Source organism: Prosthecobacter fusiformis (assembly GCF_004364345.1).
GTDB classification, from domain to species: Bacteria; Verrucomicrobiota; Verrucomicrobiia; order Verrucomicrobiales; family Verrucomicrobiaceae; genus Prosthecobacter; species Prosthecobacter fusiformis.
Genome location: NZ_SOCA01000004.1, coordinates 55,804 through 113,474 on the forward strand (window position 1 = coordinate 55,804; position 57,671 = coordinate 113,474).

47 protein-coding genes and 1 tRNA gene (2 of these 48 only partly in view) are annotated in these 57,671 nt (G+C 57.9%); 31 read left to right on the forward strand and 17 right to left on the reverse strand.

Annotated elements, in window-relative coordinates; genetic code table 11:
- The 3 genes from ispH to EI77_RS12975 form a co-directional block, all read left to right on the forward strand.
- Positions 1-10, forward strand: partial view of a 4-hydroxy-3-methylbut-2-enyl diphosphate reductase gene (ispH, locus tag EI77_RS12965; protein WP_133795713.1) — the 3' portion only. The gene continues 836 nt to the left of window position 1, outside the view; the window shows 10 of its 846 coding nt (coding positions 837-846); the start codon falls outside the window, past its left edge; its stop codon occupies positions 8-10.
- 40 nt (positions 11-50) lie between these two features.
- Positions 51-827, forward strand: a complete 777-nt coding sequence (locus tag EI77_RS12970; RefSeq protein ID WP_133795714.1) for a ferritin-like domain-containing protein — start codon at positions 51-53, stop codon at positions 825-827.
- Positions 828-960: 133 nt separating this feature from the next.
- Entirely contained in the window at positions 961-2,391 is a 1,431-nt protein-coding gene (locus EI77_RS12975; RefSeq protein WP_133795715.1) for a carbohydrate porin, read from the forward strand.
- Here EI77_RS12975 and EI77_RS12980 read toward each other — a convergent pair whose 3' ends face one another.
- The 3 genes from EI77_RS12980 to EI77_RS12990 form a co-directional block, all read right to left on the reverse strand.
- Entirely contained in the window at positions 2,392-3,084 is a 693-nt protein-coding gene (locus tag EI77_RS12980; RefSeq protein WP_133795716.1) for an SdpI family protein, read from the reverse strand.
- Positions 3,081-3,401, reverse strand: coding sequence for an autorepressor SdpR family transcription factor (locus EI77_RS12985; RefSeq protein ID WP_133795717.1), 321 nt, complete (start codon positions 3,399-3,401; stop codon positions 3,081-3,083). Before EI77_RS12985 ends, EI77_RS12980 begins: the two co-directional genes overlap by 4 nt.
- Before the next feature lie 68 nt (positions 3,402-3,469).
- Positions 3,470-4,243, reverse strand: coding sequence for an ABC transporter permease (locus EI77_RS12990; protein ID WP_133795718.1), 774 nt, complete (start codon positions 4,241-4,243; stop codon positions 3,470-3,472).
- A gap of 146 nt (positions 4,244-4,389) precedes the next feature.
- Here EI77_RS12990 and EI77_RS12995 point away from each other — a divergent pair, with 146 nt between their 5' ends.
- The 4 genes from EI77_RS12995 (at position 4,390) to EI77_RS13010 (ending at position 9,258) form a co-directional block, all read left to right on the forward strand.
- Positions 4,390-5,391 (forward strand): hypothetical protein, encoded by a 1,002-nt coding sequence (locus tag EI77_RS12995; RefSeq protein ID WP_133795719.1) that lies wholly within the window; start codon positions 4,390-4,392, stop codon positions 5,389-5,391.
- 116 nt (positions 5,392-5,507) lie between these two features.
- Positions 5,508-6,929 carry a signal recognition particle protein gene (gene ffh / locus EI77_RS13000; protein WP_133795720.1) on the forward strand — a complete coding sequence of 474 codons (1,422 nt, stop codon included), beginning with the start codon at positions 5,508-5,510 and terminating at the stop codon, positions 6,927-6,929.
- Between the two features lie 202 nt (positions 6,930-7,131).
- Positions 7,132-7,206 (forward strand) — tRNA-Glu (locus EI77_RS13005).
- A 183-nt stretch (positions 7,207-7,389) separates the two neighbouring features.
- The gene (locus EI77_RS13010) at positions 7,390-9,258 is read left to right on the forward strand and encodes a hypothetical protein (RefSeq protein ID WP_133795721.1); all 1,869 of its coding nucleotides are present in this window, start codon (positions 7,390-7,392) and stop codon (positions 9,256-9,258) included.
- Positions 9,259-9,265: 7 nt separating this feature from the next.
- On the opposite strand, the gene EI77_RS13015 is transcribed toward EI77_RS13010, so the two are convergent.
- Complete coding sequence (locus EI77_RS13015; RefSeq protein WP_243838848.1) at positions 9,266-9,958, reverse strand: RNA polymerase sigma factor; 693 nt, start codon at positions 9,956-9,958, stop codon at positions 9,266-9,268.
- 69 nt (positions 9,959-10,027) lie between these two features.
- Here EI77_RS13015 and EI77_RS13020 point away from each other — a divergent pair, with 69 nt between their 5' ends.
- The 3 genes from EI77_RS13020 to EI77_RS13030 all read left to right on the forward strand — a co-directional run bounded on the left by EI77_RS13020 (position 10,028) and on the right by EI77_RS13030 (position 13,196).
- Positions 10,028-10,900, forward strand: a complete 873-nt coding sequence (locus EI77_RS13020) for a PIG-L deacetylase family protein (RefSeq protein WP_243838849.1) — start codon at positions 10,028-10,030, stop codon at positions 10,898-10,900.
- A gap of 111 nt (positions 10,901-11,011) precedes the next feature.
- The gene (locus EI77_RS13025) at positions 11,012-12,097 is read left to right on the forward strand and encodes a hypothetical protein (RefSeq protein WP_133795722.1); all 1,086 of its coding nucleotides are present in this window, start codon (positions 11,012-11,014) and stop codon (positions 12,095-12,097) included.
- 160 nt (positions 12,098-12,257) lie between these two features.
- Entirely contained in the window at positions 12,258-13,196 is a 939-nt protein-coding gene (locus EI77_RS13030; protein ID WP_133795723.1) for a carbohydrate kinase family protein, read from the forward strand.
- Here the strand turns inward: EI77_RS13030 and EI77_RS13035 are convergent.
- Entirely contained in the window at positions 13,182-13,994 is an 813-nt protein-coding gene (locus EI77_RS13035) for an NIPSNAP family protein (RefSeq protein ID WP_243838850.1), read from the reverse strand. The genes EI77_RS13030 and EI77_RS13035 overlap by 15 nt on opposite strands.
- Before the next feature lie 106 nt (positions 13,995-14,100).
- On the opposite strand from EI77_RS13035, the gene EI77_RS13040 reads away from it, so the two are divergent.
- A complete protein-coding gene (locus tag EI77_RS13040) occupies positions 14,101-14,412 on the forward strand; it encodes a DUF485 domain-containing protein (protein WP_133795724.1) in 312 nt (103 codons plus the stop codon).
- A gap of 37 nt (positions 14,413-14,449) precedes the next feature.
- Positions 14,450-16,024 carry a solute symporter family protein gene (locus tag EI77_RS13045; RefSeq protein ID WP_133795725.1) on the forward strand — a complete coding sequence of 525 codons (1,575 nt, stop codon included), beginning with the start codon at positions 14,450-14,452 and terminating at the stop codon, positions 16,022-16,024.
- Between the two features lie 133 nt (positions 16,025-16,157).
- Here the strand turns inward: EI77_RS13045 and EI77_RS13050 are convergent, their stop codons facing one another.
- Positions 16,158-18,833 carry a zinc-dependent metalloprotease gene (locus tag EI77_RS13050; RefSeq protein WP_133795726.1) on the reverse strand — a complete coding sequence of 892 codons (2,676 nt, stop codon included), beginning with the start codon at positions 18,831-18,833 and terminating at the stop codon, positions 16,158-16,160.
- Positions 18,834-18,895: 62 nt separating this feature from the next.
- On the reverse strand, positions 18,896-19,546 hold the full coding sequence (locus tag EI77_RS13055; protein WP_133795727.1) for a phosphoribosylanthranilate isomerase: 651 nt from the start codon (positions 19,544-19,546) through the stop codon (positions 18,896-18,898).
- Positions 19,547-19,750: 204 nt separating this feature from the next.
- Between EI77_RS13055 and EI77_RS13060 the strand changes: the two genes are divergently transcribed.
- The 6 genes from EI77_RS13060 (at position 19,751) to argJ (ending at position 24,281) form a co-directional block, all read left to right on the forward strand.
- Positions 19,751-20,446 (forward strand): MotA/TolQ/ExbB proton channel family protein, encoded by a 696-nt coding sequence (locus EI77_RS13060; RefSeq protein WP_133795728.1) that lies wholly within the window; start codon positions 19,751-19,753, stop codon positions 20,444-20,446.
- 33 nt (positions 20,447-20,479) lie between these two features.
- On the forward strand, positions 20,480-20,896 hold the full coding sequence (locus EI77_RS13065; protein WP_133795729.1) for an ExbD/TolR family protein: 417 nt from the start codon (positions 20,480-20,482) through the stop codon (positions 20,894-20,896).
- Entirely contained in the window at positions 20,893-21,624 is a 732-nt protein-coding gene (locus EI77_RS13070; protein WP_133795730.1) for a hypothetical protein, read from the forward strand. The genes EI77_RS13065 and EI77_RS13070 overlap by 4 nt, the downstream gene beginning before the upstream one ends.
- Entirely contained in the window at positions 21,621-21,863 is a 243-nt protein-coding gene (locus EI77_RS13075; protein ID WP_133795731.1) for a hypothetical protein, read from the forward strand. Before EI77_RS13070 ends, EI77_RS13075 begins: the two co-directional genes overlap by 4 nt.
- An 82-nt stretch (positions 21,864-21,945) precedes the next feature.
- A complete protein-coding gene (gene argC / locus EI77_RS13080) occupies positions 21,946-22,995 on the forward strand; it encodes an N-acetyl-gamma-glutamyl-phosphate reductase (protein WP_133795732.1) in 1,050 nt (349 codons plus the stop codon).
- On the forward strand, positions 22,992-24,281 hold the full coding sequence (argJ, locus tag EI77_RS13085) for a bifunctional glutamate N-acetyltransferase/amino-acid acetyltransferase ArgJ (protein ID WP_133795733.1): 1,290 nt from the start codon (positions 22,992-22,994) through the stop codon (positions 24,279-24,281). The genes argC and argJ overlap by 4 nt, the downstream gene beginning before the upstream one ends.
- 109 nt (positions 24,282-24,390) lie before the next feature.
- Here the strand turns inward: argJ and EI77_RS13090 are convergent, their stop codons facing one another.
- The 3 genes from EI77_RS13090 to EI77_RS13100 all read right to left on the reverse strand — a co-directional run bounded on the left by EI77_RS13090 (position 24,391) and on the right by EI77_RS13100 (position 35,039).
- On the reverse strand, positions 24,391-25,692 hold the full coding sequence (locus EI77_RS13090) for a DUF1501 domain-containing protein (RefSeq protein WP_133795734.1): 1,302 nt from the start codon (positions 25,690-25,692) through the stop codon (positions 24,391-24,393).
- Positions 25,693-25,737: 45 nt separating this feature from the next.
- Positions 25,738-27,903 carry a DUF1549 domain-containing protein gene (locus EI77_RS13095; RefSeq protein ID WP_208300347.1) on the reverse strand — a complete coding sequence of 722 codons (2,166 nt, stop codon included), beginning with the start codon at positions 27,901-27,903 and terminating at the stop codon, positions 25,738-25,740.
- A gap of 215 nt (positions 27,904-28,118) precedes the next feature.
- The gene (locus tag EI77_RS13100; RefSeq protein ID WP_166647229.1) at positions 28,119-35,039 is read right to left on the reverse strand and encodes an ice-binding family protein; all 6,921 of its coding nucleotides are present in this window, start codon (positions 35,037-35,039) and stop codon (positions 28,119-28,121) included.
- 676 nt (positions 35,040-35,715) lie between these two features.
- Between EI77_RS13100 and EI77_RS13105 the strand changes: the two genes are divergently transcribed.
- Positions 35,716-37,164 carry a sulfatase gene (locus EI77_RS13105; protein ID WP_133795737.1) on the forward strand — a complete coding sequence of 483 codons (1,449 nt, stop codon included), beginning with the start codon at positions 35,716-35,718 and terminating at the stop codon, positions 37,162-37,164.
- Positions 37,165-37,177: 13 nt separating this feature from the next.
- Here EI77_RS13105 and EI77_RS13110 read toward each other — a convergent pair whose 3' ends face one another.
- The 6 genes from EI77_RS13110 to kdpF are packed head-to-tail and all read right to left on the reverse strand — an operon-like array spanning position 37,178 to position 44,929.
- Entirely contained in the window at positions 37,178-37,843 is a 666-nt protein-coding gene (locus EI77_RS13110; RefSeq protein WP_133795738.1) for a response regulator transcription factor, read from the reverse strand.
- Positions 37,824-40,475 (reverse strand): sensor histidine kinase, encoded by a 2,652-nt coding sequence (locus EI77_RS13115; RefSeq protein WP_133795739.1) that lies wholly within the window; start codon positions 40,473-40,475, stop codon positions 37,824-37,826. The genes EI77_RS13110 and EI77_RS13115 overlap by 20 nt, the downstream gene beginning before the upstream one ends.
- Before the next feature lie 18 nt (positions 40,476-40,493).
- Positions 40,494-41,078, reverse strand: coding sequence for a K(+)-transporting ATPase subunit C (kdpC, locus tag EI77_RS13120; RefSeq protein WP_133795740.1), 585 nt, complete (start codon positions 41,076-41,078; stop codon positions 40,494-40,496).
- Positions 41,079-41,092: 14 nt separating this feature from the next.
- Positions 41,093-43,102: a potassium-transporting ATPase subunit KdpB gene (gene kdpB / locus EI77_RS13125; protein ID WP_133795741.1), complete on the reverse strand. Its 2,010-nt coding sequence runs from the start codon at positions 43,100-43,102 to the stop codon at positions 41,093-41,095.
- A 19-nt stretch (positions 43,103-43,121) separates the two neighbouring features.
- Complete coding sequence (gene kdpA / locus EI77_RS13130) at positions 43,122-44,834, reverse strand: potassium-transporting ATPase subunit KdpA (protein ID WP_133795742.1); 1,713 nt, start codon at positions 44,832-44,834, stop codon at positions 43,122-43,124.
- Positions 44,835-44,845: 11 nt separating this feature from the next.
- The gene (kdpF, locus tag EI77_RS24095; RefSeq protein ID WP_133795904.1) at positions 44,846-44,929 is read right to left on the reverse strand and encodes a K(+)-transporting ATPase subunit F; all 84 of its coding nucleotides are present in this window, start codon (positions 44,927-44,929) and stop codon (positions 44,846-44,848) included.
- A gap of 434 nt (positions 44,930-45,363) precedes the next feature.
- Here kdpF and EI77_RS13140 point away from each other — a divergent pair, with 434 nt between their 5' ends.
- From EI77_RS13140 to EI77_RS13195, 12 genes are all read left to right on the forward strand, one after another.
- Positions 45,364-48,030, forward strand: a complete 2,667-nt coding sequence (locus EI77_RS13140) for a PQQ-dependent sugar dehydrogenase (RefSeq protein ID WP_166647230.1) — start codon at positions 45,364-45,366, stop codon at positions 48,028-48,030.
- A 187-nt stretch (positions 48,031-48,217) separates the two neighbouring features.
- Positions 48,218-48,625, forward strand: a complete 408-nt coding sequence (locus tag EI77_RS13145) for a YciI family protein (RefSeq protein ID WP_133795744.1) — start codon at positions 48,218-48,220, stop codon at positions 48,623-48,625.
- Between the two features lie 13 nt (positions 48,626-48,638).
- Positions 48,639-49,934, forward strand: coding sequence for an RNA polymerase sigma factor (locus EI77_RS13150; RefSeq protein ID WP_133795745.1), 1,296 nt, complete (start codon positions 48,639-48,641; stop codon positions 49,932-49,934).
- A 52-nt stretch (positions 49,935-49,986) separates the two neighbouring features.
- On the forward strand, positions 49,987-50,526 hold the full coding sequence (locus EI77_RS13155; RefSeq protein WP_133795746.1) for an SRPBCC family protein: 540 nt from the start codon (positions 49,987-49,989) through the stop codon (positions 50,524-50,526).
- Between the two features lie 36 nt (positions 50,527-50,562).
- Positions 50,563-51,357 carry a DUF899 domain-containing protein gene (locus EI77_RS13160; protein ID WP_133795747.1) on the forward strand — a complete coding sequence of 265 codons (795 nt, stop codon included), beginning with the start codon at positions 50,563-50,565 and terminating at the stop codon, positions 51,355-51,357.
- Positions 51,358-51,405: 48 nt separating this feature from the next.
- The gene (locus EI77_RS13165) at positions 51,406-51,837 is read left to right on the forward strand and encodes a VOC family protein (protein ID WP_133795748.1); all 432 of its coding nucleotides are present in this window, start codon (positions 51,406-51,408) and stop codon (positions 51,835-51,837) included.
- Between the two features lie 18 nt (positions 51,838-51,855).
- The gene (locus EI77_RS23375; RefSeq protein ID WP_166647231.1) at positions 51,856-52,812 is read left to right on the forward strand and encodes an SRPBCC domain-containing protein; all 957 of its coding nucleotides are present in this window, start codon (positions 51,856-51,858) and stop codon (positions 52,810-52,812) included.
- A 104-nt stretch (positions 52,813-52,916) separates the two neighbouring features.
- Entirely contained in the window at positions 52,917-53,330 is a 414-nt protein-coding gene (locus EI77_RS13175) for a VOC family protein (protein WP_133795749.1), read from the forward strand.
- A 36-nt stretch (positions 53,331-53,366) separates the two neighbouring features.
- Positions 53,367-53,753, forward strand: a complete 387-nt coding sequence (locus EI77_RS13180; protein WP_133795750.1) for a hypothetical protein — start codon at positions 53,367-53,369, stop codon at positions 53,751-53,753.
- A gap of 32 nt (positions 53,754-53,785) precedes the next feature.
- The gene (locus EI77_RS13185; protein ID WP_133795751.1) at positions 53,786-54,154 is read left to right on the forward strand and encodes a DUF1428 domain-containing protein; all 369 of its coding nucleotides are present in this window, start codon (positions 53,786-53,788) and stop codon (positions 54,152-54,154) included.
- Positions 54,155-54,321: 167 nt separating this feature from the next.
- Positions 54,322-55,593, forward strand: a complete 1,272-nt coding sequence (locus EI77_RS13190) for a putative Na+/H+ antiporter (RefSeq protein WP_133795752.1) — start codon at positions 54,322-54,324, stop codon at positions 55,591-55,593.
- Between the two features lie 91 nt (positions 55,594-55,684).
- Positions 55,685-56,755, forward strand: coding sequence for a TFIIB-type zinc ribbon-containing protein (locus EI77_RS13195; RefSeq protein ID WP_208300348.1), 1,071 nt, complete (start codon positions 55,685-55,687; stop codon positions 56,753-56,755).
- A 31-nt stretch (positions 56,756-56,786) separates the two neighbouring features.
- Here the strand turns inward: EI77_RS13195 and EI77_RS13200 are convergent, their stop codons facing one another.
- Positions 56,787-57,671, reverse strand: the 3' portion of a protein-coding gene (locus EI77_RS13200) for a cysteine desulfurase family protein (protein WP_133795753.1). Its footprint extends 288 nt past the window's final position; 885 of the gene's 1,173 nt are visible here — the last part of the coding sequence; its start codon lies off the right edge, out of view; the stop codon is at positions 56,787-56,789.

Below are 57,671 nucleotides of genomic sequence, written 5' to 3' on the forward strand. Positions count from 1 at the left end.
CTGCCAGTAAACTACCCCAACATCAACATCCTAAAACAATAGAAAACAATATGAATACCCAGTCTTGGATCCACCATTTTCAAACCAACGCCGCTGTGCATGATCAAATCTTGTTTGAAGGCCAGCCCTGCACTTTGCCGGAGGCTGTGCGAGTGCCGGTGGCACATTCGCTGGCCATCTTTCAGCTCGGGGAATCTGGCACGGGGTCCCGGCTGAGGCGGTATGCACGCGAGGTGGCTCCATTGGAAAATTTTCGTGGGTATCAGCGGGCGATTGATCTCTTTGTCTGCGAAGAACAGGCGCACTCTCGGTTACTAGGCCGCTTGGTTGGGCATCTGGGGGGAACACTTTTGCAGAAGCAGTGGACGAACAGTGTCTTTCGTCGCCTGCGGTTTCTGGTGAACCTGGAGTTCGCCATTCAGGTGCTGCTGACGGCGGAGCTGGTGGCGGAGGTCTATTATGGCACGCTGTATCTTCGTGTTGAGGATAAGTCCGTTCGGAATGCCTGCCGTCAGATATTGAGGGATGAGATGAAGCACCTGGAATTTCAACGTCAGTTCCTGGCTGAGCGCTTGGCCACTTTCTCGCCTATCGGACGGTATCTGTGGAACTGCCAATTCCGCCTGATTCATGCTTTGACAACACGCGTGGTGGCTTGGGACCATCGAGCCTGTTTAAAAGCTCTGGGAATGAGTCGGGACTCTTTTGTCCAGCGTTGCCACCAGGCTCATGAGCGGTTTCAAGCGAGGCTGGATGGACTTACCAATGAGCTCAAATGCCCGATTCAAAGCCCGCAATCAGTCCATGGAATGCCATTGCAGCCATGAGCGTGCGAGTATAAAACGGTGTAGAGGGGGTGGGAAATCGCTGAAGACAGCGATGTTAACATTTTGTTCAAATTAAATGTTGGCAAAATGACGGTGATATAATATTTATAAAGAATATTACAATTCACTCCCGATGAATACTCGTTTTAATATTACCGCTGCTGTCGCTGCGCTTGTTTCAAGCGTTGCCCTCTTGTCCCATGCAGGAGCGCCTGCGCCGCTGGTGGAGGCTCCTCCGAGCTCCGCTTTGGAGCAGTACTTCATGCAGGATTACATGCTGGGGGACTGGGGAGGGCTGCGTACCCGGCTGGCGGAAAATGGTGTGGATTTTGAGTTCTTTTACGTGGGCTCCATGCCGACGAATCTGGGCGGCGGTATCCGTGCGGGTTCCGCTTATCAGCATGGATTCCTGGCTGCCATGGATCTGGATACGGAAAAGCTGGGATGGTGGAATGGCGGTCACTTCCATGTTTCTGGTGTGTCTCTGGAAGGCCGCCCGTTTGCCGATACCTATGTGGGAGATCTGAACAAAACCAATCTGGTGGATTTCCCGGCGGATACACGCCTGTGGCAGGCCTATTACCAGCAGGATCTGTTCAACGACAAGCTCATCATTAAGGCGGGCCTTATGTCTGTGGACCGGGATTTTATTTTGCCAGAGTTATATAACTCCCTGGCATCGATCAACTTCATGAACCAGACCTTCTTCTTCCCGACGATGGCGTTCAACCTGTATGATATCCCGGGCTTCCCTGAAGGGTCGCATTCCCTGCCATCCACTCCGTATGCAGCTTTGGGCGCTCTGGTGAAGTGGCAGCCGGTGGAAAGTTTCTACATCCAGGCCGCTATTTATGACGGCAATCCAGACGCGAGCTCCTCCGGCACCCGGCTGGCGTTGCGGGCTGAAGAAGGTGCGCTGATGTATTTTGAAACCGGCTTCCGCCTGAATCAGGGCAAGGATGACCGGGGTCTGCCGGGGAACTACAAGCTGGGCGGTTACTACCACACCGACGAGTTTTATGATATCAATTCAACGATTCTTTCGATGACCCCGCTGCCTTTGGACACAGCGGAAACACATAAGGGTAACTATGGTGTTTATTTATTGGCGGAGCAGATGCTGTGGCGTGAATCAGGCCGGGATGATCCAGCGCAACAGGGCATCGTGGGTTTCTTTCGTGTGGCCGGTGCTCCATCGGATCGCAACCTCGCTGAATTTGGCATTGATGGCGGTCTGGTATTCAAAGGTCTTATTCCTGGACGGGATTACGATACGCTTGGCATTGGCGGCTCTTATCTGAAAATTAGCGAAGAGGTGAGCGATGCTCAGCGTCGGATTAATGAGTTCTTTACCGCTGCCCCCTTTAATGCTCCTGCGATTGAAGAGGCAGATTATGAGGCCGTCGTGGAAGTGAATTACAAGTTGCAACTCGCTGCTTGGTGGACGCTCCAGGCTAGCCTGCAATACGTGTTTCATCCTGGTGGCCGTGCCGGGGCAGCGCTGGCGGGTGACTCCACCCCTGACGCACTGGTGCTGGGCATCCAGACGACGCTGCGGTTTTAATTAAAGAGACGTCGTTCGCCGTTCTTTACGGGCTTCATTCCAAGCCACGAAGAGCGGTGGAACGATGAGGAAAAACAGCCACATGTAAGCGAGCCGCTCATGTACAATGTGTATGGGCAGCAGCCAGGAAAGGGTGGCGACGATGAGGCTGCTCACGGTCCAAATCCAACCGGCTACGCGGTGGGTCTGCCGCCAGACGTGTTCTGAATTCAGCGTCCACGGGACACGGACGCCGACATAGCGGTTCGGCTTCAGTTTGCCAAACAGATTGCCCATGAAGGCAAAGAGCAGGGCGACTGAGGTGAGAACGAAGCGGCCAACATCCGCCTGATGGCCTAAGGAGGCGGAGATCTGTACCAGTGCCACGGCTCCCAATAAAATGGAGATGCCCAAACGGATGAGGCGGGTGGCCTTGCCATGGGCGGTGAGCGCACCATCGGCATCCCGGTATCGTGCGGAGTCCCGAGACTCCTTGAACAAGACAAAGGCAAACGCCAGAAGGACCGTTACTGGCGTGACGAACAATCCCCAGGATTTCGGCGCATACCAGTTGACCTCCCCTTTCATGTTCCACTGCATGGGCACGCGTTCTGTCGCGAACGGCATGGCGACCAGTGCGGCAAGGATGGGAATGATGAGGATGAGGATCTGCAGCCACTCGCTGCGGATGAAGGTTTCGATTTTGGATTTCATGATGAGGAGCGGGGCTTGAGTTTCTTGAGTGCGGCTGCGGCTTTTTTGGCGGCTGGGCGGGGGGCTTCGACAAGTCCGCTGAGCCAGACCATGACGTCTTCGACAACACTGGTATTGAGATGGTAGCGGCGGAACTGGCCCTGGCGTTCTTCCTCAATGAGCTCTGCCTGACGAAGAATATCGAGGTGATGGGAAACGGTGGGTTTACCCACCTGGCAGGTGTCCGCAATCTCACCAGCAGTGAGGGATCCTGTTCGCAGCATTTCCAGGATCTGACGGCGGGTGGGATCGTTGAGGGCTTTGAAAAGCGAGTTCATTTGATTTGATATTTCGATAAATATCGAAATGAATCAAGCTGAATTTTGCATCGTGAGATCGGGCTCTTTTACACCCTCTCGCCGCTGGCCCTCACGACGAGCAGCACGGCTACGGCGATGAGGATCATGACGAGGCTGACTGCGACGGCGGACTCGAGATTACCGACGCTGAGCTCTAGCCAGACAGTGGTAGGCAGGACTTCGGTGCGGTTGCGGGTGGCACCAGCGAAGACGAGGATGGGGCCGAATTCCCCCAGGCTGCGGGCCCAGGCGATGCAGAAGGCCGCTACCAAACCGCGCCGGGCACTGGGCAGGGCGATGTGCCAGAGGGCCTGAAATCGCGTGGCCCCGAGGGTCAGCGCGACATCTTCCGGTCGGGGAGAAAGGTGGTCAAACGTACCGCGCACGGTGCGGATGGCAAAAGCAGCGGCGACGACGAATTGGGCGAGGATGACTCCAGCGACGGTGTACGTGAAGGGGATGACGCTTTCGATGGCCTTGCCGATCAGCGTTTGAAAAAAGATCAGCAAGCACAGCCCGATGACCATGGGCGGCAGGACGATGGGGATATCCAGCGCGGCATCGACGAGAGATTTTCCAGGGAATTGCCGCCGAGCCATCAAGTAGCCGATGGGCACGGCGACCAGGAGGGCAAAGGCGGCGGCAGCGGTGCAGGTGATGAGGCTCAGGCCCGTGGCGTAGCGGATCTCCGGTTTCAGCAGTGTGTCCAGCCAGGCCTGCGGGGTGCTGTAAAGAGCGGTGGCACCGATCAGCAAGAGCCAGAACAGCAGGTAGGCAGAAACGATGAAAGCGAGGCTGAGCCAGAAGAGGCGGGCAGGCATGGACGGGAAGGGTGGAAGGGGAAACTTGTGGAAGGGTGCTTTTCTATCGGAGCATTCTCCGGCGCACAATGGCGGAGAATCCGCGTGCATATGTTTGAATCGCCCTTGCCCGATTCTTCATATGATTCTAGTTTATCTAGTAACTGATGATCCTTTGTCTCGAATCTTCCCTCCTTGGAGGTTATCTCACCAATGAAGTGCCTGGTCTGGTGACCGGGATGCTGCATGTGGCGGGTTCCAAGCAGCCACTGAGGGTGGAACTGGTGGGAAATTTCCTGCGCGACATCGCTGGATGCCGGGTGGATCTGCACAATCCGCTGCCGCATGGAGACCTGGATGAAGTGGCGTGGCTTTCACCCCACCAGCACGGTTTTAACGGCGTGATGACAGCCTCCTACCGTGTGGCGAAGCTACCCCGCCGGCGATCTGCCGGGCAGACGGCACTGCCGGAGCCGCAAGGGCTGAAAAATCTGCTTTTCCTGGAGTGGTTCAACCAGCAGAGCCAGCGCATCCTTATTCAGTCCTGGCACCTGCAAATGCGCGTGAGTGCCCCGCGATGGCAGATGAGTGAGCAGGAAGAGGCGAGCCTTTTGCGCCAAGCGCGGGCGCGGCGGAAACATTTTCTTTTGAACCAGCGAGGCACGCAGGACCGTGCCAGTGCGCTGCATGCGCCGGGCATGCCGGATCCCTTTGAGCCGCATGATCTGAGCACGGGAAATCCTTTCACTTCGTTGGGGGACGCTCCTGCTTCCAGTCCCCAGGACCCGCCGAAATCCAGTCATGCGAATCCCGCGCGGCGATCCCAGGCGCTGGCCCAGGAACTGCGCCGCTTTGAGCAACTGCTGGTTTTTAATGAAGAGGTGCGCACACGCCCGGCGGTGATGCATCTGCTCTCGACTGTAGCGGATCTCACCGCGCACCTAGTGCATGTGCTGAGGCAGTTTTCGGAATCGAAAACAGCGCATTGGAACTTTTTGATCGTGGATCTGGAACAGTCCCTGCCGCTCTTTGGCGCGGCTCTTAATGCCACGGATAAAATGGTGCAGCATGCCAGCCCCGGCACGGACCAGGAATGGCTGGCGATGGTGCAGGCCTGTCTTCTGAACATCGAGCTGCGCATGCGGGAACTGCTGACGATGCTGCGATAAGTCCGCCCATGTGGCCCTGAACGAAGACAAGGTTACCTGGGAAACTCGGTTGCTTAGCCGGAGGATGATTGAATACTGAGGGTTAAACGCCGAATCCCCCAAGACTGCCCCCTGACATGTTTTCCCTTCTCACTGACAAACTCGAAGATGCCTTCCGCAAGCTGCGCGGTCTGGGCAAGATCAGCGAATCCAACGTCTCCGACGCGATGCGGGAAATCCGCATGGCGTTGCTGGAGGCGGATGTGGACTTTAAGGTCACCAAAGAACTGATTGAGGCGGTCAAGACCCGTGCCCTGGGTGAGGAGGTTTTGAAGACCGTCACGCCCGGCCAGCAGATCGTGAAAATTTTCAGCGATGAGCTGACGAAGATCCTGGGAGATGACGCCGCCGGGCTGGACCTCAGCCAGCCTTCGCGCATCCTGATGGTGGGTCTGAACGGGGCAGGGAAGACCACCACCTCCGCCAAGCTGGCTTACTGGCTGAAGAAACAGGGCAAGCGCCCACTGCTCATCGCACTGGATCTTTACCGTCCTGCTGCCGTGACGCAGCTTCAGGTGCTGGGCCAGCAATTGAATGTGCCGGTTTGTGTGCCTGCGGCGGGTGAAACGGATGTTGTTCGTGCGACGCGGGCCGCCTTGGCCTGGGTGGAGCAGCAGGGCGCGGGCATTGCGATTTTCGATACGGCAGGCCGTCAGGAGGTGGACGATGCCTTGCTCAATGAATTGAAGAAGGTGCGCGACCTGGTGAAGCCGGGTGAGACGCTTTTGGTGGCGGATGCGGCGACGGGTCAGCAGGCCGTGGCTGTGGCCAGCAAGTTCAATGAAACGGTGGCCCTGACTGGCCTCATTATGACCAAGCTGGATGGTGATGCCCGTGGGGGTTCCCTGCTTTCCATGCGCCAGGTCACTGGCTGCCCTGTTAAGTTCATCGGTGTGGGTGAAAAGGTGGACCAGCTTGAGGTCTTCCACCCTGACCGGATGGCCCAGCGGATTCTCGGCATGGGTGACGTCGTCAGCCTAGTGGAAAAAGCCGCGCAGGAGATCGATGAAAAAGAAGCCATGGGCATGATGCGCCGCATGGAGGAGAACAAGTTCGACTTCACTGACTTCCTCGGCCAGCTTCGTTTCATGAAAAAGCTGGGGCCGCTGGAGGGCCTGCTGGGTATGATTCCTGGCATGAACAAGCTCAAAGGCATGCCGGGTGTGGATGACAATCGCATGAAGCATGTGGAAGCGATCATCCTTTCCATGACGCCGAAGGAGCGGTCCAAGCCGGACATCATCAACGGCAGCCGACGCAAGCGTATCTCCAAAGGTTGTGGCCGTCCTGTGGTGGAGATCAACCAGCTTCTCAAGCAGTTCGAAATGATGCGTAGCCTCATGAAGAACAAAGGTGCGATGGCGCAGATGGCCGGCGGTCTCTTTGGCGGTGGTGGAGGCATGGGGGGCGGTATGCCGCAGATGCCCAAAGGCATGTTCCCTGGTGGAAAAATGCCGAAAATGGGCAAGTCGAAAAAAGGTTTCCGTCTCGGCGGCTAGTCTATTTTAAAGCGCATCTTTTGCGACGCGCTAAGATTGGAATTATGGCTTAACAAAAAGGATAATAATGAATTGAGTGTGTCAAAGTGAGCCGTGGCCCCTGGAGTACCTCGTTTTTGAAAAAGAAGTTCAGAAAAAGACGAAATTCCTCTTGCACGGATTAGATTCTCAGCCATTATAACGGCCCGCTCAAACTGAGCATGACCCCTTCGTCTAGCGGTTAGGACACATCCCTTTCACGGATGCGACACGAGTTCGATTCTCGTAGGGGTCGCCAACTTCCCAGGCTATAAGCCGGGAAGCAAGGCAAGAAGGCTATCCAAGCACTTCACACTGCCAATGCTCATCCCCGAAAATACACTCTGGGATACTCTACTCATCACCTGCACGGAGCATGTTTTTCCCTGACCTGATCTGGAGCAGGCAAGAAAGTCTATGAGGATGCGTATTCCCGGCCTTCATGATATCTATACTCCCCCGAGCCCGGCCCTTCACCTATCAGGGCATTCTGGCGGCGCTCTTATTCCTGGCTGGGGATCTCCAGGCTGCACGGACTTGGCATGTGGATGCTAACGGGGGAGATGATGAGCGGGATGGGCTTTCCTTTGCCACTGCCTTTCGGAGTATCCAGCACGCTGCGGACTTGGTGGGGCCAGGGGATGAGGTGATTCTTCATCCGGGTGTTTATGCTGCGCCGGTGACCCTTCGTCGGCATGGGAAAGAGGATGCTCCAGTCACCTTCCGGGCGGACAAGGTCGCTAAAAATCGTGTCGTGTTGACGGGTGCGAATACGGACTTACTGAGCAATCCGGGTGGATGGACCTTGGAAGATGAAAGCCTGCGGCTATACTCCAGGAGTTATACAGGCAAAGAAGCGGGACGGGTACTCTATGATGGTGCGGATCTGTATCCGTATTCTACCCTGGATGGCTTAAAGGCCTATACCACGGAGGCGGGGCCTGGGCCGCGTCACGGATACTTTCACGATGTGGCTGCGGGCAGGCTATACCTGCGCCTTCATGCTTCCGGCAGGTATGGATCCTCGGACCCGTCTGCACATCGGATCGCTGTCGGGAAGCGGGATGGATTTGGCATGATGCTGCCCGGAAAAGGTCCCGGATACGTCATCATTGAGGGTATAACTTTCGAGACACCGGGGGACTCTGCCATTTATACTGAAGTCAGTTGTATCACCGTGCGTGATTGCTGGTTTTTTGGCTCGCCGTATGGCGTGCGTGGCACCAATAAAGGCAGGGCACAGGAGGCTGCGGCGGGTCCTTATGATACTGCTTCTGAAGTGCTGATCGAGCATTGCGAATACACAGAAATATCCTCCTTTGACGATGTGAGCGATTTGCTCAGAGCACGCCAAGCTGTGAAAGCAGACGAACAGGCGGAATGGTCGGATATCTGGCACCGCAAAACGACAGGAAAACATGGGTTGCCTGCGGATAAGAAGAACTATGAAAACGGTATCGCCGTGCGCATGGGGCGCGGTTGGCGTGTCTCTCACAATGACATCCACGACTGTTTTGAGGGGCTGGCTAATGATGGCATGGATCTGAGTGTGGATACCTGGATCCATGACAATGTCTTTGCGCGGATCTGTGACAATGCCATTGAGACGGAAAATCACGCCCGTGATGTGCGCATCTTTAACAATGTGTTTCTGGATGTGCTGGAGCCTGTGTCCTGGCAGCCGCTGGGAGGGCCGCCCTGGCCGGGGCCGGTGTGGTTTTACCAAAACGTGGTGGCGAACACTCCCGAAATGGCGGCTCTATGGGGAAATCCACCTCATGAAACCAGGGGCATTTTCAAAATGGGCATCTCACTGAAGAACTGGCACGATGGTAAAAGCGTGGGCGTTTCCAAGACCGATCTGGCGGTGCCGGAGCCGGGATTGCTCTTTTTTAACAACACCCTTTTCTTTCCTGGGGGGCGGCTGTTCAGTCTTCTCGGCAGCCGAGATGTACCGGTGGCCAATGTCATTTTTGCCAATAACCGCATCGCCACTGATTTCGTGGCTTCCCGTCAGCCAGAGTCGGATCTAAAGCCGGGGCACTTTAAATTTTTTAACAATACGGTCTTGGATTGCCGAGGCGCTCAAGAAGTGGCCGGGAAAGGCGGGGAAGTTGTGTCGGATTTGGATGCGATGGGTTGGGTTGATCCCATGGCTCAAAACTTCCATCGCAAGCCGGGTGCGGCCCGGGCCACTGATGGAATCAAAATGCCAGGACAGGATTTCGTGCTGCCGGATTCTGGTGCGCTGATGCCTGGCGAGGGATGGTATCCGCCGAAGGTCGGTCCTCGGGTTGATACACAGCCGTGATCCTGCCTCAGGCCACATCTTCGCCCAGATAAGCCGCGAGGTGCTTTCGCAGTTCTGTCCGGGCGCGGAAAAGGAGACTCTTGACCGCAGGCAGTGACATTTTCAGGATCTCGCAAATCTCCTCATACGGCAGTTCTTCATGGCGGCGGAGCACCACGGCCAGACGCTGCTTTTCTGGCAGCGAGGCGATGGCTTTGTCCAGTGCGGATTCCAGTTCGTCCTGTTGGGTCAATTGATCGGCCGCAGGCGCTGTGTGGTCTGTAAATTGGAGTGGGGCGTGGTCATCATCCTCATGCTCCAGAGGCACCTCTTTGCGCCGGGAACGGCGGCGGGTTTCGTTGAAGACGAGGTTGCGCAGGATGGTGAAAAGCCAGGTGGTGAATTTGGCCGTCGGTTCATAGCGCGGCGCACTTTTCCACACTCTCAAGAACACCTGCTGAGCAATGTCGTGCGCATCATCCACATTTCCAAGCATGCGGCAGGCAGTGCCGATGACCATATTTTGGTGCAATTCCACCAGGCGCTCAAAGGCATGCACATCGCCTTCCTTTACACGCAGCATCAACCGCACATTTTCCGTGTCATCGGAAAATGTCACATCGTCCGCTCCATCAGAGATGGGCGGGGTGGGGGTGGCGGGCCATTCCGGATCCGGCATGACAAGGGTGGGCAACAGGCTCACGACGCTATAGGCGGTCATCGTGGCTATCAACCGCGCTCCTTGGCATTGGTTGCAGATTTGTCGCAAATGACTGTGATTGCATCTCTCGTGACTTTGCGCTTTAAGGAGCCAGTGACCTTCCGCCATCCAAAACACGACGTTTTTATTCCTGATCAGATTGACCCTTGGACGGCGCTGCGCCGGGTGACCCACCTGGGCATTGTCTCCCACCAGGATGATCTGGAGATCGCCGCTTACCAGGGAATCACAGAGTGCTTTCACAGTGCCAACCAGTGGTTTGGCGGGGTGGTGGTGACGGACGGCTCCGGCAGTCCGCGCAAAGGGCCCTATGCGGACTATACAGATGATGAAATGCAGAAAGTGCGGCTGGTGGAGCAACGCAAGGCGGCTTTCGTGGGTGAATACAGCTTCATGGCCCAGCTCGGGTATCCCAGTGAGGACTTGAAGCAGAAGTCTTATGGACCGGTTCTTGAAGACCTGCGGTTCATTCTGGAGCACGCGCAGCCGCAGGTGCTATATGTGCACAATCCCTGTGACCGGCACGATACCCACGTGGCCACCTTCCTGCGCTGCCTGGAGGCCATGCGCTCCCTGCCTGTGGAGATGAGGCCTAAAAAGGTCTATGGCTGCGAGGTCTGGCGCAAGCTGGACTGGCTGCTCCATGACGACAAGGCCATGCTCTGGGTAGATAAATACCCGCATTTGCTGCGGCCACTACTGGGTGTCTTTGACAGCCAAATCAGCGGCGGCAAGCGGTATGATTTGGCTGAAGAAGGCCTGCGCCATGCGAACGCGACTTATTTCGACTCCCATACGACGGACAAGACCAGTCTGCTGACTTATGCGATGGACCTGACCCCCTTGGTGGAGGATGACCAGATTGATGTGGAGGAATACACCCTGGGCTATGTGCGCCGCCTGGAGGCCGATGTGGCCCAGAGGTTGAAAAAATTCATCTGAAACCCGGTTTTACGCGGTCTTTTCAGCTCATCCAGAAGAATGGCATTGACGCAAAAGCCGCGTCCCAGCTAAATACATAATTCAGTAATATTTGTCGTTTCCCCTTTCATCATGAGCGAATCCGAAAACACGCCCACCCCGCCACCCCCAAGCACCCCGAAGACCGCTGCGGTGCCTCTGAAGAAGGAAACCGTGCGCATCACCCTGCGTGCGCGTCCCGGTGCCGGTGCTACCCAGCCGCGTGAATCCACCTCTCCGGTGGCCCCTGTCCCTGCTCCGTCTGCCATGCCGCCGCCGGATATGACCCCGAAGCGGTCCACAGCGCCGATCCAGCTTCCTTCCGCTCCGCTGCCGCCACCCGCGCCGAAGTCTGCCACAGCTCCCGTGAAGCTGCCTCCGGCTCCGATGGCTGTTTCCCGCAAGACGACTTCCGCCATTCCTGTTTTGGCTGCCCCGGTGCCTAGCGCACCGCCTTCCGCCTTGCCTGTGCCACCACCAGCCCGTCCTCTGGGTGCGCCTCCTGCGGCAACAGTTCCGATGGCGGCTCCTCGCCCGCCAACGATGCCGGGTGCGCCCGTGCCGCCTCCTGCTCCACGTCCCGTTGCTCCACAGGCACCGGGTGTGCCGCCGATGGCGGGTGCTGCTCCGAGGGCGCCAGTCGCCCCCGGCGCTCCCATCGCGCCAGGTGTGCCAAAAGCACCTCCTGTAGCTGGCGCTCCACGTATGGAGACAGGTGCCACGACGGCTCCCCTGAGCAAATCTGCCCCGATGCCAATGCGTCCCGCAGTGAGCGCTCCACGTGCTCCTGGCGGGGCAGGCGCTGGCACCGCACCGATGGCTGCTGGTACAGGATCTTTGCCAAAGGCAACGGTCAAGCTGCAGCAGACACAGCCGATGTCCCGGCCTAGCATTTCGGCTCCGCCGAGTGCCTCGGTCAAACGGACTGCCGCCTCAGACTCCCAGCAATTTTACGAAGATAAGGATCCTGAAGAAGGCCTGATGCCACTTTCCGTGGTCTGCCTCATTTTCTCGGCTGTGCTTCTGTTCGTACAGATGTTCGGCAGTGACCGTGTTTCCTCCAGCGCGGATTCCCCCATCATGGTGCCACCTTCTGTCCCGGCTGGCTGGGAAGTGAAGAATCCTGATGGATCTTTTGGCAACAACTTTGGCAGCCAGCTTCCAGTCCTGCCGCAGTAATCCGGCTGACCTTAGTACTTTTTGATTCGTTCCTTCTCTTCTTTTTATGATTCTTGCCTGGGTTGTATTCCTTCTTTCCGTCGCCGTGCTTGCACTGAACTTCATCGCCAAAAGTGGCGGCGCTGGTCTATAATAAGTGCGGATCGTCCAAGGGTTTCGTGTGACCTCACTCTCCGCTTCCGTGTCTTCCATGGAGGTGGTAGGAATCGGGGCCGCCACCCTGGATGATCTTTGGCTTGTTCCTGAGTTCAGCGCCCAGGAATGTGTCTCGCAGGCAGTTCAGCATATTCAAATGGGTGGTGGTCCTGTGGCCACCGCCCTTTGTGTTTTAGGGTGTCTTGGCAGGTCCACAGGGTTGATTGACTGTGTGGGAGATGATGCCTCGGGTCATGCGATTGTGGAGGGCTTGCTCTCCAATGGTGTTTCTGCGGAAGGATTGCACACCATCCCTGGAGCCCGCTCTGCTTCTGCCGTCATTTTGGTCCGACAGCAGGACGGGGCGCGGCAGATCCATTATCTTCCTTCCACTGCGGGGGATCTAAAACTGGATTCGGCGCACTTGCAGCTTATTCAAAAAGCGCGACTCCTGCATATCAATGGCCGCCATGAGGACGCGGCGCGGGAAGCCATCCAAGCAGCGAAGGCTAAGGGCGTGCTTGTTTCTTTCGACGGTGGTGCGGGGCGTTATCGGGATTCCATCCGGGATCTGGTTTTGCAGAGTGAGGTGCGAATCCTCTCGAGGGAATTTGCCAGCCGTTTTTGTGGCTGTGATGACCTGGATCATCTGTTTAAAGAGTTGCTCACTCCCCCCGCACAGGTCCTGGTCATCACGGATGGCATTGACGGCAGCCATGTCGCACTGCCGGGTGGTCATCGATTTCATCAGCCAGCGTATTCCGCTGCAACTTTGGTGGATACCACCGGCTGTGGGGACGTTTATCACGGCGCTTTTTTGCATGGCTGGCTGGAAGGCTGGTCTGCTGAGCAGTGCGCAGATTTCGCCAGCCGGATAGCTGCCCAAAATGCCGAGGGACTGGGCGGACGCTGGGTCTGCCCGTCCCTTTTGGATCATGCAAGGCAGGGCTTAGCGGATCGGTGAAAAGTCAGTCGCGCGCATGTACACACTCTTCACTCCATCGGGCTGAGGAATGGTCAGAGAACCGTCTTTTTCACTCTCACCTTTGGCGGCGATCCAGACGGGGTCTGCCCGGAAAGCGGTGAAGGAGGCCAGACCGGCTTCAGGACTGGCGTGTGACAGGATGTAGATCAGCTTGATGCCCGCATCTTTTTGCTCTGGGGCTGGGGTCCAGTAGGCGACATGGCTCATTCCATGTTTGCTGAAGAGTTTCATCGTGTGATTTTTGAAGCGTGAATGCAGCGCGTCCAGTTTCCCTGGATGGGTGGTGTAAGTGCGCAGTTCAAAGACACGCTCTCCATCACCGACGCCAGTTTTCACGGGGGGAGAATAATCGGTGGTGCTGAGAAAAAGAGACTCAGGTGGCTTGGCCAGGATCTTGCCGTTTTCCTCGCTGGCCTTGCGGGCGGCCTGCCACTCAGGGTCTTTGCCAAAGGCGGCAAAGGCTTCTTTAGCTCCTTCGATGCTTTTGTGTTTCAAGATGTAAATGAGTGTGGTGTCTGCACCGTCCTCTTTGTTAATCGGCACCCAGTAGCCGATGTTGGTGATGCCGTGTTTTTCAAACAGGCGGCAAGTGTGATCACGGAACCGCGCCAGCAGGGTGTCCAGCTTACCTTCATTGGCCGTGTAAACCCGCAATTCATAGACTTCAGCGGGAGCCGTTTCTGCCGCCGTGGCTGTGCAAGCTAGCAGGATGGAACTGACAATGGGAAGGATGTGGCGGCGCGTCATGGTGGGAATGGAGGTAAAATAGTATGTCATTCCTAACGGAAGGGATGGGCATTTAATGACAAGTTTTTATTCCTTGGGGAAGTTCATGATTTCCTCTCTTGCCATTTTCCATTGTGCTCCGTACTCTCCGCGCGTCATGCACGAAAATAAACCACCGGTGGATTGGGACAGACTTGAGGCCAAGCCTGAATTTCGCGCGCTCCTTGGACGCAAGGCTCGCTTCATCATCAAAGCCACGATCTTCTTCATGGCCTATTACTTGGCCCTGCCCATCCTGGTGGGTTACGCGCCGGAGTTAATGAAGACAAAGGTTTTTGGCGAGGTGAATATCGCCTACCTCTTTGCTCTCTCGCAGTTCTTCATGGCCTGGATCATGGCCTTTGTCTATGTGCGCGTCGCCTCGCGCTGGGATCGTGAAGCTGCGGCAGTGATTGCCGATGTGAAGTAAAGCCGCCTTTCTCTTTTATCCCTCTCCTCTTTCCTTCATGACCATCTCACTTATCATGTTCATCGGCTTCGTGGCTCTCACGTTGCTGATCACTTTTTGGGCCGCTAAGCGCAACACCGGTGCCAGCGCCTACTTTGCGGCAGGCCGCAGCATCACTGGCTGGCAAAACGGCCTCGCCGTGGCTGGCGATTATATGAGTGCCGCCTCCTTCCTGGGGATTTCCGGGATGATCTGTTTCTACGGATACGATGGCTTTATGTATTCCGTCGGCTTCCTGGTGGCTTACATCACGGTACTGCTCATCGTGGCAGAGCCACTGCGTAATGCGGGCAAGTATACGATGGCTGACTTGCTGGCTTATCGCCTTTCGCCTCGCCCTGTGCGCGCCATGGCCTCCCTGAGTACGCTCACCGTTTCCACCTTTTACATGATCGCGCAGATGGTCGGTGCGGGGGTGATCATTGAGCGTCTTATCGGGCTCCCATTCGCTCCTGCCGTCATTGGCGTGGGGGTGCTAATGCTGGTTTATGTGGTCTTTGGCGGCATGCTTGCCACCACGTGGGTGCAGATCATCAAAGCGCTGCTGCTCATGGCAGGTGCCATCCTGCTGAGCTATCTTGTACTTCAGTATCACGACTTCAGTCTGGCAGGCTTCTTCGATGCGGTGTCCAAGGCTGATTACGCTGGCACGGCGGAGCCGAAGAACCTTCTGGAACCCGGTCTTAAATTTGGCGTTGCTGTTGCTGGTCCATGGGGGCCGCTGGATCTGGTCTCCCTGGGTCTTGGTCTGGTACTTGGCACGGCCGGTCTGCCACATATCCTGGTGCGTTTTTACACCGTGCCGGATGCGAAGACAGCACGCTCCAGCGTTGTCTGGGCCATGGCCATCATCGGTGTGTTTTACATCATGACGACTTTCTTCGGCTTTGGTGCAGCCACCATCCTGAAAAAAGCCCTCATCGTCACCGAAACTGGTGCTAACAATCCTAACATGGTGGCTCCTATCCTGGCCCAGGTGCTGGGAGGTGAGCTGTTCTTTGCCTTCATCAGCGCGGTCGCCTTTGCCACGATTTTGGCAGTCGTTGCTGGCCTGACCATGAGCGCATCCGCTTCATTCGCGCATGATTTCTACTCGAACGTCATCCATCACGGCAAAGAAAACCGCCCTGGTGCCGAGGTCAAAGTCGCCCGCATCACGGCCTTTGTGGTAGGAGCGGTCAGCATCGCCATCGCCATCTTCTTGGGACCCGGAGTGAATGCCGCTTTCCTTGTCGGGCTGGCCTTCGCTGTGGCCGCCAGCGCCAACCTGCCAGTGATCATTTTCAGTGTGTTTTGGAAGCGCTTCAACACCACTGGAGCTGTCGCCGGGCTGGTCACGGGATTGGTCTCCGCCATTGCCCTCATCCTGCTCAGCCCGAACGGCGTTTTTGGCAAAGCGGGTGCAGTTTTCCCTCTGGAGAACCCAGGCATTGTCAGTATCCCACTGGGTTTCCTGGCTGCCTATCTGGGCACTATTCTGACTCCGCGTGATCTGGAAGCTGAAGCCAAGTTCTCTGAACTGACTGTCCGCGCTCACACAGGTCTAGGCGCTGAAAAAGCCAGTAAGCATTGATCTCGCCTGCGTGAAGAATCAAACCGCATGTTCTGTGAATTCAGAGCATGCGGTTTTTTGTGCCTCCAAGTGAAGCTGGATACCCGGTTTTTTAAGCGGGGGATAAGCAGGAGCTGGACCTGCCTGCCGACTTTCACTGCTGATCCAGCCCGCGTTTGATCTTGTAAGTTAGGAATAAAGCGTGAGATGGCGTGACCACCAGAGGCGGTGCACTGAGGATGGTGCGAATGCGTTCGATCTCGCCAAATGCGACGGCTTGTGCGGCTGGCAGGTAGCTGCTGCTGTTGACGATTTTAAGCAGGCGGTCCAGATACTCGCTCTGGAGGTTCTGCCTCATCGTATTGGGACCCGCCGCAGGATCTCCTGTAAAGATGGCCGTTGTGAGAGTGCTCATCACCTGGGGAAGCAGGACTTCATTGCCGTAAAGGGCGCTGTCCAGGATGCGGCGCTGAGTATCGGTATGGGTGAAATGGTCTAACAAAGACTTCTGTAATTGGGCGATGCGTTCATGCAGCTTCGGTGCCTCGTCCTCATGGCGGAAGTCAAAGCCGCGCCGCTGCTGCTGGAGGTGGGAGATGAGATCCGGTGGCAGGCTCCACGCATCTGGACTGAATGCGTATTGGCCAATGGCGGCAAGTGCGGCCTCCTGCCGGACTTTGGGTGCTGGCACATAGGGGGTGGTCCCAGGCGCCTGGCCGACAAAGGCGCGCTCCACATAAACCCCGCCGATGTAACGGGACATCGCGACAAGAGCATTGGCGGACTCGCTGGTCAGGGTGATGTAGGCCTGGGTGAGGCTGTGCCAGCTTTCATCCTGGCGCGGCTCTTTGGTGAGAAGCTCCGCCAAGCGGGCTTTGACAAGTTCGCAACGCTGGCTGCCATAGGCGACGGGGTCCGCGCTCATGTCGTAGATCATCGCGCGTGGGTCGATGCCGCTGCCGACGCTGCGCATGTCATCCGCGTCATTGCCAAAAGCCAGCTCAGGCTGATGCGAGCGGGCGGCGATTTTCTTCAGCCGTTTCACATCCGCTTCGGGATCCTCCAGCGCCTCACTGTAGCCATACTCGATGGCCCAGTGGTCATAGGGACCGGGTTTGGTGATGTAATACTCGCCCTGCTTCACGCCCAGCGGGGCGATGTTGGCGGGCATGTAATCCATGACTGAGCCGGTGAGCCCTGTCTTTGAGGTGACCTCTTTCTGATGGATGGTGACGGCATCGTAAAGATGGCTGGCGCGGAAATTATGATTGAGTCCCAGGGTATGGCCCACCTCATGCAGGACGAGCTTGATCAGGGCCTCGCGTGTCAGGTCCTTCATCTCCGCATCCGTGCCGCTGCGGAGACGCAGGGCAGCATTGCCAAAGAGGAGGCCCTGCTGGGCAAATTTGCTGTCCAGGCACAGATGCGGATCCCGGCTGCTGGCGGTGGTTGTTTCATCTTCGGCCGAGGCCAGGCCCAGCTCCGTGAAGAGGCGCTGGCTGCGCAGGCGGTTGGTCAGGAAACTGAATTCCAGCATGATGTCCGCCCCCAGGATCTGGCCGGTGCGGGGATTCACAAAACTGGGTCCGTAACCGCCAAAGGGCGGATTCGGTGAAGACGTCCAGCGCAGCACATTGTAGTTGATGTCACCCGCGTCCCAGGTCGCATTGTCCGACTGCTGCTTCACCACGATGGCGTCTTTAAATCCAGCCGTCTCAAAGGCCTGGTTCCAACGCAGCGTGGCCTCGCGGATCACATCACGGAGCTCCACCGGCGTGGTGTTTTCGATCCAGAAAACTATGGGCTGCACCGGCTCACTTAGCTTTGTGCCCGGCTTCTGTTTTACCAGATGCCAGCGGTGGATGACATCACGGAAAGGAGTAGACCCTGTGCTCGTCATGTCCGTCACCTGGGTGCTGAAATAGCCCACACGCGGATCATCAAACCGTGGTTTGAAGTCATTCACGGGCACGCGGATCAGGTTATGCTGCACCCGGATGCTGACATAACGCGGATCCGTGATTTCATCAGCCTTCACCTTGTCGTCATTGGACCAGGAGGGGGCGGCGTTTTCATAGACGTATTCCACGAGCACGGCGGTATTGTCAGGGTAGCCATTGATCTTTTGCATCTTCGTCTTCGTCTCGGACAGCTTGCCCAGAACTGCCTTGTTACCCTCGCTGCCGATGGGCTTGATCATGAGCAGGCTTTCCCGCAGAAAGAGGTTGGTGGCCGAAATCAGGTAACCATTGGCATCATCCGCGACGATGGATTCGCTGGCCATCACTGCGTGGGAGGTATTGGCCTTGGCGGCACGGGAAAGCGGATTCTGCGGATCAAAATAAAACGCCGTGTTTTCCGCGATGAACTCGATCCGCTCAAAGGTGCGGGCGATGCGGAAGATCCGTTCATCGCCATACTGCCCGCGGTTGTGCCCGGCCTGGACGACACCGTCCATGGTCTGGTTAAAGTAAATGAACTCAGGTCCCAACTGGTCCTTTTTCACATACAGATGCAGTGTGCCCTTGTCCCGGTCGAGGTAGAATTCGAACAGCCCCGTGATGTGCTGATGCCCCCGGGTGACCTCTGCCAGGGTCTTCCGTTTCGCGGTGACGGTGGGTTTGGTTCCTGTTTTTTCCTCCTTCTTTTCCGCCACGGGGGCCTTGGCTGGCTCAGGCTTCACCTCCGGCTTTTCTGGCGGCGCAGGCGGCGGTCCAGGGATGGGGCCCGGTGCTGGTTTGGGTTCCGGGGAAGGGGCCGGTTTGGGGGCTGGCTCCGCAGCGTTGAGGAAAGTCGCAAAACAGACGAGGCAGGTCAGAAGCAGGCGCATGGTGACATGGAACGCGCCAGCTTCAGCATCCCTTGGATATGTCTTGCAAAATGTCGTTTGGATTAAGCCAGCCGCGCTTGCTCAATGAATTCTTGAACCATCGTCAGGTCTTTGATGCCGGGGGCGGATTCGACACCGCTGGCGACGTCCACTCCGGCAGGGTGGGTTTGCAGGATGGCTTCGCGGATATTGGCAGGGGTGAGACCGCCGGAGAGGATGATTTTCTTTTCTGGAAACTGCTCCTGGGCGATGACCGCCAGCTCCCAGGGGAATGTTTCTCCCGTTCCTCCGTAGAGACCTGGATTGAAGGCATCCAGCAGAATGGTATCGCAAGGAAAGCTGCCGATTTGCTCCAGCGATTCGCGGTCACGCACTTGAAGGGCTTTGATCACGTGAGCTCCCGCGTCCAGCAGTTGCCCCACTTCAGTCGGGGACTCGTCTCCATGAAGTTGGAGAATGTGCACCAAAGATTCCTGGATGAGCAGATCTAGCAACGGACGATCAGGATTCACCAGAACGGCGACCAGGGTGGTTTCCGCCCGGAGTTCCGGCAGCCAGAGCGAGGCTTTTTCCACGGGCAGATAGCGCTTGGATTTGGGCCAGAAATTGATGCCCAAGGCATCTGCCCCCAGGGAGATGATGTCGCGTGCCTGCTGCTCCTGGGTGATGCCACAGATTTTGATAGCGGGGTGAGTGGCAGTGTCTGGAAACATGGGCGGAAAGTGCAGATGTGGCTTTAAGGCGTCAGGAATGGGATGCGATAAAGTGGGAGAGTGAGTAAAAACTTTCCTCTTTGAGAAGCAAGTTTAACGATTCTTAAGTTTACAATTTCCCCCAAGAGGCATAAAACATGCTGAGTATGAGATTCCTGTGCAATTTGCGCGAATCTCGTGTCAGCCTGGGCACAACGCAACGACATGACTGAACTGATTTCTAAAGGAGGACCTCTGGTATGGCTACTCATGGCTTGCATGGGTTTTTCCATCGCCATTTTTCTTGAACGGCTCGCCTATTACCATCGAGTGAGCATGAATATCGGGGAGTTCCTGGCCGGGCTCGCCGCTCTGATCCGTAAGCGGAACTACGCTGAAGCTTTGCAGGAGGCGCTGGCTACGCGGGTGCCTGCCGGACGAGTTATTCATGCGGCTTTGCTTCGCCATCACGCTCCGCGTGAACAGCTCAAGGAAATCGTGCAGGAAGCGGGCCAGATGGAGGTCCCGCGGCTAGAACGTTACCTCGGCATCCTCAATGCCATTGCTCATGTCGGTCCTCTGGTTGGCCTACTGGGGACGGTCATCGGTCTGCTGGACAGTTTTACCAATCTCTCTTCCGCCAACGGCATTACCACACCTGCGGAGGTAGCACGGGGTGTTTATCAAAGCCTCATTACCTCGGCGCTCGGCCTTGTGGTGGCCATTCCCGCTTATCTTTGTTATGCCTTCCTGAGCGCCCGGTCCCGCTCGATCATGCACGACCTGGAGCGTGCAGGTGTGGAGATCGTTAACCTTATCGAGGACGCTAAAGCTACCGATAACATCGTGGAATTCCGGCAAGCCAGTGTGGAGGAGAATCATCCTCAAGTGAAAGGACGCTCGCGCGGGCAGCGTGGTTGAGTTAGAATCCTGCGGCACCCCCACCTGCCAACGATGAAGCTCGAAAGCCATCTGCCGAGGCAAAGTCCCTGGCTCTACATCACGCCGCTGCTGAATGCTATTCTGCTGCTGCTGGTGTATTTTCTGTTTAGCAGCGGTTTTGTCATCCAATCCGGCATCACGGTAGAAAAACCCCGTTCATCCAGTCGGCTCACTGGTTTTGACCGTGCTCATATCATCACCCTCGCCCCAGGGAATGAAGTGCCCATGTATTACGATGGCCGAAGGGTGAATTTCGATGAACTGACCCGACTTTTGGTGGAAGGGCGTGCGGGGGAAAGACGCGTCATCATTCACCATGACCGCCAGGCTCCCAGTGGACGCGTGGTGGAAGTCATCAATCTGGCCCAGGAGCTAGGCTATGAGGCTGCGCTTTCCACCACTCCATCGCCTGCGCCCCTGGCCCCATGAAGAAGGAACGCCTGCTCACCTTCGACTGGCACACGCATGACAGCAGCATCCTGCGCATGGGTTTTGCACTCCTGGTCACGCTCGGGGCTATCGTGAGCTTGTTTATCGTCTTTCGGGTGGTCACTCCAGAGTCACGGCAGGTGGATGTGCGTCCGCAACGCGTAATGCTGCTGAATCCAAGTGTGCCTGCGGAGCGTGCCCTGATCCATCTGGCCATGGACCGCAGCTTTGGCCTGCTGCCTTCGGAGTCTTCAGTCACCGGACCTCTGCAGGTGCTGAAGATGCCCGCCTTTACGCCTAGCTATGCCCGGCATGAACTGAGGCTGAAGCCGCTGCCCTCCGGTCTTGCGGCTAGCACGCATACGCGGCCTTTTGCCCTGGATATGGATGTTCTGCCGCCATTGCCGGATCCCGTGACGACGCCCCGCGCAGCCCCCGCGCCATCCGTTTTACAAGCTGTGGTCCAGGGACCGGTGGCTGCCCGCGCACCCAAGATGCGGGCCATTAAAAACGTGCCGCTGGCAGATATGAACAGGCCGCGTTTTCAGGTGGCCGTCGGCAGCTTGGGGCAGGTGCTGCTGGCTTTGCCGCTGAATGCTTCCGAAGATGCTGCGATCAATCAAAAGCTGCATGCCGCCGTCACCCAGCTCCATTTCACACCGGCGGAAAGCGAGATCGAATGGGGGCAGGTGTCATTCGAGTGGGTAAACGGGGAGGCGGCTCCATGATCGGCATTGGTCTGGCGCAACTCATCATGCTGGTCATGCTCATCGGCGTGAGTTCTGTGTGCAGCCTTTGGTTTTATACTTTCTGGCGCGAGCGCAGAAGGGAGGTTAAGCGCCGCCGCATCGCTATCCTCTGCCGCATCTGCGGGTGTACGTACGCCATTCCTCATAAATCCCCGCACATTACGGTCTGCCCCTCCTGTGGGAGCAAGAACGAGCGCGGGGGGCTGCCACCTATTTGACCTGGAATTTGAGTTCCCAGGCAGTCTGACTAAATCTGATCTTGCGGGAAGGGCAGGGGGGCGCATACTCCGCCCCTCCCTAATGTCTCAAAAAGTCAAAGTTGCTGTCCTTGGCGCGAGCGGTTATTCCGGCATTGAATTGCTGCGGTTGCTGCTGCGTCATCCTCACGCCACACTGGTGGCGGTAACCTCGCGAACCCTTGCTGGCAAGGCCCTGTCGGATGAGTTCCCCCGCTTTCGTCAAGTGGGTGTATCCGACACGCTGACTTTTACGGCTCCGGATGTGGCCTCCTTGAAACAGAGCGGTGCGGAAATCGCCTTTCTGGCTCTGCCCCATGGCGTGTCAGTGGAATATGCTAAGCCTCTGCTGGAAGCTGGAATCAAAGTCATCGACCTCAGTGCCGACTTCCGGCTGCGCAGTGCAGAAGTGTACAAGGAATTTTACGCTCATGAGCATCCGGCTCCTGAACTGCTGGATGAAGCTGTTTATGCCCTGCCGGAAATCCGTGCGGAGGAGATTAAAAAGGCCCGTCTTATTGCCTGCCCAGGCTGTTATCCCACCAGCATCCTGCTGCCTTTGATCCCCCTATTAAAGGCGGGTCTCCTGGCAGAAGATCCCCTGGCTGTTTCCAGCATGAGTGGTGCCAGTGGTGCCGGCCGAAACGCCAGCATCCCGCTGCTTTTTTGTGAAGTGCAAAACAGTCTGCGCAGCTACAGCGTGCCCCAGCACCGGCATCTGAGTGAGGTGGGCCAGGAGCTCAGCCTCGCTGCCGGGATGCCCGTGAAGCTTTCCTTCGTCCCGCATCTGGTGCCTGTGTATGCAGGCATTTGCACCACGACCTTCGCCACACCCAAGGAAGGCGTGACGGTGGAGCAGGTGGAGGCTGTTTTGAAAGAAGCCTATGCGGACCAGCCGTTCATCCGTTTGCTGGGGAAAAACCAGTCTCCGGATACTAAACACGTGATGGGAACGAACTTTGTGGACATTGGCTGGGCGCTGGATGCACGCGCAGGCCGTCTGATTTTGATGAGTGCCGAAGATAACATCGGCAAAGGTGCCTCCAGCCAGGCAATCCAGAACATGAACCTTGTGTGCGGCTTTGATCCTGCTGCCGGACTGATGAGCGTATGAACGACGATTTTTTTGATCCTCTCCGCGAAGGGCGGGTGCCTTTCACCACTGTTGACGGTGGAGTCACCGCTGCGCGCGGATTCCGTGCCGGGGCCATTTCCTGCGGCATCAAAAATCCTGAGGCCACCCGGCTGGACCTCATGCTCATCACTTCCGATGTGCCGACCGTCACCGACGCGGTTTTCACCACTAATAAAGTGCGTGCGGCCTGCGTTCGTGTCTCCCAACAGCACATCAAGGACAGTGACGTCCGCGCCATCATCGCCAACAGCGGCAATGCCAATGCGTGCACGGGGCCGCAGGGCATCCAGGACGCCAAGGCCATGTGCAAGGCCACCGCTGAAGCGCTGGGCATCCGCATGCGCCAGGTACAGGTTTGTTCCACCGGCATCATCGGCATGAACATGCCTATCCAGCGGATCACCCCGCGTGTGAAGGAGCTGGCTGAAAAACTCACTCCCACCGGTTCGGATGACGCCTCACGCGCCATCATGACCAGTGACACCAAGCCGAAGACCTATTCCATTGAGGTGCCCTGCGGCACCGGCAGCTTCCGCGTGGGCGGCATTGCCAAAGGTGCTGGCATGATCTGCCCTAACATGGCCACCATGCTTTGCTTCATCACAACGGATGCGAAGATCTCGGCAGATGAACTCAAGCGGGCTATGCGCAGTGCGGTGGATCAGTCGTTTAACTGCATCACCATCGACGGTGATACCAGCACCAATGACACCGTCATCGTGATGAGCAACGGGCAGGCTGATGCACCTCCGATCAAGAAAGGCAGTGAAGAGGCCAAAATCTTCCGCTGTGCCCTGCACAAGGTCATGCTGGAACTGGCCAAGATGATCGTCGCCGATGGTGAGCGCGTCACCAAGTTTGTAGAGATCCGCGTGCGCAATGCCCGCACTCATGCCGATGCGAAAAAGGCCGCTGAAGCTGTAGCCAAGTCCATGCTGGTCAAATGCTCCTGGCATGGCAGCGATCCAAACTGGGGCCGCGTGATCCACGCTGTGGGTTATTCTGGGGCACGCCTCAGGGAGGAACTGATTGATATTTACTTCGGTGGCCTCATTGCCTGCAAGGGGGGGCTGACTTCCAACACTCCAGTGACGGAACTTGAAAAAGTGGTCCGTGAACCGCGCTTTTCTGTTACTATTGATCTCAATCAAGGCAGCGCCAACCACATCGTCTATACCAGCGATTTGTCCGAGGAATACGTGGATTTCAACAGCAGCGAATACTCTGCGGCCATCCATGCGAAACGGCAGAAGGGGCTCGCTTAGCAAGATAGAAGCTACAAAATCGCTTTAGTTCTGCCCGTATGAGGGCAGAACTAGGCGGGTTAAGGATGAAAGTTCCGTCGCTAACGGTGACGGAGTTCACTCACCGATCTTAGCCAAACAGTGCGGTGATCGGCTGTCCTTTGTCGGCAATGGTGAAGGGCCTCTTGGTTGGCGAATACAGGACCTGGTCCAAAGGCAGGCCGAGCGCATAACCGATGGTCGCATTGAGGTCTGGCGGGGAAACTTTGTTCTCGGTCACCTCAATGCCCTTGTCCGTCTTGCCATAGATCTGTCCACCCTGGACGCCGCCGCCCCAGATGGCGGAGCTGAAGGCTTTCGGATAATGGTCGCGACCAGAGTTCTGGTTGATTTCAGGCGTGCGGCCGAATTCGCTGGTGATGACCACCATGGTATCCTGCAACAGGCCGCGGCGTTCCAGATCACCCAGCAGTGCTCCGAGGGCCTTGTCCAGCTCGCTGATCTTTTCAGGCAGGCGGGCATAGATGTCATTGTGCATGTCCCAGCCACCATTAGTGACCTCAATGAAACGCACTCCATGCTCGATCAGGCGGCGGGCCAAGAGGCAGCCTTGGGCGAAGCTGCCGGTACCGTATTCTGCCTGCAACTCTTCAGGTTCCTGGGACAGATCGAAAGCGGTGAGGTCAGCGCTTTTCATGACCTTGACGGCATCCTTGTAAACATCGCTGTAGGCACGCACGGCGCTGTGGCCATAAGTTTCTTCGAAGCCAGCATTGAGCTTGGCGGAAAGATTGAGGCGGTAGTCGAGATCGTTTTCCCCCAGCGTAGCCAGGCGCTTGCTGTGCTGCAAGCCGGTGCTAGGATTGCTGAGCAGAAGCGGCTGGAAGGAAGCTTCAAAAAAACCACCGCCAGGATGCTTACTGTCATTGGAAATGACCACCGTGCCGGGCAGGTCTGGATTGCCCTTGCCCTGGAATTTTTGTAACCATGCACCCATCGTCGGATGGCGGGTGGCCCCGCGCATGGTGTAGCCCGTGTGCTGGTAATAGTTCCCTTGCTCATGTGCCCCCTGGGTGCTGGAGAGACTGTTGATGACCACGCCGTGGTGCATGAACTTCGCCACGGTGGGCAGACCTTCACCCAGTTGCACTCCGTCCGCACTGGTAGGGATGCACTTCGTATCACCCATGGTATCTGCACCGGGGCTGACGCCGAAGGTGTCCAGATGGGTCATGCCGCCGGCCATGTAGAGATAGATAACATTGCGCGCGGTGGGCACCTGACGCGCTTTGGAACTGCCCTCAAAGGCCACGGCCATTGCCTGGCCGTGCATGAGTGGCTGCATGACGGAGACACCAAGGCAGGTCTTGGCGATGTTCATGACAAAGTCACGACGGGTGGGCTCTTCAGCGCGGAGGAAAGAAGGATTCATGGCAGGCTGGAATGAAGGGTGGCGTGGTGAAAGACCGTGCAGGGATTATTGGATGAAGAGGAATTGTGATCCGGTGATGAGGGCGTGCGTCACATCCTCCACGGCTATGTCACCCCGCTCCTGGATAACCTGGGAAAGCACGGCACGTTCATTGTTGGTCGGGCGACGACTCAACAGAGCCTCGTATAAGAGGGCCACTTTTTCATCAGCACTGCCAGCATCTTTCAGTTGCTGGCTGAGCAGCGAGACCGGGCTGGTCAGGCTTTTGATGACGGGGCCATTTAGCAGAGTCAGTGCCTGCGGGACGGAGGCGTCCTCACTTGCGTTATCGATCACCTCGCGGTCAGACTGGCCAAAGGTGCGCAGGAAGTGGCCGGGCCGGGCAGGGGAGGGTAGCTCGGAAGCGCGGGACACCATGGTCCTGTCCCCTTCGTTGCGGCTCAGCGCCTTGCGCTCCTCCTTAGTCAGTGTGGCCATGACCTCGCGGCTCATCTTGGGCCGCTTTTTTGCTTCTTTGTTGGCTTCCTTGTTCGGGCTGTAGCCTCGGATGAGGTCTTCAGCGCGCTCTTCACCGATGAGGTTTTCCAGCAAGTTATTGCTGGATTCTCGGCGCAGCTTATTGGCTGCATTGGCCAGGGCTTTGGCATCCGCTGGATTGGCCACGCCGTCTTTTTGTTCGGCCATCTTGGCGCGCATCTCATCCAGCTTGCGGTCGTTTTCTTTCCGTTCTTCCATTCCCGCTTTGGCTGCTGCCACGATGCCTTCAGGGCCTTTTTCTTTCATCGTGGTGATGAACATGTTTAGATCGTTCAGATACTGGTGCAGGCGCTGGTTTTCTTCGTCCACTTCGCCATCCACATTGCCTTTGGTGAGCGTGATCATGGAGTCCCAGACCTGTTCGGCACTCATGCGGCGCAGGGAAGGGCCGGTGAAGTGATTGATCTCTCCCAGGGCCACTTCCTGCGTGCTGGCCATGCGCTGGTAGGTGTCGGTATTGTAAAGCACGCGCAGGAAGGATTTGAGCGAGTATTTTTTCTCGATCATCAACTGCGCCAGGTAATCCATCAGCGCTGGATTGCTGGGGACTGTGGAGTCGGTGATTTCGTCCAGAGGTTCGATCACACCCGTGCCGAACACGTGTTTCCACATGCGGTTGGCGATGACTGTGGTGAAACGTGGATTTTCCGGATCGGTCATCCAGTCGGCAAAGGCCTGTACCGTGGTCTGACCTTCTTTCGGCGTGGCCTCATGACCAAACATGGCGTTAGGCTGGATAGTATCTCCGGGCTTGGCGTCTGTATAAGCGTAGTCGGCTGGCAGCTTGGGCAGCTTACCTTCTTGCCAGGAGACGGCGGTGTAGCGGAGCGGTTTCATCACGTCTCCCAGAGCTTTTCTTACCTGGTTCATTTCCTCGCTGGTGGCTTTGCCTTTCTCGGCAGCTTCTGCGCGAATTTTTGCCATCTCTTCAGGATGATCCTTCATGTATTGGCGGCGGTCTTTGGCCTTCATGCTGGTGATGAATTCCGGCAGATTCTTGTTTTGAGGGGGACGCCTTGGCAGCTTGATGTCGGTGATGCCGCTGCCACGTGTGTCCATACCATAAGTGAAGGCAGCCATGCCGTAATAGTCCTTCTGGCTCCACTTATCGAAGGGGTGGTTATGGCACTGGGCACACACGATGCTGGTGCCCAAAAAGACCTGAACGGTGTAGGCCAGGTGATCCAGCTTGTTCTCATCCCGCTGGTAAAAGCCAATGCTGCCGCTGTCCCATGCACCGCCTTCGGTGGTGAGGAGCTTTTTCACAAACTGGTCATAGGGCGTATTGGCCTTCAGCTCTTTCTTCAGCCATTCCTCATAGGCCTCAGCCGTGATCCTGCCTTTCGTATTGTCCGTCAGGCGTAATACATCGGCCCAAAAGTTGAACATGTGGCTGGTATAACCATCACTGCCCAACAGCTTATCGATCAGTTTAGCACGCTTCTGCGGATCCCCTGATTGAATGAATTCACGCGATTCTTCCACGGTCGGGATGCGGCCTGCGATGTCGAGATACAGACGCCGGACGATCACCTCATCCGGTGCGGCGGCATTGGGCTGAAGATTGTGCTTTTGCCAGTCCGCAGCGAGCAGACTGTCAATCTTGGCGGCCTCGGGCAAAGCAGCGCCGTGGGTGACGGTGGCGACCAGCAGGAGAAGGGCGAATGTTTTCATAGCGTGAAGGCAGGCTTCGGTCTGACGGCGCTGAAACGTGAAGATTCGGTGTTTCTTCATTTTATACCTAAAAAAAGTCAAAAAGGCTGCCTGACTTATTATCAGCGCAGCCGTTTTTAAGAGGTATAAAATCCCTCCATACTTTACGCTCCCCGCCACCCCGAAGCTCTTTTATACCTGGGAGCGATGGGCGGAGGGGAGGGACTCCATCGGCCTCAAGGGAGCTTGAACAGCACTTCTCCGCTGACGGTCTCAACTCCCCCAGGTGTGGCGGGGATCACGAAGTTCCCGTCGCCGATGAGCTGGACATCGTTTCCTGCGGGTTGCCTGAGCACACCGCTGATGATCGCCACACGCTTCACGCCCGCATCCATGAGCTCGAAGCTGCCGGTGAAGGTGCCGTTTGTCGTGTTGAGTGTCGTTTTCCATTTCGTCAGGTTGTTAATGCCTGGGACTACGAAGACGTTGCGGGAGCTGAGCGTCATGGTGGTGGGCAAGCTCGCATGGGAGGTGCTGCCTGTCGCGCTGTGAAGCACCACGAAGGTGTCGCCCGTCAGGCCCAGGAGACTTGTCAGCGGCAGGGTGGCCGTGGGTTTCACCCAGGGATCCAGCGTCAAGCCTATGGTTAAGGGGACGAAGCCAAGCGGGTAGCTTTTGTCCGTCGGCCACGGGGCCTTGGCCCAGACGAGCGAGGGTTCCGTCACCAAGAAGCGCTGGCTGTTGAGCGAGTTTGGCTGCATCTCAAAGGTGCCGCTCAAGAAGGTCTCCACCCGCGCAGGTTTGTAAGGCTGCACCCAGAGCCGGTAGCTGGGCGTCTCTTCCTGACTCGGGAGGACGGAGGTGGTGAAGGCGGTGCCATCTCCCAGCTTGCCAACGAGGGCGATAGCCCCCCGAGTGCTGACCGTAGCCCGTGCCCAGCCTGCCCCGCGTGGCACCCCAACAACCAGTGGCTGTGCGGGCTCCAGCACGCCTGTGTAGGCACCGCTGAAGTTCACCTTCGCGCCGCTGGGCAGCAGCAGCAGACGCTGGCCATCCGGGAAGGTGGCAAGAGGCTGGCTGTTTTTTGTCAGGGTACCCGTCAGCTCGCCCTTCAACGTGAGGGTGAAGCTCACTGCATAGGTTGCGCCTTGGCTGAGCACCGTCGCTGCGCCCGTCGAGCGCTCGGTGAGGAAGTTTGTTATCAGCGCACCTGAGAGCCGCAGGGTGGAGGTTTCCCCCGCTAGGGCCATCGTGCCTGAAAAGGTCTTGCCGGACGAGGCCACCGTCAGGCTGAGTTTGCCTGAGGGGAGGTTTCCTCCATCTGCCAGAAGCGCCTCATAGCCAGCCGCAAAGCCCTCCACCACGAGCGTGCCTTGGCGGTAGATCAGGGTGTAATTGGCCGCCAGCCCGCTCTTGGCGGTGATGGGATACGTGCCGCCGACGCTGGTCACCTTGGCGCTCGTCGAGAGCGTGGGCACTTTGGTCAGCACGGCTGAGGTATCGCTCCCCACAAAGCCCTCATACACTAGGTCTAGCAGGGGATTGATTTCTCCTGAGAGCTTTCGTTTGTCCTGCGGCACCACGTAGAGTGGGGCTTGGGTGATGACGAGCGTGCCTTTTTTAGTCACTCCACCGGCAACCGCCACCACGGCATAACGCCCGGCGGCCGTGGGGGGTGTCGTGCGAAAGACGCCTCCTACTTGATAGGTCACGGTCACGGGGCTTGTGGTGCCTACGGACCCGATGGCCTTCGGCGTGCCATTGTAGCGCTGGCTCAGCCCGGTAAGAGTGAGCACCGTGGGATTTGCCTTCACCGTGATCACGCGCGTCACGATTTTTGCGGCCGCGTAGTTCCCACCGCCCACCTGCGTCGCCCGGACGGTCACCTGACCCACACCTGTCGGTGTTAAGATCGACCCCGCGAGTGTCGCAGGTCCTAAGAGCTGCAGGAGCACGGGTAAGCCTGAGCTTGCCTCGGCGGTCAGCGTCAGGGGCCCCTGCCCGAGATAATGCGTGGCCGGGGCGTTGAAGACGATTGTTTGCGCCAGTGACCGGCTCAAGGTGCCAAACCCGCTCACTGCAAAGGTTAATGGATTGAGGTCAGGGTTATTGCTGGCAATGCTCAATGTGGCTGTGCGCAGGCCTGGCAGGCTGGGATCAAAAGTGATCGCAAAAGTCGTGGACTGCCCCACAGCGATGGAGCTGGAGGGTAGAGCCGTCACTTTAAAATCCGCCGCATCACCGCCCAGGATCTGCACGGCGGGGGTGCCGGTCAGAACGAAGGCGGCGGTGCCATTGTTTTGGATGGTGAAGGTGCGCGTCACCTGAGCATTGAGGAGGCTGACGGAGCCAAAGGCTGTGAGATCCTCCAAGGAAGGGGAAGTCTCTCCATTGTCGATGATGATGCCATTGCCGATGACTAGGACAGTGGGGGTCCAGTAGGTGAAAAGGCTGTTCGCGATATTGCTGCCGCTCGGGGTGGTGACAATCACACTCACGGTGCCTGCGGCCCGGGCCGGGGTGGTGGCGGTGATCTGGGTGGGGCTGTTCACGATGAAGCTGGCACTGATGCCATTAAAAGTGACTGATGTGGCGCCAGTGAAGTTGGTGCCAGTGAGGGTCACCTGGGTGCCGCCTACCGTTGTGCCGGTGGCGGGGGTGACGAGGGTGATGGTCACCTCCTGGGCCTCGGTGGCAAGAATGGCCAGCGTGGTCACCCCTGTGTTTGTCGCAGTCGCCACGCCTGTCAGGGTGGTCGCGGCATTGATCGCTGCCTGGGCATTGGCCAAGGCGAGCTGAAGGGCCGCCCATTCTTCAGGCGTAAAGTTTGCTTCCTGATAGGTCGCTGCCACCGCCGCCAGGTTGGCCAGCGCCGCCGCCACGGCCGCAGCAAGCGTTTCTGCACTCGTCGGCACCGCGTCCAGCGCCGCCAGAGCCGCGCTTGTCGCAGCCGCCACACCTGCCGGATTGGTCGCGGCAATGATCGCTGCCTGGGCATTGGCCAGGGCGAGCTGGAGCGCCTCCCATTCTTCAGAGGTGAAGTTTGATTCCTGATAGGTCGCTGCCAGGGCCGCCAAGTTGGCCAGCGCGGTGGCTTTAACCACCGCCAGCGTTTCGGCAATCGCCGCCAGCGCCGTGTTCGTGGCCGTGGCCACGTCTGTCAGATTGGTCGCGGCAAGGATCGCTGCCTGGGCATTGGCCAGGGCGAGCTGCAGGGCTGCCCATTCCGCAGGGGTAAAGTTTGCTTCCTGATAGGTCGCTGCCACCGCCGCCAAGCTGGCCAGCGCCGCCTCCTGGGCCGCTGCCAGGGTTTCGGCATTCGTCTGCACCACATCTAGCGCCGTCAGCGCTGCGCTCGTCGCCAGCGCCACACTTGCCGCATTGGTCGCGGCAAGGATCGCTGCCTGGGCATTGGCCAGGGCGAGTTGCAGGGCTTCCCATTCCTCAGACGTGAAGTTTGATTCCTGATAGGTCGCTGCCAGTGCCGCCAGGTTGGCCAGCGCCGCCGCCTTGACCGCCGCCAGCGTTTCTTCGGCAATCGTCGGCACCGCATTCATCGCCGCCAGCGCCGCGCTCGTCGCCAGTGCCACACCTGCCGGATCGGTCGCGGCATTGATCGCTGCCTGGCCAGTCGTTTGGGCGAGGATCAGGGCCGTCCAGCTCTCAACAGTGTAGTTTGCCTCCAGATAGGTCGCCAGTGCCGTCGTCAGGTTTTCCTGCGCTAGTGTCTGAGTCGTGACCAGCGTCTCGGAAAACGTCGGCACTGTGTCCATGGCCGTCAGAGCCTCATCCCTCGCCGTCGTTACGCTGGCCGCATCAGTGGCTGCGTTGACCGCTGCGCTACCAGTCGCCCTGGCGGCGATCAGCGCCAGCAAGTTTTCGGAGGTGTAGTTGTTGGCTCCAAGGTAGGTTGTAAACGCCGTTGTCAGGTCGTTGAGCGCCGCCGCCCTGACCGTAGCAAGGGTCTCGTTGATAACCGGTACCGCATCCAATGCTTCCAGCGCCTCGTTGGTCGCCGCTGCCACACCTGCCAGATCCGTCGCGGCATTGATCGCTGCTTGGCCATTTGCAATGGCGGTTTGCAACGCCATCCAGTTCTCAGAAGTGTAGCTCGCCTCCAGATAGGTCTCTACCACTAGCTCAAAGTCGTTCAGTGCTGCTGCCTTGACCACTGCCAGCGTTCCGGTAATCGTGGGCACCGCAGCCATCGCCGCCAGCGCTGTGGTTGCCGCCGTCGCTACGCCTGCCGAATCAATGGCCTGATTGATCTCTAAACTACCTGTCGCCCTCGCGGTGATCAGCGCTAGCAAGTTTTCGGCGGTGTAGTCGTTGTCTTCCAGATGGGTCACAAACGCCGTTGTCAGGGCGTTTAGCGCCGTCGCCCTGGCCAGCTCCATGTCCCCGTTGATGACCGGCACCGCGTCCATCGTGGCCAGCGCTGTATTGATCGCCGTTGCCAAGTCTGCCAGATTCGTCGCGGCATTGATCGCTGCCTGGCCATTCGCAATGGCGGTTTGAAGAGTCGTCCAGTTCTCGGTGGTGTAGTTCCCCACCACATAGGTCGCTACCACTGCGTCTAAGTCGTTCAGCGCGGCCACCTTGGCCCCGGCCAGCGTCACAGTAAGGGTGGGGACCGCAGCCATGGCCTCCAGCGCGGTGGTTGCCGCCGTCGCCACGCCTGCTGGATCAGTGGCCGCGTTGATCGCTGCACTGCCTGCCGTCCTGGCGGCGATTAGCGCCGTCCAGCTTTCGAAGGTGTAATAGTTGGCTTCCAGATAGGTCGCCAGCGCCGTTGACAGGGCGCTCAGCGCCGCTGCCCTGGCCGTTGCCATGCTCTCGGTGAAGGTCGGCACCGCGTCCAACGTGGCCAGCGCTAGGTTTGTCGCCGTCACCACGCCTGCCAAATTCGTTGCCTCATTGATCGCGGTTTGGCCATTCTCATTGGCGGCTTGAACAACCGTCCAGTTCTCGGATGTGTAGTTGGCTTGCAGATAGGTCACTACCACCAGCGCAAAGTCGCCCAGCGCTGCCGTCTTGGCCGCAGCCAGCGTCCCGGCCACCGTGGGTACCGCAGTCATCGCCGCCAGTGCCGCGCTCCTCGCCGTCGCCACGCCTGCCAGATTGGCGGCTGCCTGGATCGCCGTGTCACCGTTCGTCTTGGCGGTTGTCAGTGTCGTCCAGTTCTCGGGAGTGTAGTTTACTTCCGGATAGGCCGCCAGCGCCGTCGTCAGGTCAGTTTTCGCCGCCACTTTGGCCTCCGCCAGTGTATCGGGCACTGTGGGCACCGCGTCCATTGCCGCCAGAGCTGCGGCCTTTGCTGCAGCCACGCCAGCAGGATCAGTCGCCGCGTTGATCGCGGTGTCGCCATCCGTCTTGGCATCGAGCAGGGCCGTCCAGTTCTCGGAGGTGTAGGGGTTCGCTAACAGATAGGCCTGCCGCGTCGCCGTTAGTTCGTTCCTCGCCGCCGTCTTGACCGCCGGCAGGGTCTCGGCCAGCCCGAGGTCCACACCGAGGTGGGTGGTGCCGCCCAAAACCACAAATTCCGTAGAATCGACATAACCGCCGACGTCACCGGACTCGCTATTGCTGTCCAGCGTATCATCTTCACCCTGATTGGGGTCGGTGACGCGGTAATCGGTGGTGAAGTTAGTCAGATCCCAGCGGACGAATAATGTGCCCGGCTGCACCCCTTCAAATAAATAGTTCCCGCCGACATCGGTGACGGTGGTAGCCACTACAATGGGGTCTGGAAATCCGACGGGGGGAGCTCCTGTGACTGCTGAAACCGTCGTGGCTAAGGCGATGGTGCCTGCAGCTTTGCCTGCCATTGCCCGGCCGCTGATGTTGGTCGTCACACCAAAGGTGATCGCCGCGCCGCCGAGGATGTTTCCCCTCATGTGAGTGCCTGCCCCCAGAGAAACAGCCCCTTCCACGATCCAATAAACATTCGCGCTTTTAGCATTGTTGGCCAAAATCACATTCCCTGTTGCCGCCGTCGTGCCAAACGCGCCGACGATTTGGATGATGAAGACAGCCTCAGCATCACCTTCGGCATCAAGAGTGACTGAAGAGGCCAAAGTCGCCGCCGCGCCGATTTTATAAACACCGGGCTTTAAGGTCTTTCCGCCCAGCTCAAAGGCAGCGGCAGATAAGAGCTCATCCGGTGTTCGATTTTTGCCATCATTGTAAGCGGTCTCAAAATCGGCCAGAGCCGTCATGACCGCTGCATGACCCGTGGCGTAAACGGTTCCTGTCGAAGTGATCCCTGCGGCGATGGCACCCGTGCCCGACCCCACATTGCCAGTCACATTGGCTGATCCAGAAATGGCCGCACCTGCCAGGGCTCCGAAATTAGCTGCCGTTCCAAGTTCAAGGGTCTTTTTTTCCAACACAAGCTGCATCAGGGAAACTGGAATGTTAGAGAACCCGGCGGTTTCAGACGGATCTTGAATGCCATTGACGTTCGAATCGAACCAGACCCGGTCGCCCACGACCGAAGGATCCACCGGTACGTTAATTGCAGTGGCCATGGCGATGGTGCCGGCAGTCGCGCCGGCCAGAAGACGCCCGTTGACGGTGGTGGTCGCACCAAAGGTGACCGCAGCATTTCCGAGGATATTTCCCTCCATTTTGATACTGGCCCCCATGGAAACGGCCCCTTCCACGATCCAAAAAATATTCGCGCTTTGCGCATCGTTCGCCAAAATCACATTCCCCACGGATGCTGTTGCACTGAATGCTGCTCCGATTTGGATGATGAAAACAGCGTCAGGGTCTCCTTGGGCATCCAGAGTAACCGGGGAGCCCAAAGTCGCCGCCGCGCCGATTTTATGGACACCGGGCGTTAAAGTCTTTCCGCCCAGCTCAAAAGCTGCTGCTGACAATATAGAATCAGGCGCTCGATTTTTAGCCTCAGCGTAAGCCGTGGCCACATCGGTCAAAGCTGTTGTGACAACCGCATCACCAGTGGGGTAAATGGTTCCTGTCGAGGTGATCGCCGGGGCGATGGCACCCGATCCTGACCCCACATTTCCTTTGACCTGACCTGTCCCCGAGATCGCCGCACCTGCCAGAGCTCCGAAATTCTTAGCTGTTCCCAGATTGACAGGCACCGCATTGGCCGCCCACAACGTTCCGCCAGGGAGCGCCACAGTCATTGCCAAGATGATGCATCGGAACAAGTGGCGCATTTTAGCGCACACTTGCGAACCGAATGTTTGAATCGAATGACCATCTCGTATTTTGGAAGCTTCCATAATGTAATCTATTATCGAAATTTTATATATTTATGGCTGTATTGAAATAATAATTTATTTATTCTTTTTATGGTATTAGGTCAGATATTACTTTTATATAAGTATAACTTATATGCCCTTGTCTAGGGACTCCCGCGTGACGAGGGTGGTCTGCGGTGCGCAGATTCGCCTAGCTAAGAGCGATGGATTTGATCCACGGAAAACAATCAATCTGATTTCTACCGACCCCTATCCCACGCAGCGTGGGAATAATGGTTTTTTATTGTGTTCTCTTCAGTTGGTAACTCCCTTTTTGTTTCCCGACTGAAGGAAGTTAAAAATATGCCGCTTACAAAGTAAATACTATGCATTTACGTGGTGAGCATGATATAACCTTGGCGAAATTATGAAAAACTCTCCATCGCCGTCTAAAACCACTTTCTTTGTGGCTGCGGGATTGCTCCTAGTTCTTATCTTTTTATTGTTGATCGCAGGTCTTCTGCCAGCGCCTCTTTAAAGACTGATCGCTCACTCAGTCCGCAGCCAATCTCGAAAAATCCCGGAAGATGGTGAATGAGGCCACCGTTCCACAGCGCGCATGAAACTGACGCGCCTCCTTCCCGCCCTGCTGGGCCTGTTCACTTTGAGCCTCTCCGCCGCTGAAAAGCCGGACGTGCTCTTCATCGCCGTCGATGATCTCAATGACTGGGTAGGCCATTTGAAGGGCCATCCCCAGGCCAGGACACCGAACATTGACCGCCTGGTCGCCCGTGGCACCACCTTCACCAATGCCCACTGCGCAGCGCCTGCTTGCAATCCTTCCCGTGCGGCCCTGATGAGCGGCTTGCGTCCCTGGCAGACCGGCATCTACACAAATGACGATCCTGCAGGAGGCGTGATGAAGGACACCCTCACCCTCAACCGCCACTTCCTGGCCCAAGGCTACAACACCCAGGGGGGTGGCAAGATCTATCACGGCGGTCCCAGCGAAGGCCGCGAGGATACCTGGACAAAATGGATGGGTCTGTTTGACGGGACTAAAAACCATGAGGGCAACATGAACGGCCTCAACAACGGCCATTTCGACTGGGGTCCGCTGGACTCAAAGACGGAGGAGATGGGCGACTATAAACTCACCGACTGGGCCATCAACGAACTCAAAACCGCTCCCACAGACAAACCCCTTTTTCTGGCCGTCGGTTATGTGAAACCACACCTTCCATGGTATGTCCCGAAGGAGTACTTTGACCGTTTCCCCCTGGACAGCATCCAGCTTCCGCTGGTCAAAGAAGATGACATTGATGACCTCCCGAAAGCAGGCCTGAACATGGCCAAACCCGCTGGCGACCACGCTGCTGTGATCAAGGCGAACCAGTGGAAGCAGGCCGTGCAGGCTTACCTCGCCACCATCTCCTTTCTGGATGACCAGGTGGGCCGTCTGCTGGACGGACTGGACGCCAGCCCGCGCAAGGACAAGACCATCATCGTCTGGTGGACCGACCATGGCTGGGCCCTGGGTGAAAAACAGCATTGGCGTAAGTTTGCCCTTTGGGAGGAAACCACCCGCACCTCCTGCGCCATCGTCGTTCCTGGCATGACCCAGCCGGGCAGCGTTTGTGCAGCCCCGGTGGACTATTTGAACATCTATCCCACCCTGTGTGAAGTGACCGGTCTTCCCCTGCCTGAGCATGTGAAAGGTGCCAGCCTCGTCCCCTTGCTCAAGGACCCGAAAGCCGCCTGGGACCACGTCGCCATCTGCAGCCATGGCCGGGGTAACCATGCCGTCCGCGATGCGCAGTGGCGCTACATCCGTTATGCCGATGGCAGCGAGGAGCTCTACGACCATACCAAGGACCCAAATGAATGGACCAACCTGGCCGGTGAAGTGGGCATGAGCGACATCAAGACCAAGCTCGCCACCTCACTTCCCGCTGCTGATTCCGAAGTCCCCGCAGTCGCTAAGAAAAAAGAAGGCAAAAAAGGCAAAGGGGACGGAAAGAACAAAGGTAAAAAGAAGAAGGCTGACAAGAAAAAGACCGAGGAATAATCCGCCGCCTTTTTCATCCTTCCGCACTCAGCAGCCGGTAGCCGATTCCAGGTTCGTTCCGGATCTCCACCTCGCTGCCGATCTTGCTCCGCAGATGATTCACATGCACGCGCAGTGACGCCGTCTGGTCCGCATTCAGGCCGGGCCAGACGGTTTTTATGAGCGCCTGCTGGGTGATGATTTTTCCCGGATGACGGGCCATCGCCTTCATCAGCGCATACTCTGTCGGCGTCAGTTTGATCTCCACCCCCTTCAACGTCACGGCATGGTCCGCAAAGCTCACATGCAAAGGCCCGAGCGTGACATCCGCCACTTCCACGCTGCGCTGCCTGCGTGTGATGGCCGTGAGCCGGGCCATCAGCTCCGCCGTGCCAAAAGGCTTCGTGACGTAATCATCCGCTCCGTTTTCCAGCGCCGCCACCTTTACGCTCTCCTGATCTCGGACACTCAAAATCAGCACAGGTACATCGCTCCATTCGCGCAGCCGTTTCAGCACCTCCAACCCGTCCATGTCCGGCAGGCCCAGGTCCAGCAGCACCGCATCCGGTTTATGAAAAGCCGCCTCCTGCAGCCCCTGCTGCCCGGCCTCCGCCTCACGGACCGTGTGGCCGCGTGATTCCAGCGCCAGGCGCAGCAGCCGGCGGATCTGGACTTCATCATCAATGATCAGGCAGGTCATGAGGGGAATGATCTACTTCAATCACCACCTCCGCGCCACCTTCAGGATGATTGTGTGCGTTTATCCTGCCGCCCTGAGCTTGCACAAATCCCCGCGCAATCGCCAGCCCCAGCCCGGTTCCCCCGGCCGGAGTGCCCGGTGCCCGGTAAAATTTCTCAAACACCCGCAGCGCACTCTCTCCTGGAAATCCCGTCCCATGATCACGCACAGCTAGGCGTAAACACCCCTGCTCAATGCCCGCACGGATCTCAATCGCCGTCCCTTCCGGCGTGTACGCAGCAGCATTGTGCAGAATGTTTGCCAGTGCCTGGGCCATCAGGGCCGCATCCATCTTCACCGGCGGCATATCATCCTGCACACGCAGCCTCAGCGGATGCCCGTTCAGCGCCGGTCCCGCTGCGGCGCGTGCCGACTGGATGACATCGCGGATGTCACACCAGTCCAGGCTCGGCTGCATCACCGCAGATTCGATCCGGGTCATTTGCAGCAGATGATCCACCACTCGCTGCAGCCGCTCCGTCGCCGTCGCGATTTCACCCGCATAGGGGGAGCTGGCACCCGCTTCCTCGCGCAGGCCTTCCAGGGAGGCCTGGATCACCGCCAGCGGCGTCTTCAATTCATGCGAGACACTGTCCAGCAGCGTCTGCCTCAGTTTCTCCGATTGCTCCAGCACTTCCGCACGGCTCGCTGCCTGGATGAAATGTTCCTTCTCCAGCACCAGCGCCAGTTGCAGAGCAAAGGCCTCCACGGTCTGCCTCATGGTGAAATCCATCTTCACTTCTCGCCCCAGCCTGATGCCCATCACGCCCATGGTGGACGTCGCCGTTTGCAGCGGAAACCAGGTGGCGTCAGATTCCGGCAGCGTATCCGTAAAACGTCCCGCGGCCTGCTTGTGATCAAAGCTCCATCCCACCACGCCCCACTCTTTTTTGTTAGGCTGAAAGTTGCTCGCCTCATGCGCCCCCGTGCTCAGCGTATGGTCCCCCTGTCTTAAAACCAGCGACACCCCGGCCTGCAGCAGATCCGTGATGATGCGTACCGCCTCCTGCAATCCCTTGCCGGATTCCGCAGTCAGAGCCGCACTTTGCGTCACGCTCAATAGCGCCGCCGTCTGCCGCTGACGTCGCCGTTCCGCCTCCTCGCGTTGCCGCAGCCTGGTTGTCAGATGCCCCATGCTGAAGGCCACCAGGAAGAACATGCCAAACATCAGCATGTCCTCCGGCTCATCAATGTGCAGCGTGAACTGCGGCGGAATGAAAAAGTAGTTCCACACCAGCGCACTCACCGTCGCCATCGCCAGCACCGGCCCGCGGCTGAAACGCATGCCCGCCCCCATCACTCCCAGCAGCAGCACCAGCGCCGCAAACGTATACCCCGTCACCGGCAGCAGCGCCCAGCACAGGCTCGTCAGGATAAAAGTCAGCGCCAATGCCCAGCTGTAGCCTTCCACTTGGGAGGCTGAAACAGCCGCCGGAGTCACCACGCGGATCTTGCCTTCACGCCCCATCACCGGGCGCACCACACACACATCGATGTCCCCGCTTTCTGCAATGATCCTGTCCGCCAGCGAGCTCCCCCACCCACGCCTGTCCGGTTTCCCCACCACGATCTGAGAGACATTCCTTTCCCTCGCCAGTTGCAGCAGGGCCTCTGCCACGTCGTCCCCGGTCAGGGACACCACCTCCGCGCCCAACCGGCGTGCCAGTCCCAGTGCACGTGTCAGCACTTCTTGTTCGGCAGCCGTCAGCGCGGCGGATTTCTCCACCCAGGCCACGATCCATGGCCCGTCCAGCCTGGCTGCCGCCCGTCGGGTCCAGCGGATCAGGCTTTCCGCGTACGGGCTCGGGCCCACGCCCACCAGCAGCCGGGCATTCGTTTTCCACGCGCTCGTCACCCGCCGTACCCGCCGGATGTCATCCAGGTCCCGGTCCACACGTTCAGCCGTGAAACGCAGTGCCAGTTCACGCAGTGCCGTCAGCGTGCCCTCCTTGAAAAAATTGGAAACCGCATGCTCCGCCCTCTCCCCCAGATAAACCTTCCCCTCCGCCATCCTCTGCAGCAGCTTTTCCGCGCTCAGGTCGATGAGCTGGATCTCATGCGCCCGGTCCAGCAGGGAATCCGGCACCTTCTCCTGGATGGTCACCCCGCTGATCTGCTGCACGATGTCCACCTGGCTCTCGATGTGCTGCACATTCAGCGTCGTATACACATCCAGGCCCGCATCCATCAGCTCCAGCACATCCTGGTAGCGCTTCGCATGGCGGGAGCCCGGCGCATTCGTATGCGCCAGCTCATCCACCAGCACCAGTTGCGGCCTCCGGCGAAGTACTTCGTCCAGATCGAATTCTTCCAGGGAAAACCCTCGGTGGTCTAACCGCTTGCGTGGCAAAACAGGCAGGTCCTCCAGCAACGCCGCCGTTTCGTGCCGTCCATGCGTTTCCACCACGCCTGCCAGCACGTTCACCCCCTCCTTCGCCCGCTGCCTCCCCGCTTGCAGCATTGCATACGTCTTTCCCACCCCCGGGCACATGCCCAGGAAGATATGCAGGCGGCCTGGTTGACCCTGGGACTGCTGCCTTTGCATCTGCGCCAGCAGTGCATCAGGGTTCGGGCGTTCATCTTCCGGCTTCATGATGTATCTTGAGACGAATTAGTTGGCCGCGTCGAGTGCCAGATTCAGCAGGACCACATTCACTCCGGCCTCTCCCAGCACCCCAAGGCCACGCTGCGCCGTGGATGCTTGGATCTTCGCCCGCACCGCTTCCAGGCTCAAACCGCGGGCTTTGGCCACTCGCGCCGCTTGCATCTCTGCATTCTCCTGGCTGATGTGCGGATCCAGTCCGGATCCAGAAGCCGTGACCGCATCCGCAGGCACCTGCACCGTTTCTGCCAGCCCGTTTTGTCCTCGATACGCCGCGACACGCTCCTGGATCTGATCGTGCAGCTTCTGGGAGGTCGGGCCCAGGTTGCTGCCGCCGGAGCTGGCCGCATCATAACCGCTCCCTGCCGCACTCGGTCGCGGGTGAAAGTAACGTTCACCCGTGAAGTTTTGTCCCAGTAGTTTCGAGCCACGCACCTGGCCGTCCTTGTCCAGGATCAGGCTGCCATGAGCTTCATCGTTAAAAGCTGCTTGGGCGATGACGGTGACCACCAGCGGATAGATGCCGCATGTCACACCCGCCAACACGAGTGTCGAAAAAAGGGCGGGACGGATTTCTTTGAGTAGTGTTTTCATCGAGGTATCAGAGTTTAAAGGTTGATCAGCACATCAATTGCCTTGATGCCAATGAAGGGGACGATGAGGCCGCCCAGGCCGTAAATGAGCAGGTTCCGGCGCAGCACTGCCACCGCCCCCAGGGCCCGGTAGGGGACGCCCTTCAGGGCTAGGGGGATGAGTGCCACGATGATCAGGGCATTAAAAATCACCGCGCTCAGGATGGCGCTCTGCGGGCTCACCAGTCCCATGATGTTCAGCGGTGCCACCGCCGGGAAAGTGGCCATGATCATTGCCGGGATGATGGCAAAGTACTTGGCCACATCATTGGAGATGCTGAAGGTTGTCAGGCTCCCGCGTGTCATCAGCAGTTGTTTGCCGATCTCCACGATCTCGATCAGCTTCGTGGGGTTGCTGTCCAGGTCCACCATGTTGCCCGCTTCACGCGCTGCCTGGGTGCCTGTATTCATCGCCACGCCGACATCCGCCTGCGCCAGGGCAGGGGCATCGTTGGTGCCGTCGCCCGTCATGGCCACCAGGTGCCCGGCTGCCTGCTCCTCGCGGATGCGCATCAGTTTGTCCTCAGGAGTCGCCTGCGCCATGAAGTCATCCACGCCAGCTTCCGCTGCGATGGCGGCCGCCGTCATCGGATTGTCTCCGGTGATCATCACCGTGCGGATGCCCATCTTTCGCAGTTGGGCAAAGCGTTCCTTGATCCCGCCTTTCACCACATCCTTCAGCTCCACCACACCCAGCACGCTCGGTCCTTCAGCCACCACCAGGGGCGTGCGTCCGGCACGCGCCGCAGCCTCCACCGCCTTCGCCACTTCAGCCGGATAAACGCCGCCCAGCCCCATCACATAGCTTCTCATTGAGTCCGCCGCACCTTTGCGGATGCTGCGTCCATCCAGGTCCACGCCGCTCATCCGCGTCTGCGCTGTGAAGGGGACAAAGACCGCATGCGGTTCCGCCAGCTCACGTCCCCGGATGTTAAATTTCTCCTTGGCCAGCACCACGATGCTGCGGCCCTCCGGCGTCTCATCCGCCAATGAAGCCAGTTGTGCCGCATCCGCCAGCACCTGTTCAGTAATCCCCGGTGCCGGGCGAAAATCGGAGGCCATGCGGTTGCCGATGGTGATCGTGCCTGTCTTGTCCAGCAGCAGTACATCAATGTCACCCGCTGCCTCCACTGCACGTCCGCTGGTGGCCATCACATTGCGGCGGATCAGGCGGTCGATCCCGCTGATGCCGATGGCGCTCAACAGCCCGCCGATGGTCGTCGGGATCAGGCACACCAGCAGGGCGATCAGCACTGGCACGGAAAAGTTTGTCCCTGCATAGATGCCAAAGGGCATCAGCGTCAGACATACCAGCAGAAAGATCAGCGTCATCGCCGACAGCAGGATCGTCAGCGCGATTTCATTCGGTGTCTTCTGCCTCTTCGCCCCTTCCACCATCGAGATCATGCGATCAATGAACGTGTTGCCTTTCTCGGAGGTGATGCGGATGACGATGCGGTCGCTGATCACCCTGGTTCCGCCCGTGACAGCACTGCGGTCACCGCCGCTCTCGCGGATCACCGGAGCCGATTCCCCCGTGATCGCCGCCTCGTCCACACTGGCGATGCCCTCGATCACCTCCCCGTCCGCCGGGATCACGTCTCCCGTTTCACAGACCACTAGGTCTCCCTTTTCCAGGGAGGTCGCCGGGACCAGGTTTTCCTGCTGGCCGTTCAGCCGGCGTGCCATCGTGTCTTTGCGTGCCCGGCGGAGGCTGTCCGCCTGCGCTTTGCCCCGGCCTTCCGCCACGGCTTCAGCAAAGTTGGCAAACAGCACGGTGATCCAAAGCCACACGCTGAGCTGGATAATGAATCCACGGTCAGCGGCCGCAGTAAAAATGCTCGCCGTCGTCAGCACGGCTCCGGTCATCGTCACGAACATGACAGGGTTCTTCACCATCAGGCGCGGGTCCAGTTTTTTGAAGGACTCGCCCATGGCAGGGATGACAATCGAAAGGTCAAAGAGGGAACTGGGTTTGTGAGACATAAACGTCAAAGATAAAGGGTTAAAACAGACGGCCCTGAACCATCAGGAAGTGCTCCACCACCGGGCCGAGGGCCAGGGCCGGAAGGAAGTTCAAAGCACCCACCAGCAGCACCGTGCCGATAAGCAGCAGTGTGAAAGTTGCCCCATGGGCAGGAAAGGTACCCGCACTGGGAGCTGCCGCCTGTTTCTGCACCAGGGACCCTGCCATCGCCATGATGGGCACGATCATGAGAAACCGGCCGATGAGCATTGCCACGCCTAACGTTGTATTGTACCACGGCGTATTAGCCGTCAGCCCGGCAAAGGCGCTGCCGTTGTTGGCGGTCGCGGAGCTGTAGGCATACAGCATTTCACTGAAGCCATGCGGACCTGCATTGTTCAGGCCTGCCACGCCCCATGCGCTCACGCTTGCCCAGGCGGTGAAGCCCAGGATGCTCAGCGTCAGCACCAGCAGCGTCAGCATGGCCAGCTTCACTTCTTTGGCCTGGATCTTTTTCCCCAGGTATTCAGGCGTTCGGCCCACCATCAGTCCGGCGATGAAAACCGCCAGTACCACAAAAACCAACATCCCGTACAAGCCCGCCCCCACGCCGCCGATGACCACCTCCCCCAGCTCCATCATGAACAGAGGCACAAACCCGCCGATGGCTGTGAAAGAGTCATGCATTGAGTTTACTGCACCGCAAGAAGCCGCCGTGGTGATGGTGGCAAACAGGGCCGAATTGAAAATGCCAAAGCGCACCTCCTTGCCCTCCATGTTGCCATCCGCGACTGCCACACCCAGTTGCTGATGGATCGGATTACCGCCCGCCTCTGCATAGGCACAAACCATCACCCCTCCGGTAAAAAGGATCATCATTGCCGCCCATACGGCCCAGCCATGGGCCTGGTTCTTCACCATGCGTCCCAGGTAATAGGTAAGCCCGCTGCCGATGGCGAAGATCGAAAGCATCTGGACGAAGTTCGAAAGCGGTGTCGGGTTTTCAAAGGGGTGTGCAGCGTTCGCATTCGCAAACCCGCCGCCGTTGGTGCCCAGCATCTTGATCGCCACCTGGGACGCCATCGGTCCCTGTGCAATCATTTGTTCGGCACCTTCAGCCGTCAGGGCCTTTGTGTAGCTGTCAAAGTTTTGAATCGTCCCCTGTGAGACCAGAAACAGGGCAAACACGGCGCAAAGCGGCAGCAGCAGGTAATAAGTCACCCGCACCAGATCCGTCCAAAAATTCCCCAGTGTCGTCGCCGAGCTTCGGGCGATGCCCCTCACCAGGGCCGCAGCGATGCCGATGCCCGTGGCCGCAGAGACGAAGTTGTGGAACGTCAGCCCCACCATCTGGGAAAAGTAGGACAGCGTGGCCTCACCGCCATAGCTCTGCCAGTTCGTGTTCGTCGTGAAACTCACCGCTGTATTGAAGGCCAGATGCGGAGTCAGGCCGGGCAGCCCCTGCGGATTCCATGGCAGCAGATGCTGGCACCTTAGAATCGCATAGGTCAAGATTGTGCCCACAAGGCTGAAGACCAGCATCGCAAAAGTATATTGCTTCCAGTTTTGCTCCCGCTGCGGATCCGTGCCCATCACTTGGTAAGTCAGCTTTTCCAGAGGCTTCAACACGGGGTCAAGCCAGGTGCGGCCATTGGCATCCAGCACCTGCATGAGATAAAGTCCCATCGGTTTGGTAATGAGCGTGAGAAGCCCCAGAAACAGGGCGAATTGTAGCCAGTCGTTCGTTTGCATGATCGTGAGAGTTAGAATTTTTCAGGGCGCAGCATCGCCACCAGAAGGTAGGCGAGCAGGGCCAGGGCGATGACACCGGTGATGAGGGGTTCCATGGTGAAGGGCAGGGGTTAGAGGGTTTCAATGCCGTGAGCGTAAAGGACGCAGAGGGCCAGGAATGCGGCAGGCAGGCCGAGGTAGAGGAGATCAGTCATAACAGGAGAGCTTGCGGCTCGGCTGTAGCATCCCTCCAATTCCCTTCTTGCGTAGTTAAGGGCAGGCAAAAGGGCGTTAAGAAGTTGTTAACACGCCTTTCTCCCAAGCACGTGGGTTTGATTTAAATGGCAGAATGCACAGATTCAGTCTTAACGGATTTCTCACGAGAATGCTCTTTCCTCATACAGCGCTGGAGGATAGGATCTAAACAAGTTGCCCCCTTTTTCAAATGCTGGATTTCCCGCGCTTTTTGCTCTCGTCTTGCTTATGCATCCTCTGCAGTCTGGCGGCACTTCCTCTTCAAGCTCAGCTCTTTCGCGGGAGAAACACCAGCTTGAGCCTCCCCAAAAACACTCCGCCTGAGGTGGAGGCTGCGCCCAACTACGCGACCGAGCCGCTATCCACAGGGACACTCACTTTTAATCAGCCAATCTATAGCACCTACCCCGAAGGGGAGACGAGTTACTTCTATGTCGTGGAACGCGGGGGAAAAATATACAAGGTCTTGAGTTCAAATGACGGCTTTCCATCGAAGGTGCTTTTCATGGATCTTGCGCCTCATCTAAGCACCAATAACCGGCCTCTGGACACAGATAATGAAAACGGTGTGCTCAGCATGGCCTTCCATCCAGACTACCATCAGAACGGGTACTTTTACCTCTATTACAGCATTCGTTCGGCCAATCAGCTCCATCAACGCTTGGCCCGTTTCAAAGCCAGTGGCTCTGGCAGCTATCGTTCCTCCAGTTCGGCCAATGCCAATACCGAATACCCCATGCTCACCATTTATGACCGGGCGGGAAATCACAATGGAGGGGACCTTGCTTTCGGGACCGATGGTTATCTGTACTTCTCGTTAGGTGACGAAGGCGGCTCCAATGACCAGTATAACAATGCCCGTTTCATCAATAAGGGTTTTTGGGGGCAATTGCTGCGTCTTGATGTCAACCTCTCCTTGTCAAATTTTCTGCCCAATGTTTACCCACAGTCCAGTTCCACCAATTTCAAAACGGCTATCCACTTTGGCACCTACCGTGTTCCTGCGGACAATCCGTTCATTGGCCGCACCACCTGGCATGGTCGCACTTTGATGACCAATCCCTTCCAACCTAACTACAGCCCCGTGCGCACGGAAATTTACGCCACCGGTTTCCGGAATCCTTTCCGCTTCAGCATGGATACTGCAGGTGGCCGTCTCTTTTTGGCCGATGTGGGCCAAAATCTCCGTGAAGAAGTGAATATCATCGTCAAAGGCGGTGACTATGGCTGGAGCTGGAGGGAAGGGGACATCTCGTTCGCCAACTCACCTGCGTTTCCGGATAACTCCTCTGGCAATACCAATCAGGAGCCTGCCTCATCTGCCTTCTCTCCCATTGCCCCTGTTATCACGTATCCCCATTCTTCCAGTGGCAGCCCGCCGGTTTACGGATCCTCCATCACCGGAGGTATGGTTTATCGCGGCACTTTGCTCAGTGAGCTCCAAGGCACTTACTTCCTTGCCGATTATAACAGCGGCCTCATTGCTTCTTACAAGGAGACCACACCCGGCACGTGGGTAGCCACGCGGCTCACCACCAAGCCTGGCATCGTCCATTTCGGGAGGAATCCGGCCACTGGCGAGCCCGTCTTGTGCAACCTCAATGATGGCCTGCTTTATAAGCTGGTCCGAGGGCCTCCGATCTCACCACCTGCTTTGCTTTCAGGCACCGGGGCATTCCTCCTCACCTCTTCATTATTTCCGCAAACAGGTCTGGTGCCGTACGAGCCCAATGCCAGTTTTTGGAGTGATTACGCCGTCAAGCGCCGCTGGTTTTGCATCCCGGAGACCGCCCCCACCATCACCTATAGCGCCACCGGAAACTGGACCTTTCCTACCGGCACTGTGTGGATCAAGCACTTCGATCTTGATCGTGTTCGTGGCAACCCTCTCACCCGCCGGAAGATCGAGACCCGGTTCCTTGTCAAGACCGCCACTGGCATCTATGGCATCAGCTATCGCTGGCGCTCGGATCAGAGCGATGCCGACCTCGTCCCGGCTGCGGGCGCAAGTGTTGCGATTGCCAACACTTCGCCGGCGCAGATCTGGCGCTTTCCCAGCCGCAGCGAGTGCCTCCAATGCCATACCTCCGCCGCAGGGTATGCCCTGGGTTTCAATACCGCCCAGCTCAATTGCGAATACGTTTATAGCAGCAATTACAAGGACAATCAGATCGTCGCCCTCAAGCGCGGCGGCTACCTCCCCGGCTTTACCGATGTCACCACCTCACACCTCCCGGCGCTCACCTCCGTCTCCAATGCGGATGCCTCCCTGGAATGGCGCGTCCGTTCTTATCTGGCCGTCAATTGTGGCCAATGCCACCAGCCCGGTGGCGGCGCCCTGGGCAATTGGGATGCACGCTACAGCACCCCCACCTCCCTGACCCAGCTCATCAACGGCACCTTGGTGAATCCTGGTGATGATCCGGACAACCGCGTCATTGTCCCAGGTGATCCGGGCCATTCCATGCTGCTCACACGCCTCCAGGGCAGCCTGAGCCGCATGCCTCCCATTGCCACTCATGAGCGGGACCTGGAGGCCGAGCAGGTCATTTCAGACTGGATCAACCAGCTCCCATTGGAGCAGACCCTCGCTCAATGGCAGGAACTGCACTTCGGCTCGTCTTCGGCACCGCAGGCGCAGCCCCTGGTGGATGCAGATGGCGATGGCGTCACCAACGAAGTCGAATACCAGACCGGTACCGATCCCCACGATCCCGCCAGCCGCTGGGCTTACCAGTCCACCGTCACCGGCAACCTCACGACTTTTGAATACACCCAGCCCGCCAATCGTGCTGCCCTCATCCAGATGAGCCGTGACCTGGTGAATTGGAAGCCCCTGAGCGTCCCTGGTCACCCGTCTTCCATCCAGCTTACCTATCCCTCCGCTCCCACCCTCAAAACTTTCACGGTCCCCATCACCAGTCCAGACCGCTTTTTCCGTTTCCATTTTCAGAAGCAGTGAGCGGATACATTCCCCTCCGTATCCGGATGCGCAAGGCCCTGGTCTGCCCTCAAACGGTATGTCAAAGGGCCAGCTATGTAAAAATGGAAAAAAAGTAATGTCCTCTGTCCTTTTCTTTCCGGCCCGTTCGTCATGCCTATGAACAGACGATCTAAAGTCCATCTTTTACCCTGAAACTTTTCACTCTATGAGCCTCAACCCGATTCCCAATCCTGAATACATGGTCCTCTTCCGCACCAACGGCTGGGAGGACAATCTTTCCCCTGAAGAAATGCAGAAGATCATGGGCCAGACCATCGCTTGGTTTGAGCGCCTGCATGAGCAGGGAAAGATGAAGGCTGCCCAGCCGCTCTTTCCTGAGGGGAAGACCATCTCTGGAAAAAGCGGCCGTCATGTCGCCGACGGCCCCTTTGCCGAATCCAAGGAAAGCATCGCCGGTTATCTCATGCTCACTGTGGATACCTTTGAGGAGGCCGTCTCCATCGCCCAGCAGTGGCCTATGCTGGAGTGCGGCTGCACGGCGGAGGTCCGCCCGGTAGCTCCTGAGTGTCCGAGCTTTAAACGTATTCAGGAGGAAAAAATGGCTGCTGCCTAACTGGAACCGTGTCATGCAAACTCCTTCACCCAATGCCGAACACGGCGTCAGCCAGCTGGCCGATCACCTTTTCCGTCATGAGGCGGCAAAGCTGGTCTCCATCCTGACCGGCATCTTTGGCATCCACCGCCTCCAGATGGCCGAGGATGTGGTGCAGGAGTCCCTGGCCCGCGCCTTGCAGACCTGGCCCTTTTACGGCGTTCCCGCCAATCCTGCCGCCTGGCTCATGCAGACGGCCCGCAACCTTGCGCTGGACCTCATCCGCCGGGAGACCAGCTTTCAGCAGAAGCAGCCAAAGATCGTCGAATTCATCGAGCAACGTCTGTCCGATACCGCCACCGGCAGCCAGCCCATGTTTGATGAGGAGATCAAAGACGACCGCCTCCGCCTCATGTTCGCCTGCTGCCATCCCCAGCTCCCGCAGGAGGCCCAGACCGCGCTCGCCTTGAAGGTTCTCTGCGGGTTCAGCCCTCAGGAAATCGCCAGCGCCTTCCTCACTTCCGAGGTCGCCGTGGCCAAGCGTCTCACCCGTGCCCGCCAAAAGCTTCAGGAGGAGCAGGTCGCCTTTGAGATCCCCTCCGGCGTGGAGCTGCCCACCCGTCTGGATAGTGTGCTGCAGATCCTCTATCTGCTTTTTAATGAAGGTTACAAAGCCTCTCATGGCGATAGCCTCATCCGCGAAGATCTTTGCAATGAGGCCATTCGTCTTACCACCCTCTTGGCAGGTCATCCTGCAGGCAGCCAGCCCCGTACCCATGCCCTGCTGGCCCTCATGTTTCTCAATGCCGCCCGTCTTTCCGCCCGCCTTGATGACGCCGGAAACATCCGCCGCCTGGAGGAGCAGGACCGCAGCCAATGGAACGCTTCCATGATCCAGCGCGGCATCCTGCACCTGGGCCTCTCCGCTCAGGGAGATCAGGCCAGCGAATACCACCTCCAGGCCGGCATCTCCGCCTGCCATTCCCTCGCCCCGGATGCCGCCTCCACGGACTGGCCTCAGATCCTCCGTCTTTACGATCATCTCCTGCAGATGAACAGCTCGCCGGTCATCGCCCTGAACCGTGCCGTGGCCCTCGCTAAGGTTGAAGGTCCCGCCAAAGGCCTGGCCGCCGTTGAGGCCATTCTGGACCGCCAGCCGCTCGATTCCTATCACCTTTTCCATGCTGTCATGGGTGAGCTTGAAGCCCAGCGCCAGCATTATCAGTCCGCCGCCTCCCATCTCCGCATGGCCCTCCAGTTTACCGAGATGGCGTCCGAGCGCAGCTTGCTGAGCAAACGCCTCCATGAGGTCGAGCAGCAGCCGGACTGACACCTCTTTTCGCATCCCGAATCACCTAACAAACAACATCAAAATAGACACCATGTTCACCAAGATCCTCATCTTCCTTGCCGTTATCCTGGCCGTTCTTGCCGTCGTCATCCAGATGAGGCCCGATGATTTCAGCATCACCCGTTCAGCCACCATGGCCGCTCCGCCCCAGGTGGTCTTTGATCAGGTAAACGACCTCCACAAATGGGAAGGCTGGTCCCCCTGGGCCAAGCTGGATCCCGATTGCAAAGAGACCTTTGAAGGCCCGCCTGCAGGTACCGGCGCCATCTTTAAATGGTCCGGCAACAACGAAGTGGGTGAAGGCATCCAGACCATCGTCGAAAGCCGCCCTGCCGAACTGGTGCGCATGAAGCTGGAATTCATCCGCCCCTTTGCCGGCACCAATGATGTGGATTTCACCTTCAAGCCCGAAGGCACCGGCACCCTGGTCACCTGGAGCATGAGCGGCAAAAATAACTTCATGAGCAAGGCCGTCGGCCTCGTCATGGACTGCGATAAAATGTGCGGTGATTTTTTTGTCCAGGGCCTGGCCAGTCTCAAAGCCATTGTCGAATCCCCCGCCAAATCCTAACGGGCAGTTCCTTCCAAACTCCACTCTCCGCCCACCATGAAATCAGCACCGATGTCAGAACAGATCAAGGGTCATCCCGTCGTCTCGCCCTCGGAATGGCTTGCCGCACGTCAGGCCCTGCTCCGTGAGGAAAAGGAATACATGCGCCTGGGGGACAAGCTCAGCGCCCTGCGCCGGGAGCTGCCCTGGGTGAAGGTGGAAAAGGACTACCGCTTCCAGGGACCTGAAGGTGAGGTTTCGCTGGCTGACCTGTTTGATGGTCGCAGCCAGCTTTTTGTGCAGCACTTCATGTTCGGCCCGGACTGGGAGGAGGGTTGCGTTGGCTGCTCTTTCACTGCCGATCATGTGGATTGCGCACGCGTCCATTTCCAGCAGCGTGATCTTTCTTTTGTCGCCATTGCACGCGCCCCTTTGGAAAAACTCACCGCCTATCAGCAGCGCATGGGCTGGACCTTCCGCTGGGTGTCCTCCTCCGGCAGCGACTTCAATTATGACTTCGGTGTCTCCTTCACTCCTGAGCAGATCGCCAGTGGCCACATCTTTTATAATTACGCCATGGAAGAGGCCGAGATCGAAGACCTCCCTGGCATCAGCGTCTTCCATAAAGATGATCAGGGAAACATCTTCCACACCTATTCCGGTTATGGCCGGGGCATGGAGGTCCTGGACGGAGTTTACATGTTCCTGGACCTCGCCCCCAAAGGCCGCGATGAGGCCCATCTCGACAACCCCACCTCCTGGTGGCGTCGTCACGACCGTTATGAAACCGACGGCAGGTCAGCTCCTGGTCTGCCAGTGCCCGCTGAAAAATCATCCTGCTGCTGCGCCTGATCTCATTTTCTTCATCCTCAGTCAAATATCCAAAAACATCCCATCCATATGAATTCCACCACCGTTCAGCCCTACCTCTTTTTCAGCGGCCGCTGTGAAGAAGCTCTCGAATTTTACACCACTGCCATCGGCGCCAAGGTGGAAATGATCATGCGCTTCAACGAAAGCCCGGAACCCACGCCCCCGGAGATGCTTGCCCCCGGTTTTGAAAACAAGGTCATGCATGCCTCCTTCCTCGTTGGCTCAAGTCAGATCATGGCCTCCGATGGCTGTGGCGAGGCAGATGCCTTCGGCGGTTTTTCCCTCTCCCTGAATCTCGCCAACGAAACCGAGGCCGCCAGCAACTTCGCTGCGCTGTCTGAAGGTGGCGAAGTCACCATGCCCCTCGGCAAAACCTTCTGGTCTCCGTGCTTTGGCATGCTCAAGGACAAGTTCGGCATCGGCTGGATGATCAATGTCGCCCCCACCCCGACCGAATGACCGGCCCCTTCTCATCGCATGAATGCCTCTTCTTCATCCGCCCCTGCTGGCGCCATCGTCAGCACACGCCACTTTAACGTCGGTCGGGACCGGCTCTTTGAGGCCTTCAGCGATCCAGCCCAGCTCATCCAGTGGTGGGGCCCGAAAGGCTTCACCAACACCTTCCATAAGTTCGATCTCCGCCCCGGCGGGGACTGGCTCTTCACCATGCATGGACCCGATGGCAAGGACTATGACACCGTCAAAAAATTCACCGAGGTCATCCCCTGCCAGCGCATCGTTTTCCAACACCTGGAGTCCGTTCACCGCTTTGACATGACCCTCATTTTTGAGGCCGAGCCCAATGGCTCCCGGTTCACCTGGCACATGCTGTTTGAATCCCCCGCCGAGGCGGAAAAACTCAGGTCTTTCATCACCGCCGCCAACGAGGAAAACTTCGACCGGTTGGAGGCCCATCTCTCCAGCCATGTTTCAGCCGATGAATGGTCCATGACCCGCAGCTTCGAGGCTTCCCCTGCGGACTTGTTCCAGGCCTGGACTGATGCGGCCACCTTCTCCCAGTGGTGGGGCCCCCACGCCTTCACCAATGCCGTCTGCATCACGGATCCCCGTCCCGGTGGCGAATACCGCGTCACCATGCGCAGTCCTGACGGCACCGATTATCCCCTGCACGGACGATACCTGGAAATCCAGTCTCCAGACCTTTGGGTCATGACCATGGACTGCACGGATCACCCGCCCGCATGGCATGACGTCGTCAAGCCTGAGCGCACTCCGGAGGAGACCAACCCCGCTGGTGTAATGCGCCTCAGCGTCAGCCTCATCGAGGGCGATGGACACACCCGCATGGACCTGCGCATCCGCTTCGTCTCACCCGCCATTCGCGATGCCTTTGTCCGCATGGGCATCCAGGACGGCTGGGGTGAAAGCCTGGATAGCCTCGCTGCTTTGCTTGCGGCAAAAGAGTCCAAATAAAAAAGATGACCCTCTCTGTCCTCTCAGGCTTCGTCCATTCGTCATCTCATTGAACAGCCACTACAAGGCTCCCCAACGAATCCTTCTCACAGCGTCCTCCTGCCATGACCAACAAAATGATCTTCGTGAATCTGCCCGTGAAGGACCTGCCTCGGTCCATGGCTTTTTTCAAGCAGCTCGGTTACACCTTCAATCCTCAGTTTTGTGATGAAACCGCTGCCTGCCTCGTCATCAGCGACACTATCTTCGCGATGCTGCTCACTCATGATAAATTCCAGGGTTTCATGCCAAAGGGCAAAAGCCTCGTGGATGCCTCTCAGGCCACGGAAGTGCTCATCGCCCTCTCCTGCGAAAGCCGGGAGGAGGTGGATTCCCTCATCGCCAGCGCCGTCGCCGCAGGCGGCAGCACCTACAACGAACCCCAGGACCACGGGTTCATGTACGCCCACGGTTATCAGGACCTCGACGGCCACATTTGGGAAGTCATGTGGATGGACCCCGCGGCTCTTCAAGGTTAAACCATCCACTGAAACAAATCTCCCGCTCCCATCCCTATGAAAATCGCATCCCTCATCGCCGGAGGCCTCCTCGGTCTCCTCTTCATCATGTCAGGTGTCGTTGTACTCCTGAATCTCGTCGAAGCTCCCCCACCACCGGAAGGCAGCGCTGCTGCCTCCTTCATGGCCGCCTTTGCCCCCACGGGCTACCTCACTTTTGTTAAAGTGCTGGAGGTCATCGGCGGTCTGCTGGTCCTCATCCCCCGCACCCGCAATCTCGGCCTCCTGGTGCTCGGACCCATCATTGTCAATATCCTCGCTTTTCACACCTTCGTTACCCAAGGCGAAGGCCTGCTGAATCCCATGATCATCGGCATCTGCCTCCTCGCCCTCTTCCTACTCTGGGTTGAGCGCAAAGCTTGGGCTGCCCTCCTTCATCGTTAATCTCCCACACCCAAACCTAACCACCTAACATTATGTCACACTACGTAGATGGATTCGTCATCCCCGTCCCTACCGACAAGATTCCTGAATACCAAGCCATCGCTGAAAAAGCCTGCGTGATTTGGAAAGAACATGGTGCCCTCGACTACCGCGAATGCGTTGCCGAGGACACCGATGCCAAAGACATGGTTTCCTTTCCCACCCTCGCAGGTGCCAAAGAAGGAGAGACCGTTGTCTTCGCTTACATCGTCTATGAATCCCGAGCCCATCGCGATGAGGTCAATGCCAAAGTCATGGCCGATCCCCGCATGATGGAGTTCTGCCCTGACCACGGCGGCCAGCCCCCATTCGACTGCAAGCGCATGGCCTACGGCGGTTTTAAAACCATCGTTAGCGATTAAACCTCCCCCCTCCTCACAATCCCATCGACGGCCCGGACACTCTCCGGGCCGTTTTGTTAGTGTGCAAGCTTCACTCAGGCCTAACAAAGATTAAAATAATACTGACTTTTTTTTGGGAAAAGTTAATCCTGGGTTGCCTGTGCCGCTCATCTCCCTAGGCTCTCTGGATGAACCCCGCCCCCATGGAAATCCTCGCCACGGTGCTGTTCGCGCTGGCCATCCTGCACACCTTTGCAGTGAAGCGTTTTGCGCACTGGGCGCACAAATACCCCAGTGGTTCCATTCAGGAGAATCTGCTGCACTTTCTGGCGGAAACTGAAGTCGTTTTCGGCCTCTGGGCTGCCGCCCTTTTCGCCGGGATTATTGCCCTAACTGGATCCGTCCATGATGCCGTCGTTTACATTGAAAGCCTCAATTATACCGAGCCGAAATTCGTCCTCGTTGTGATGGTCGTGGCCGCGACCCGGCCCGTTGTGAAACTGGCCGAAGGTCTCATCAGCGGCATCGCCCGACTCCTTCCCTGGGGGGAGGCCATGTCATTCTACGTCGCTGCCCTCTTTGTCGGGCCCTTGCTCGGCTCCTTCATTACAGAGCCTGCAGCCATGACCCTCCTTGCGCTCGTTTTAAAGCGCCGTTACTTTGACCAGGGCATCAGCCGCCGCCTCGCCTATGCCACGCTGGGCCTGCTTTTTGTCAATGTCTCCATCGGCGGCACCCTCACCCATTTCGCCGCACCGCCCGTTCTTATGGTCGCTGCCAAATGGCAGTGGGATACTGTCTTCATGCTCACCCATTTCGGCTGGCGCGCTGTCCTCAGTTGCTTCTTCTCCACCGCCATCATTTTCTTCATTTTCCGACGGGAGCTGATGGCTCTTCCGGCCGTGCCCAACCGCAGCGGTGCCGTTCCTGTCTGGCTCACCGTCCTTCATATGCTCTTCCTCGCTGCCGTCGTCGGTTTCGCCCATCATCCCGATGTCTTTTTTGGGATATTTATGCTCTTCCTGGGACTCGTCTCCGCCACCCGTGAATTCCAGGACCAGTTGAAGCTCAAGGAGGGGCTCCTCGTTGGTTTCTTCCTCGCCGGTCTTGTCACCCTTGGCTCCTTGCAGGCTTACTGGCTGAAACCCCTCATTAGCAGCCTCAGCGGCCATGCTCTCTTTTTCGGGGCCACCGGTCTCACCGCCTTGACGGACAATGCCGCGCTTACTTATCTGGGCTCTCTTGTTGAAGGCATCAGCCCGGAACTGCAGTATGCCCTCGTCGCCGGGGCTGTCACCGGCGGCGGCCTAACCGTCATCGCCAATGCGCCTAATCCCGCCGGTGTCGGCATCCTTCAGACGGCCAAGGCCTTTGGGGATGAAGGCATCAGCCCCCTCGGACTGCTCACGGGGGCCCTCCTTCCTACATTCATCGGCATCATCTTTTTCTGGCTGGTGTGATCAACATGCTGTTTCCGCAGTCCGGTGACGATTTGCTCTTTCATCAGCTTTTGATTTGCGCATCCGCGCTCCATCTGGCCCATTGGATCGCATGACTGAAGTCACTGCCATCAGCAAATTTGCCTGCCCCGGATGCGGAGGCGAGGCTGTCTGGACCCCGGCCAAAAAATCCCTGGTCTGCCCTTACTGCGGTACCGTCTCTCCGGCAGAGCTCAAGGCCGATGGCACCCTCATTGAGGAAAACGACCTCGTCTCCGCCCTGCGCTCCATTCCGGATGACCAGCGCGGCTGGGAGGCCCAGCGGAAAACCGTCCGTTGCCAAAGCTGCCAGGCCATTTCCGTCTTCGATCAAAAACGCGTCGCTCAGCGCTGTGACTTCTGTGGCTCCTCCGCGCTGCTTGATGTCAATGACATGCAGGCTCCCATCCGGCCCGGCAGCTTGCTGCCTTTTAAGATTGCCGAAGGCACCGTCCGCGAAGACATCCGCCGCTGGTATGGCAGCCACTTTTGGGCTCGTAGCAATCTCAGTGATAAAGCGCTGACTGATACCCTTCACGGTCTTTATCTCCCTTACTGGACCTTTGATGCCCACGCCGAATGTCCATGGCAGGCCGAGGCCGGATACCATTATTACACTCGGGACAGCCAGGGCCGCCAGCAGCAGCACACTCGCTGGGAGCACGCCAGTGGTCACGTCAGCGAGGACTTCGACGACGTCCTCGTGCCCGCATCCAAAGGCGTCCACGCCGCCCTCCTCAGCGCTCTTGAGCCATTCCCCACCACCACCGAGCTCGTCCCCTACGATGCCGGTTACCTCTCTGGATGGGTCGTGGAGCAATACCAGATTGACCTCATCCAGTCCGCCCAACATTCCCGTCAGCGAATGGATGGCCTCCTCCGCCAGACCTGCTCATCCCAGGTTCCCGGGGATACTCAGCGGAATCTCCAGATTGCCCCTGAATACAGCGCCCAGACTTTCAAGCACATCCTGCTTCCCATCTGGCTGCTCACCTATACCTACGGCACCAAAAACTATCAGGTCGCCGTCAACGGTGTCACTGGCAAGATCACTGGCGAATATCCTCTGAGCTGGGTCAAGATCACCATCGCCGTCATCCTCGGCCTTATTCTCCTGTTCATCTTCATCAGCTATTCCAACTGACGGCCTTTGCAGGTTGTATCTCCGACCTGACTCAAGCCATCGTTACCACCACTTCCGGGTCCCACTGCGCCCGCAGATGGTGCACCGCTGCGATGATTTCCCCTCCAGCTTTTTCTACCTCACTATTTGTTGTTAGGCGGGATAATGAAAAACGTACCGTGCTGCCTGCATGCCTTGCATCATACCCCATCGCCTCCAGCACGTGGGAGGGATGCAGCGATGCGCTGTGGCATGCCGACCCTCCCGAGCATGCGATACCTTTTTGATCCAGCCGTATGATCAGCCCCGCCGCATCCACGCCTGGAAAATAGACGGAGGATGTATTAGGCAGCCGCAGGACCTCCCGGCCATGGATGACAATTTCAGGCAAAGCTTCCTGTAGCATCTGCTCCAGGTGATCCCTCAGCCGTGCCATGCTTGTCTGACTTTCTGGTGACTGCACGTGTTGTTGTGCCAGTTCCGCCGCCTTGCCCATAGCCACGATTCCCGGCACATTCTCTGTTCCGCTGCGCCGCTCATATTCTTGTCCCCCGCCGATGATCAGCGGATGGAATGGTGCATGGCGATTCACAAACAATATGCCGATGCCCTTCGGCCCATGCATTTTGTGTCCGCTCATGCTCAGGTAGTCCATCCCTACCTTGCGCACATCCACGGGCAGTTTTCCACCCATCTGCACGGCATCCGCATGCACCAGCGCCCCGGCTGCATGAGCCATGGATACCACCTCAGCCATCGGCTGCACCACCCCCGTTTCATTGTTGGCCCACAGTAGGGAGACCAGCGCCGTCTTCCCTGGTTCCAGGGCACTTTCTAGCGCCTCCAGATTCACTAGCCCATTGGGAAAAACGGGGATGATTTTCACACGCCCCCCTTGTGCTTTCCATCGCTCTGCACAGGCCTGTGTCGCTGCATG

Coding starts and splice junctions, on each gene's coding strand:
- EI77_RS12970 (WP_133795714.1), top strand. CDS start 51: ATGAATACCCAGTCTTGGATCCACCATTTTCAAACCAACGCCGCTGTG.
- EI77_RS12975 (WP_133795715.1), top strand. CDS start 961: ATGAATACTCGTTTTAATATTACCGCTGCTGTCGCTGCGCTTGTTTCA.
- EI77_RS12980 (WP_133795716.1), bottom strand. CDS start 3,084: ATGAAATCCAAAATCGAAACCTTCATCCGCAGCGAGTGGCTGCAGATC.
- EI77_RS12985 (WP_133795717.1), bottom strand. CDS start 3,401: ATGAACTCGCTTTTCAAAGCCCTCAACGATCCCACCCGCCGTCAGATC.
- EI77_RS12990 (WP_133795718.1), bottom strand. CDS start 4,243: ATGCCTGCCCGCCTCTTCTGGCTCAGCCTCGCTTTCATCGTTTCTGCC.
- EI77_RS12995 (WP_133795719.1), top strand. CDS start 4,390: ATGATCCTTTGTCTCGAATCTTCCCTCCTTGGAGGTTATCTCACCAAT.
- ffh (WP_133795720.1), top strand. CDS start 5,508: ATGTTTTCCCTTCTCACTGACAAACTCGAAGATGCCTTCCGCAAGCTG.
- EI77_RS13010 (WP_133795721.1), top strand. CDS start 7,390: ATGATATCTATACTCCCCCGAGCCCGGCCCTTCACCTATCAGGGCATT.
- EI77_RS13015 (WP_243838848.1), bottom strand. CDS start 9,958: ATGACCGCCTATAGCGTCGTGAGCCTGTTGCCCACCCTTGTCATGCCG.
- EI77_RS13025 (WP_133795722.1), top strand. CDS start 11,012: ATGAGCGAATCCGAAAACACGCCCACCCCGCCACCCCCAAGCACCCCG.
- EI77_RS13035 (WP_243838850.1), bottom strand. CDS start 13,994: ATGACATACTATTTTACCTCCATTCCCACCATGACGCGCCGCCACATC.
- EI77_RS13040 (WP_133795724.1), top strand. CDS start 14,101: ATGCACGAAAATAAACCACCGGTGGATTGGGACAGACTTGAGGCCAAG.
- EI77_RS13045 (WP_133795725.1), top strand. CDS start 14,450: ATGACCATCTCACTTATCATGTTCATCGGCTTCGTGGCTCTCACGTTG.
- EI77_RS13050 (WP_133795726.1), bottom strand. CDS start 18,833: ATGCGCCTGCTTCTGACCTGCCTCGTCTGTTTTGCGACTTTCCTCAAC.
- EI77_RS13055 (WP_133795727.1), bottom strand. CDS start 19,546: ATGTTTCCAGACACTGCCACTCACCCCGCTATCAAAATCTGTGGCATC.
- EI77_RS13060 (WP_133795728.1), top strand. CDS start 19,751: ATGACTGAACTGATTTCTAAAGGAGGACCTCTGGTATGGCTACTCATG.
- EI77_RS13065 (WP_133795729.1), top strand. CDS start 20,480: ATGAAGCTCGAAAGCCATCTGCCGAGGCAAAGTCCCTGGCTCTACATC.
- EI77_RS13070 (WP_133795730.1), top strand. CDS start 20,893: ATGAAGAAGGAACGCCTGCTCACCTTCGACTGGCACACGCATGACAGC.
- EI77_RS13075 (WP_133795731.1), top strand. CDS start 21,621: ATGATCGGCATTGGTCTGGCGCAACTCATCATGCTGGTCATGCTCATC.
- argC (WP_133795732.1), top strand. CDS start 21,946: ATGTCTCAAAAAGTCAAAGTTGCTGTCCTTGGCGCGAGCGGTTATTCC.
- argJ (WP_133795733.1), top strand. CDS start 22,992: ATGAACGACGATTTTTTTGATCCTCTCCGCGAAGGGCGGGTGCCTTTC.
- EI77_RS13090 (WP_133795734.1), bottom strand. CDS start 25,692: ATGAATCCTTCTTTCCTCCGCGCTGAAGAGCCCACCCGTCGTGACTTT.
- EI77_RS13095 (WP_208300347.1), bottom strand. CDS start 27,903: ATGAAAACATTCGCCCTTCTCCTGCTGGTCGCCACCGTCACCCACGGC.
- EI77_RS13100 (WP_166647229.1), bottom strand. CDS start 35,039: ATGACTGTGGCGCTCCCTGGCGGAACGTTGTGGGCGGCCAATGCGGTG.
- EI77_RS13105 (WP_133795737.1), top strand. CDS start 35,716: ATGAAACTGACGCGCCTCCTTCCCGCCCTGCTGGGCCTGTTCACTTTG.
- EI77_RS13110 (WP_133795738.1), bottom strand. CDS start 37,843: ATGACCTGCCTGATCATTGATGATGAAGTCCAGATCCGCCGGCTGCTG.
- EI77_RS13115 (WP_133795739.1), bottom strand. CDS start 40,475: ATGAAGCCGGAAGATGAACGCCCGAACCCTGATGCACTGCTGGCGCAG.
- kdpC (WP_133795740.1), bottom strand. CDS start 41,078: ATGAAAACACTACTCAAAGAAATCCGTCCCGCCCTTTTTTCGACACTC.
- kdpB (WP_133795741.1), bottom strand. CDS start 43,102: ATGTCTCACAAACCCAGTTCCCTCTTTGACCTTTCGATTGTCATCCCT.
- kdpA (WP_133795742.1), bottom strand. CDS start 44,834: ATGCAAACGAACGACTGGCTACAATTCGCCCTGTTTCTGGGGCTTCTC.
- kdpF (WP_133795904.1), bottom strand. CDS start 44,929: ATGGAACCCCTCATCACCGGTGTCATCGCCCTGGCCCTGCTCGCCTAC.
- EI77_RS13145 (WP_133795744.1), top strand. CDS start 48,218: ATGAGCCTCAACCCGATTCCCAATCCTGAATACATGGTCCTCTTCCGC.
- EI77_RS13150 (WP_133795745.1), top strand. CDS start 48,639: ATGCAAACTCCTTCACCCAATGCCGAACACGGCGTCAGCCAGCTGGCC.
- EI77_RS13155 (WP_133795746.1), top strand. CDS start 49,987: ATGTTCACCAAGATCCTCATCTTCCTTGCCGTTATCCTGGCCGTTCTT.
- EI77_RS13160 (WP_133795747.1), top strand. CDS start 50,563: ATGAAATCAGCACCGATGTCAGAACAGATCAAGGGTCATCCCGTCGTC.
- EI77_RS13165 (WP_133795748.1), top strand. CDS start 51,406: ATGAATTCCACCACCGTTCAGCCCTACCTCTTTTTCAGCGGCCGCTGT.
- EI77_RS23375 (WP_166647231.1), top strand. CDS start 51,856: ATGAATGCCTCTTCTTCATCCGCCCCTGCTGGCGCCATCGTCAGCACA.
- EI77_RS13175 (WP_133795749.1), top strand. CDS start 52,917: ATGACCAACAAAATGATCTTCGTGAATCTGCCCGTGAAGGACCTGCCT.
- EI77_RS13180 (WP_133795750.1), top strand. CDS start 53,367: ATGAAAATCGCATCCCTCATCGCCGGAGGCCTCCTCGGTCTCCTCTTC.
- EI77_RS13185 (WP_133795751.1), top strand. CDS start 53,786: ATGTCACACTACGTAGATGGATTCGTCATCCCCGTCCCTACCGACAAG.
- EI77_RS13190 (WP_133795752.1), top strand. CDS start 54,322: ATGAACCCCGCCCCCATGGAAATCCTCGCCACGGTGCTGTTCGCGCTG.
- EI77_RS13195 (WP_208300348.1), top strand. CDS start 55,685: ATGACTGAAGTCACTGCCATCAGCAAATTTGCCTGCCCCGGATGCGGA.